Source organism: Tomitella biformata AHU 1821 (assembly GCF_000524475.1).
Taxonomy (GTDB): domain Bacteria; phylum Actinomycetota; class Actinomycetes; order Mycobacteriales; family Mycobacteriaceae; genus Tomitella; species Tomitella biformata.
Window position 1 is genome coordinate 1 of the sequence record NZ_BAVQ01000088.1, and the last position, 50,571, is coordinate 50,571.

At 67.6% G+C, this 50,571-nt stretch carries 47 protein-coding genes, 2 pseudogenes and 1 riboswitch; of the genes and pseudogenes, 33 read left to right on the forward strand and 16 right to left on the reverse strand.

What is annotated here, in order from left to right; translation table 11 throughout:
* Positions 1-199 precede the first annotated feature (199 nt).
* Together TBIF_RS25150 and fdxA are read left to right on the forward strand one after the other, a co-directional pair.
* Entirely contained in the window at positions 200-538 is a 339-nt protein-coding gene (locus TBIF_RS25150; RefSeq protein ID WP_084611857.1) for a cupin domain-containing protein, read from the forward strand.
* 225 nt (positions 539-763) lie between these two features.
* Positions 764-1,099: a ferredoxin gene (gene fdxA / locus TBIF_RS21850; RefSeq protein WP_024796871.1), complete on the forward strand. Its 336-nt coding sequence runs from the start codon at positions 764-766 to the stop codon at positions 1,097-1,099.
* Positions 1,100-1,285: 186 nt separating this feature from the next.
* Here fdxA and TBIF_RS21855 read toward each other — a convergent pair.
* Positions 1,286-1,552: pseudogene (locus tag TBIF_RS21855) on the reverse strand (integrase core domain-containing protein); the annotation flags it as partial.
* A 37-nt stretch (positions 1,553-1,589) separates the two neighbouring features.
* On the opposite strand from TBIF_RS21855, the gene TBIF_RS25155 reads away from it, so the two are divergent.
* From TBIF_RS25155 to TBIF_RS21870, 3 genes are all read left to right on the forward strand, one after another.
* Positions 1,590-1,784: a hypothetical protein gene (locus TBIF_RS25155; RefSeq protein ID WP_235174939.1), complete on the forward strand. Its 195-nt coding sequence runs from the start codon at positions 1,590-1,592 to the stop codon at positions 1,782-1,784.
* A gap of 51 nt (positions 1,785-1,835) precedes the next feature.
* Positions 1,836-2,150 (forward strand): hypothetical protein, encoded by a 315-nt coding sequence (locus TBIF_RS24675; protein WP_024796873.1) that lies wholly within the window; start codon positions 1,836-1,838, stop codon positions 2,148-2,150.
* 99 nt (positions 2,151-2,249) lie between these two features.
* Positions 2,250-2,837, forward strand: a complete 588-nt coding sequence (locus TBIF_RS21870) for a class I SAM-dependent methyltransferase (protein WP_024796874.1) — start codon at positions 2,250-2,252, stop codon at positions 2,835-2,837.
* A gap of 279 nt (positions 2,838-3,116) precedes the next feature.
* Here TBIF_RS21870 and TBIF_RS21875 read toward each other — a convergent pair whose 3' ends face one another.
* Together TBIF_RS21875 and TBIF_RS25160 are read right to left on the reverse strand one after the other, a co-directional pair.
* Positions 3,117-3,566, reverse strand: a complete 450-nt coding sequence (locus TBIF_RS21875; RefSeq protein ID WP_038172378.1) for a pyridoxamine 5'-phosphate oxidase family protein — start codon at positions 3,564-3,566, stop codon at positions 3,117-3,119.
* Positions 3,567-3,620: 54 nt separating this feature from the next.
* On the reverse strand, positions 3,621-3,833 hold the full coding sequence (locus TBIF_RS25160) for a hypothetical protein (RefSeq protein WP_084611853.1): 213 nt from the start codon (positions 3,831-3,833) through the stop codon (positions 3,621-3,623).
* A 91-nt stretch (positions 3,834-3,924) separates the two neighbouring features.
* Between TBIF_RS25160 and TBIF_RS26035 the strand changes: the two are divergent.
* The 6 genes and pseudogenes from TBIF_RS26035 to TBIF_RS21915 all read left to right on the forward strand — a co-directional run.
* Positions 3,925-4,293: pseudogene (locus TBIF_RS26035) on the forward strand (type I restriction endonuclease subunit R); the annotation flags it as partial.
* A gap of 330 nt (positions 4,294-4,623) precedes the next feature.
* Positions 4,624-8,343 carry a nitrate reductase subunit alpha gene (locus TBIF_RS21895; RefSeq protein ID WP_024796878.1) on the forward strand — a complete coding sequence of 1,240 codons (3,720 nt, stop codon included), beginning with the start codon at positions 4,624-4,626 and terminating at the stop codon, positions 8,341-8,343.
* Positions 8,343-9,977 (forward strand): nitrate reductase subunit beta, encoded by a 1,635-nt coding sequence (gene narH, locus TBIF_RS21900; protein ID WP_024796879.1) that lies wholly within the window; start codon positions 8,343-8,345, stop codon positions 9,975-9,977. Before TBIF_RS21895 ends, narH begins: the two co-directional genes overlap by 1 nt.
* 8 nt (positions 9,978-9,985) lie before the next feature.
* Positions 9,986-10,630 (forward strand): nitrate reductase molybdenum cofactor assembly chaperone, encoded by a 645-nt coding sequence (gene narJ, locus TBIF_RS21905; RefSeq protein WP_235174941.1) that lies wholly within the window; start codon positions 9,986-9,988, stop codon positions 10,628-10,630.
* Positions 10,630-11,379 (forward strand): respiratory nitrate reductase subunit gamma, encoded by a 750-nt coding sequence (narI, locus tag TBIF_RS21910; RefSeq protein ID WP_024796881.1) that lies wholly within the window; start codon positions 10,630-10,632, stop codon positions 11,377-11,379. Before narJ ends, narI begins: the two co-directional genes overlap by 1 nt.
* A 129-nt stretch (positions 11,380-11,508) precedes the next feature.
* Positions 11,509-12,219: a succinate dehydrogenase iron-sulfur subunit gene (locus tag TBIF_RS21915; RefSeq protein WP_024796882.1), complete on the forward strand. Its 711-nt coding sequence runs from the start codon at positions 11,509-11,511 to the stop codon at positions 12,217-12,219.
* A gap of 156 nt (positions 12,220-12,375) precedes the next feature.
* Here TBIF_RS21915 and TBIF_RS21920 read toward each other — a convergent pair whose 3' ends face one another.
* The 3 genes from TBIF_RS21920 to TBIF_RS21930 form a co-directional block, all read right to left on the reverse strand.
* Positions 12,376-13,857: an FAD-dependent oxidoreductase gene (locus tag TBIF_RS21920; protein ID WP_024796883.1), complete on the reverse strand. Its 1,482-nt coding sequence runs from the start codon at positions 13,855-13,857 to the stop codon at positions 12,376-12,378.
* Positions 13,858-13,996: 139 nt separating this feature from the next.
* Positions 13,997-14,488: an SRPBCC family protein gene (locus tag TBIF_RS21925; protein ID WP_024796884.1), complete on the reverse strand. Its 492-nt coding sequence runs from the start codon at positions 14,486-14,488 to the stop codon at positions 13,997-13,999.
* 26 nt (positions 14,489-14,514) lie between these two features.
* Positions 14,515-15,195: an SDR family oxidoreductase gene (locus tag TBIF_RS21930; RefSeq protein ID WP_024796885.1), complete on the reverse strand. Its 681-nt coding sequence runs from the start codon at positions 15,193-15,195 to the stop codon at positions 14,515-14,517.
* Between the two features lie 108 nt (positions 15,196-15,303).
* Here TBIF_RS21930 and TBIF_RS21935 point away from each other — a divergent pair, with 108 nt between their 5' ends.
* The 3 genes from TBIF_RS21935 (at position 15,304) to TBIF_RS21945 (ending at position 18,787) form a co-directional block, all read left to right on the forward strand.
* Positions 15,304-16,485, forward strand: a complete 1,182-nt coding sequence (locus TBIF_RS21935; protein ID WP_024796886.1) for an acyl-CoA dehydrogenase family protein — start codon at positions 15,304-15,306, stop codon at positions 16,483-16,485.
* A gap of 31 nt (positions 16,486-16,516) precedes the next feature.
* Positions 16,517-17,422 carry a VOC family protein gene (locus TBIF_RS21940; RefSeq protein ID WP_024796887.1) on the forward strand — a complete coding sequence of 302 codons (906 nt, stop codon included), beginning with the start codon at positions 16,517-16,519 and terminating at the stop codon, positions 17,420-17,422.
* Between the two features lie 207 nt (positions 17,423-17,629).
* Positions 17,630-18,787 carry a 3-ketosteroid-9-alpha-monooxygenase, oxygenase component gene (locus TBIF_RS21945; RefSeq protein WP_024796888.1) on the forward strand — a complete coding sequence of 386 codons (1,158 nt, stop codon included), beginning with the start codon at positions 17,630-17,632 and terminating at the stop codon, positions 18,785-18,787.
* Here the strand turns inward: TBIF_RS21945 and TBIF_RS21950 are convergent.
* Positions 18,784-19,566, reverse strand: a complete 783-nt coding sequence (locus TBIF_RS21950; RefSeq protein ID WP_024796889.1) for an IclR family transcriptional regulator — start codon at positions 19,564-19,566, stop codon at positions 18,784-18,786. The two genes, TBIF_RS21945 and TBIF_RS21950, sit on opposite strands and share 4 nt — an antisense overlap.
* A 201-nt stretch (positions 19,567-19,767) precedes the next feature.
* Between TBIF_RS21950 and TBIF_RS21955 the strand changes: the two genes are divergently transcribed.
* Genes TBIF_RS21955 through TBIF_RS21965 form a run of 3 tightly spaced genes read left to right on the forward strand, consistent with a single transcriptional unit; the run spans position 19,768 to position 20,895 of the window.
* Positions 19,768-20,139, forward strand: coding sequence for an SgcJ/EcaC family oxidoreductase (locus TBIF_RS21955; protein WP_024796890.1), 372 nt, complete (start codon positions 19,768-19,770; stop codon positions 20,137-20,139).
* A 7-nt stretch (positions 20,140-20,146) separates the two neighbouring features.
* Positions 20,147-20,401: a hypothetical protein gene (locus TBIF_RS21960; protein ID WP_024796891.1), complete on the forward strand. Its 255-nt coding sequence runs from the start codon at positions 20,147-20,149 to the stop codon at positions 20,399-20,401.
* Positions 20,401-20,895, forward strand: a complete 495-nt coding sequence (locus tag TBIF_RS21965; RefSeq protein WP_024796892.1) for a flavin reductase family protein — start codon at positions 20,401-20,403, stop codon at positions 20,893-20,895. The genes TBIF_RS21960 and TBIF_RS21965 overlap by 1 nt, the downstream gene beginning before the upstream one ends.
* Here TBIF_RS21965 and TBIF_RS21970 read toward each other — a convergent pair whose 3' ends face one another.
* The 4 genes from TBIF_RS21970 to TBIF_RS21985 all read right to left on the reverse strand — a co-directional run bounded on the left by TBIF_RS21970 (position 20,896) and on the right by TBIF_RS21985 (position 23,467).
* On the reverse strand, positions 20,896-21,390 hold the full coding sequence (locus TBIF_RS21970; protein WP_024796893.1) for a TIGR04338 family metallohydrolase: 495 nt from the start codon (positions 21,388-21,390) through the stop codon (positions 20,896-20,898).
* Positions 21,387-22,211: a DUF2786 domain-containing protein gene (locus tag TBIF_RS21975; protein WP_024796894.1), complete on the reverse strand. Its 825-nt coding sequence runs from the start codon at positions 22,209-22,211 to the stop codon at positions 21,387-21,389. Before TBIF_RS21975 ends, TBIF_RS21970 begins: the two co-directional genes overlap by 4 nt.
* 31 nt (positions 22,212-22,242) lie before the next feature.
* A complete protein-coding gene (locus tag TBIF_RS24680; RefSeq protein ID WP_024796895.1) occupies positions 22,243-22,800 on the reverse strand; it encodes a hypothetical protein in 558 nt (185 codons plus the stop codon).
* 97 nt (positions 22,801-22,897) lie between these two features.
* On the reverse strand, positions 22,898-23,467 hold the full coding sequence (locus TBIF_RS21985) for a VOC family protein (RefSeq protein WP_024796896.1): 570 nt from the start codon (positions 23,465-23,467) through the stop codon (positions 22,898-22,900).
* A 196-nt stretch (positions 23,468-23,663) separates the two neighbouring features.
* On the opposite strand from TBIF_RS21985, the gene TBIF_RS21990 reads away from it, so the two are divergent.
* The 13 genes from TBIF_RS21990 (at position 23,664) to TBIF_RS22050 (ending at position 39,537) form a co-directional block, all read left to right on the forward strand.
* A complete protein-coding gene (locus tag TBIF_RS21990) occupies positions 23,664-24,272 on the forward strand; it encodes a TetR/AcrR family transcriptional regulator (RefSeq protein WP_024796897.1) in 609 nt (202 codons plus the stop codon).
* A gap of 76 nt (positions 24,273-24,348) precedes the next feature.
* Complete coding sequence (locus TBIF_RS21995) at positions 24,349-25,461, forward strand: alpha/beta hydrolase (RefSeq protein ID WP_024796898.1); 1,113 nt, start codon at positions 24,349-24,351, stop codon at positions 25,459-25,461.
* Positions 25,462-25,496: 35 nt separating this feature from the next.
* Positions 25,497-26,465, forward strand: coding sequence for an NAD(P)-dependent oxidoreductase (locus TBIF_RS22000; protein ID WP_024796899.1), 969 nt, complete (start codon positions 25,497-25,499; stop codon positions 26,463-26,465).
* A gap of 191 nt (positions 26,466-26,656) precedes the next feature.
* Positions 26,657-28,177 carry an ABC transporter substrate-binding protein gene (locus TBIF_RS22005; protein ID WP_024796900.1) on the forward strand — a complete coding sequence of 507 codons (1,521 nt, stop codon included), beginning with the start codon at positions 26,657-26,659 and terminating at the stop codon, positions 28,175-28,177.
* Positions 28,177-29,121, forward strand: coding sequence for an ABC transporter permease (locus tag TBIF_RS22010; RefSeq protein ID WP_024796901.1), 945 nt, complete (start codon positions 28,177-28,179; stop codon positions 29,119-29,121). The genes TBIF_RS22005 and TBIF_RS22010 overlap by 1 nt, the downstream gene beginning before the upstream one ends.
* Complete coding sequence (locus TBIF_RS22015; RefSeq protein WP_024796902.1) at positions 29,118-31,118, forward strand: dipeptide/oligopeptide/nickel ABC transporter permease/ATP-binding protein; 2,001 nt, start codon at positions 29,118-29,120, stop codon at positions 31,116-31,118. Before TBIF_RS22010 ends, TBIF_RS22015 begins: the two co-directional genes overlap by 4 nt.
* 13 nt (positions 31,119-31,131) lie before the next feature.
* Positions 31,132-31,971, forward strand: a complete 840-nt coding sequence (locus tag TBIF_RS22020) for an ATP-binding cassette domain-containing protein (RefSeq protein WP_024796903.1) — start codon at positions 31,132-31,134, stop codon at positions 31,969-31,971.
* Positions 31,972-31,991: 20 nt separating this feature from the next.
* Positions 31,992-33,554, forward strand: coding sequence for a class I adenylate-forming enzyme family protein (locus tag TBIF_RS22025; protein WP_024796904.1), 1,563 nt, complete (start codon positions 31,992-31,994; stop codon positions 33,552-33,554).
* Positions 33,551-35,107: a sulfatase family protein gene (locus TBIF_RS22030; protein ID WP_024796905.1), complete on the forward strand. Its 1,557-nt coding sequence runs from the start codon at positions 33,551-33,553 to the stop codon at positions 35,105-35,107. The genes TBIF_RS22025 and TBIF_RS22030 overlap by 4 nt, the downstream gene beginning before the upstream one ends.
* Positions 35,104-36,522, forward strand: coding sequence for a 3-isopropylmalate dehydratase large subunit (leuC, locus tag TBIF_RS22035; protein ID WP_024796906.1), 1,419 nt, complete (start codon positions 35,104-35,106; stop codon positions 36,520-36,522). Before TBIF_RS22030 ends, leuC begins: the two co-directional genes overlap by 4 nt.
* 34 nt (positions 36,523-36,556) lie before the next feature.
* Positions 36,557-37,726 (forward strand): enolase C-terminal domain-like protein, encoded by a 1,170-nt coding sequence (locus TBIF_RS22040; protein WP_038172380.1) that lies wholly within the window; start codon positions 36,557-36,559, stop codon positions 37,724-37,726.
* Positions 37,727-37,749: 23 nt separating this feature from the next.
* On the forward strand, positions 37,750-38,670 hold the full coding sequence (locus TBIF_RS22045; RefSeq protein ID WP_024796908.1) for a ketopantoate reductase family protein: 921 nt from the start codon (positions 37,750-37,752) through the stop codon (positions 38,668-38,670).
* Positions 38,671-38,742: 72 nt separating this feature from the next.
* On the forward strand, positions 38,743-39,537 hold the full coding sequence (locus TBIF_RS22050; RefSeq protein ID WP_024796909.1) for an alpha/beta fold hydrolase: 795 nt from the start codon (positions 38,743-38,745) through the stop codon (positions 39,535-39,537).
* Positions 39,538-39,598: 61 nt separating this feature from the next.
* Here the strand turns inward: TBIF_RS22050 and TBIF_RS22055 are convergent, their stop codons facing one another.
* Positions 39,599-40,831 (reverse strand): metal-dependent hydrolase family protein, encoded by a 1,233-nt coding sequence (locus TBIF_RS22055; protein ID WP_024796910.1) that lies wholly within the window; start codon positions 40,829-40,831, stop codon positions 39,599-39,601.
* A 602-nt stretch (positions 40,832-41,433) separates the two neighbouring features.
* Between TBIF_RS22055 and TBIF_RS22060 the strand changes: the two genes are divergently transcribed.
* On the forward strand, positions 41,434-42,465 hold the full coding sequence (locus tag TBIF_RS22060) for a linear amide C-N hydrolase (protein ID WP_024796911.1): 1,032 nt from the start codon (positions 41,434-41,436) through the stop codon (positions 42,463-42,465).
* Positions 42,466-42,544: 79 nt separating this feature from the next.
* Here the strand turns inward: TBIF_RS22060 and TBIF_RS22065 are convergent, their stop codons facing one another.
* A complete protein-coding gene (locus TBIF_RS22065; RefSeq protein WP_084611854.1) occupies positions 42,545-43,348 on the reverse strand; it encodes an LLM class F420-dependent oxidoreductase in 804 nt (267 codons plus the stop codon).
* Positions 43,339-43,728: a MarR family winged helix-turn-helix transcriptional regulator gene (locus TBIF_RS22070; protein ID WP_051461722.1), complete on the reverse strand. Its 390-nt coding sequence runs from the start codon at positions 43,726-43,728 to the stop codon at positions 43,339-43,341. The genes TBIF_RS22065 and TBIF_RS22070 overlap by 10 nt, the downstream gene beginning before the upstream one ends.
* A gap of 289 nt (positions 43,729-44,017) precedes the next feature.
* Here TBIF_RS22070 and TBIF_RS22075 point away from each other — a divergent pair, with 289 nt between their 5' ends.
* Positions 44,018-45,730 carry an ABC transporter ATP-binding protein gene (locus TBIF_RS22075; protein ID WP_051461723.1) on the forward strand — a complete coding sequence of 571 codons (1,713 nt, stop codon included), beginning with the start codon at positions 44,018-44,020 and terminating at the stop codon, positions 45,728-45,730.
* Between the two features lie 36 nt (positions 45,731-45,766).
* Positions 45,767-45,956, forward strand: a riboswitch (M-box (ykoK) riboswitch).
* 341 nt (positions 45,957-46,297) lie between these two features.
* Positions 46,298-47,659, forward strand: coding sequence for a magnesium transporter (mgtE, locus tag TBIF_RS22080; protein WP_024796915.1), 1,362 nt, complete (start codon positions 46,298-46,300; stop codon positions 47,657-47,659).
* A gap of 17 nt (positions 47,660-47,676) precedes the next feature.
* Here mgtE and TBIF_RS22085 read toward each other — a convergent pair whose 3' ends face one another.
* Both TBIF_RS22085 and TBIF_RS22090 read right to left on the reverse strand, forming a co-directional pair.
* Entirely contained in the window at positions 47,677-48,402 is a 726-nt protein-coding gene (locus tag TBIF_RS22085) for an MgtC/SapB family protein (protein WP_024796916.1), read from the reverse strand.
* A 321-nt stretch (positions 48,403-48,723) separates the two neighbouring features.
* Positions 48,724-50,382: a DUF222 domain-containing protein gene (locus TBIF_RS22090; protein WP_235174944.1), complete on the reverse strand. Its 1,659-nt coding sequence runs from the start codon at positions 50,380-50,382 to the stop codon at positions 48,724-48,726.
* Positions 50,383-50,571: the final 189 nt, after the last annotated feature.

The window sequence follows — 50,571 nt, forward strand, 5'->3', positions numbered from 1 at the left end:
CACCAGACCTCTCCCACCTTCGACCCTAGCGGGCCGTCGAGCTGGGAAAACCCAACACCAAAACGATATAAGCCCGAATAATGCGAGCAGCGCCACCGCCAGTGGCACCATCGGATCCTCTGGGTTGGAGGAGTGCCCCCGACCTACGGCTACGCCGGTATAGATGCTCGGCGAGGTCGGGGGATGGGACAATAGCGGCATGAATAAGACGTCAATCGAAGCCCTCGTGCGTGAACTACGTGCCAAGTCCGACGCCACTGGTAAGAAAGTCGTGTCCGCTACCGTGTATGGGGGCAACGAGAAGTCACTGCGACAGACACTGATCGTCATTGCCGCGGGTGGGGAACTTGGCGAGTATGGCAGCCCCAAAGAAGCCACCATATATGTGCTTTCCGGACGGATCACTCTGGAAGCGGCATCAGAGTCAGAATCATGGCGCGGCCGCGTCGGCACACTACTTGTGATGCCCCCCGGGCGATGCAAGATCACAGCCGACGAGGACGCAGCGCTCCTCGTGACGGTCTCCGTACGCCGCTGATCAGCCTTGCCTGCATGGCTACCATCAACCCACTGTAAATAAGCTGCGACGAGATTTTCCGCGGTGCCGGGGGGTTGGCGAAGCGTGAGGCGGTGCGGCGTCCGAAGACGGCAAAATGTCAACACGACCCCGGCCCGGGATAGTGTTGACAAGGCACACCAGATGATGTGTGGGTACGGGCAGCCGGGCCCTGCGAGGGCCACGAGGGATTGGAGGCTCACGCCAATGACTTACGTGATCGCCGAGCCGTGTGTGGATGTGTTGGATCGATCGTGCGTCGAGGAATGTCCTGTCGACTGCATCTATGAGGGCTCACGGATGCTCTACATACAACCGGACGAGTGCATCGATTGCGGCGCATGCGAGCCCGTATGCCCGGTCGAGGCCATCTCTTACGAGGATGACGTTCCTGACAGGTGGGTCAGCTATATCAGCGCCAATGCCGCATTTTTCGAGGTGCTCGGTTCACCCGGCGGGGCTGGCGTGCTCGGCACCACCGACCACGACCCGGAGTGGATCAAAGCTCTTCCACCGATGGGTGCTGTTACAAAGTTGAGTTGAGCGGCGAGGAATCCAGCCATGCGACGTAGTTCTGCACCCTCGCCAGGTGCTCTCTGACGGTCTCAAAGGTCCGGCTGATGATCACCGCATCAAGGTTCGGTGACCGTGGGCAACCGCCTGGCCTTGTTGTTTTCGGTGTCAGCGCATTGCCTCCATTGTCAAGCCCCGAGTTTTGTGGACGATCTGTTAGTTGGTTTTAGTGAGTAGTTCGGCCGGGTTGGTCAAGGCGTGCAGCGCCTCGTATTCGGCGGGTGGGACGTGTCCGATCTCGCCATGAAGACGCCGATTATTGAACCAGTCGACGTACTCGGCAACGGCGATCTCGACATCGTCGATGCCGCGCCAGGCGCCCTGGTGGCGGATCAGCTCGGCCTTGACCAACGAGTTGTACGCCTCCGCCAGAGCATTATCGTATGAGTCTCCCTTGGACCCGACGGAGGCGACGGCAGCGGCTACGATCGATTCAGGATGACGGTGTTGCGTCGACCGGTTGAATCCGTCTGACCGCGCGGGCGCGCTTGTCGACATGATCCAATCGCACCTGCTGGAGGTGGTGTCGTTGGTTGCGATGGAGCCGCCCTCCCGGATCACAGGCCGAGAGTTGCGCGACGCCAAATCGGCGGTGCTGCGGGCCACCCACCGGTGGGGTGACGATCCGACGACGGCGACCCGGCATGGGCGCTAGACTGCTGGCACGGTGATTGCAGCATGTCGAATTATCTGGACGAGCAAGGCATTGGGTAAGAGCCGCAAGCACATCGTCGTCAACTTCGCCGATGTGCGCCACCTGCGCGAGGGGCTCACCGGCGGCAACGGCCCTGACCGGTTGACCATCGGGCTCTGTCCTGACGTCACGGAATTACACCTGACGACGAACACCACGGAGGACCCATTTACGCTCGAGCAGTCGAGGTTCGCCACCGAACCGCGCCATTCCGAGCTCGACGCCTACAGCGAGGTGCTTGCGGCGATCCTCGATGGGGAATCGATGCTCTCGGCCCGTGGGGACGCCGCCGAAGAGTGTGGGGGTTTGCGACCCGACCCGGGCTGACCGGTAGTGGCCCCGAGATTTTCGCAAACGCACGTTGTCCGGAGCGGGTGACCGGAGGCTACGCGGTGCCCGAGCTGGCACCGGAAACTGATCGTCGTCATGTCGACGGATGAGGCCAAGGACGCATACAGTGCGCGCGCGAGAGAAGTTACAGAAATGCTCGGCGTGCAGGTTTCCGCCGCGGACCCGAACCGCGCCGTCATCGAGCCGTGGGCTGACACGGTCAAGGGCCGAATTCTGGACGTGGGCTCGGGCACCGGTCGCTGGGCTGGTCACCTCGCCGGTCTCGGCCACAGTATCGACGGGCTGGAGCCCGTCGATCAACTTGTAGATATCGCCCGCAAGTCCCACCCTGCAGTGCTATTCCGGCTCGGCGCAATTGCCGACCTCGCCGATTCGGATGACCGCTGGGCGGGCATCCTTGCCTGGTACTCGCTCATCCATCTGGGGCCCGACGAGCTTCCGAACGCACTCGCAACCCTCCGCTCGGTGCTCGAAGACGACGGCACCATGCTCATGTCCTTCTTCTCGGGCCCGCGCCTCGAACCGTTCGATCACCCGGTGGCCACCGCATACCGATGGCCGATGCCGGACATGGCCCGCGCCTTGGGCCAAGCAGGGCTCGAGGTGATTGGCGAACGCTGGGACGGGTTGACGCCCCACGCAATCATGCTGGTACGCGTTTAGCGCCGACGTGACCGCGGTCAGAGCGGCGGCGCCATCGCGGGTGAGCGTTGCGAAGTGGCGCCTGTCGGGGATGGAGATGGTCGTCGGCCGAGACTGTAACACCGCGTCCTTCGAGCTGCGCGGCAGCAGAATCTGCAGTGTGGCGGGATCGATTCGCGACCGGCCTGCAGTGTCGCTGCGGCGGTCACCCAATGACGCACCTGATCGGTGTGTTGGAGCAGTTGCGCGCGTTCGGCCCGGTTCACAGGTGATCAGTGGCAGTCGTGCCTGCAATCCGATTCACGACGGCTCGGTCGGCGCACTTTCGGTTTCGGGCCCGAAGACGAAGCGGCGCCCGGAGACCTCGGTGAGGTCGATCGCGATGATCTCCGCCTTCCAGGTCGTCACCCAGGGGCGCAGTTTGAGCTCATCGACTATCGCGATCTCGGCCGAGTCGCTCACGATGCGGGCATGTCCGTAGGCGATGACGCTGGTGGCACCTTCTTTCGAGACTTCATCGACTTCGAAGGCGACCCGCTTATGCGCGGCGGCGGTGAACAACTTGTTGCCCGGGGCGGAGCGGATGTAGAGGGTGCCTGACTGCCCGCGTCCGTCGCGCCAGGCGTAATTCACCGGAACGATGTGCGGTTCATCAGCGAGCACCATGGCGAGTCGGCCGAAGCGGTGGGCGGCTAGAAATGCGGCCGCGTCCGGTTGGGAAAGTTCGGCCACAGCAGCATCAGAAGGCATGGCCTGAGATTAGCAGTCACTAAGTGGTCGCGGTTGTAAGTTCGTCGGGGGTGCTCATGCCGCGGTGTCGACTACGAGGTTGTCATCGAGGGTGTGCTGGTCGAGCCGGGCCAGGAACTCCGCCAGGCCGGTGGTGCTGAACTTCCATTTGAACGGACGAGCAGCAGCGTTGTAATGATCCTCGAATAGGGCAAACTGCTTGGCCGCCCCGGCACGTCCGGCAACCCGCCCAGCGGCGGCTACAACGCGGCCTACCTGTGGGAACAAGTGTGGGAACGCGAGGCGTGGGTGGACCTGATCGGCAACTTCATCCACATCGAGGGCGACCGGTTCTTTTGCCCGCTTCCAACAGTGGCACGCGGTCGGCTCGATCCTCGCCGCCACCTACATGGACGGCACCGGCGTCGACCGGCTGATCATGCACTCGCCCGGCTCGGGCAAGTCCAATACCATCGCCTGGTCCGCGCACTCGCTGTCCCGGTTGTACGACGCCGCTGATCAGCCGATCTTGGACAAGGTTGTGGTGGTCACCGACCGGCGGGTCCTGGACAAACAACCCCAAGATACCGTCGCCGGGCTCGACCACACTCCGGGCACGATCGTGCGAGTGGACCAGCACTCCAGCCAACTCAAGGACGCGCTGGAAGGCAATGCCGCCTGCATCATCATCACCACCCTGCAGAAGTTCCCCGAGGTGGCGAAGGCCGCCGCGAAGGGACGCTGCTGACGGTGAGACGAAGGGCGTGGCCGGGCGGAAACTCGCCATGATCATCGACGAGGCGCACTCCTCGACCACCGGCGACGCCGTCAAGCAACTGAAGAACGGATGACGCGCTGTTGGAGTCGGCGCGCAACCGCGGCAAGCAAAAGAACCGACCCTCCCCAGGCCGGCCGCCCCAAACACTGACAGGCAATTCATATCAAAGACGGGTTTTTCGTACGCGTCCTTGTTAGCGTCTGTAGTCAACGCCACTCGGCGTCGCGCCCTCCTAAGATACAAGCTTTCACGCCCGTGGGCCGTAGCCGTTCGCGCTGGTACTCGGCTGAAAGGGCTCTCATGAATTCATCGATGAACAGCGCGCTGACCGATACGCTGATCAGTACCCGGAGGTTCTTCCGCAAGAACGAATCGGTGGCTTCTGACGGGCGCACGCTGCTCAAACTCGGTGGCCGTTCCGGCGATGCGTTCTACCGGGACCGCTGGAGCCACGACAAGGTGGTTCGGTCCACCCACGGCGTGAACTGCACCGGCTCCTGCTCGTGGCACGTCTACGTCAAAGACGGCATCATCACCTGGGAGACCCAAGCCGTCGACTACCCCAGCACGGGGCCAGACAAGCCCGAGTACGAGCCGCGCGGGTGCCCTCGCGGCGCATCTTTCTCCTGGTACACGTATTCGCCCACCCGCACCCGATACCCATATATCCGCGGCGTCCTGCTCGAGATGTACCGCGAGGCCAAAGCTCGACTAGGTGACCCGGTGCTCGCCTGGGCCGACATCACCGAGGACCCAGAACGCTCGACACGTTACAAGCGGGCCCGCGGGAAGGGCGGCCTAGTCCGCGCGAGCTGGGACGAGGCCATCGAGATCGTCGCCGCGGCGCATGTGCACACCATCCGCAAGTGGGGGCCGGACCGCGTCGCCGGGTTCTCCCCCATCCCCGCCATGTCGATGGTCTCCCACGCCTCCGGCGCGCGCTTCGTCAACCTGATCGGCGGCTCGATGCTGAGCTTCTACGACTGGTACGCGGACATGCCGGTCGCTTCTCCGCAGGTCTTCGGTGACCAGACCGACGTGCCGGAGTCCGGAGATTGGTGGGACTCGACGTACTTGATGATTTGGGGCACCAACGTCCCCGTCACCCGGACCCCCGACGCGCACTGGATGATCGAGGCCCGCTACCGCGGGCAGAAGGTCATCGTCGTCTCCCCCGACTTCGCCGACTCCACCAAATTCGCCGACGAATGGATGCCCGCCCGGCCAGGCACCGACGGCGCCCTGGCGATGGCCATGGGGCACGTGATCCTCAAGGAATTTTACGTCGACCGCGAGACGCCCTACTTCACCAACTACGTCAAGCAGTTCACCGACCTCCCGTTCCTCGTCACACTGGATGAGGCACTTGACGCCAACGGCGAGCGAACCCACACGGCAGGCAAGTTCCTCACCGCCTCCGACCTGGACGGCGAGATCGATCCCGAGATCGAGAACCCCGCCTTCAAGACCGTATTGGTCGACACCGCCACCAACCAGCTGCGTGTGCCTCCAGGCACCCTGGGCCACCGCTACGGCGAGACCGGCGAGGGGCACTGGAACCTCGACCTCGGCGACATCGACCCGAAGCTCTCCCTGCTCGACGGCGCCGACGAGGCGGTCACCGTAGACCTGCCCCGCTTTGACGCTGGTCAGGGAAATATGGGCGTCGTCCGCCGCGGGGTGCCGGCCCGCCGAGTCGCGGGCCGGCTGGTCACCACGGTGTTCGACCTCTTGCTGGCGCAGTACGGTGTCGGCCGCCCCGGCCTGCCCGGCGAATGGGCCAGCGGGTACGACGACGCAACCTCCCCCAACACGCCCGCCTGGCAGGCCCCGATCACCGGGGTCACCGCCGAGGCCGCCGAGCGGATCGGCAGGGAGTTCGCGCAAAACGCCTCCGACTCGCACGGGCGATCCATGATCTTGATGGGCGCCGGCACCAACCACTGGTTCCACTCCGACACGACCTACCGCACGTTCCTGACCATGACCACGATCACCGGCTGTCAGGGCGTCAATGGCGGCGGCTGGGCCCACTACGTCGGCCAGGAGAAGGTGCGCCCGCTGACGGGTTACAACCAGCTGGCCAACGGACTGGACTGGCTGCGCCCACCGCGCAACATGGTGCAGACCGCCTACTGGTATCTGCACACCGACCAGTTCCGATACGACCAGTTCGGCGCCGACACCCTGACCGCCCAGACCGGTAGCGGGCAACTCGCCGGCAAGACCACCGCCGATGTCATCGCGCAATCCGCGAGGCTGGGCTGGATGCCCTCCTACCCCACCTTCGACCGGAACCCACTCGTGATCGGCGCGCAGGCGCGGGAGGCGGGCAAGCCGGCCAAGGATTATGTGGTCGAGGAGCTCAAGGCGGGCAGGCTGAACTTCGCCGCCGAGGACCCCGACGCGCCAGAGAACTTTCCCCGCGTGTTGTCGCTGTGGCGCAGCAACCTGTTCGGCTCCTCGGCCAAGGGCAACGAGTACTTCCTCAACCACCTCCTCGGCACCTCGCACACCATCAGCGCGAAGGAGACCGCCGAACAGTTCCGGCCCAAGGAGGTCAAGTGGCATGATGAGGCGCCCATCGGCAAGCTCGACCTGTTGACCACCCTCGACTTCCGCATGACCAGCTCGACCCTGCTCTCGGACATCGTTCTACCGGCCGCCACGTGGTACGAGAAGTACGACCTCTCGACCACCGACATGCACCCGTTCGTGAACTCGTTCAATCCGGCGGTGTCCCCGCCCTGGCAATCGCGCACCGACTGGGACGCCTGGCAGCAGATTTCCCAGGTATTCAGCACGCTCGCCGCCCGCCACCTCGGCAAGCAGACTGACGTCGTCGCCGTGCCCCTGACCCATGACACCCCCGACGCCATGGCCTCGCCGCACGGCCGGGTCCGGGACTGGAAGTACGGGGAGTGCGAGCCTGAGCCCGGCGTCACGATGCCAAAGATCGTCGAAGTCGAACGCGACTACACCGCCATCTCCGACATGATGCGCTCCATCGGCCCGCTCATGGACACCCTGGGCGCGACCACCAAGGGCGTCACCTTCGACGTGGGCAAGGAGATCGAGCACCTCAAGATCAAGAACGGCGTCGTCCGCGGCGGAATTGCCGACGGCCGACCCGACATCCGCCGGGACATCCAAGCCTGCGAGATGATCCTGACGCTTTCGGGCACCACCAATGGCCGGCTCGCCACCCAGGGTTTCAAGACGCTGGAGAAACGCACCGGGACTCTGCTGCATGATTTGGCGGCCGAACACGAGGGCCACCGCGTCACCTTCGCCGACACCCAGAACGGCCCCGCCCCGGTGATCACCTCGCCGGAATGGTCCGGCTCCGAGGCCGGCGGACGCCGCTACTCGCCCTTCACCATCAACGTCGAGCGGCTGAAACCGTGGCACACGCTGACCGGACGCCAGCATTTCTACCTCGACCACGACTGGATGATCGAGCTTGGCGAGGGCCTGCCGATCTTCCGGCCGCCACTGGACATGACCGCGCTCTTCGATGAGCCCGCCATCGGCGACACGCCCGACAGCGGAACCCCCAACCGCGGCATCTCGGTGCGCTATCTCACCCCGCACAACAAGTGGTCGATCCACTCAGAATACCAGGACAACCTGTTCATGCTGTCGCTGTTCCGCGGCGGCCCCGGCATCTGGATGAGCCCGCAGGACGCCGCAAAGATCGGCGTCAAGGACAACGAGTGGATCGAGGCGGTCAACCGCAACGGGGCGACAACTGCCCGCGCCATCGTCTCGCATCGGATGCCGGAGGGGACGGTGTTCATGTACCACTCCCAGGACCGGCTCATCGACATGCCGATCTCCGAAACCACCAACCAGCGCGGCGGCAACCACAACTCGCTGACCCGCCTGATGATCAAGCCCACCCACATGATCGGCGGTTACGCCCAGCAAACCTACGCGTTCAACTACATGGGCCCCACCGGCAATCAGCGCGACGAGGTCACCGTGATCCGCCGCCGCAATCAGGAGGTGCAGTACTGATGCGGATCATGGCGCAGATGGCGATGGTGATGAACCTCGACAAGTGCATCGGGTGCCACACCTGCTCGGTCACGTGCAAGCAGGTATGGACCAACCGCTCCGGGGCCGAGCACGTGTGGTTCAACAATGTCGAGACCCGCCCCGGCCAGGGCTACCCCCGCACCTACGAGGACCAGGAGCGCTGGAAGGGCGGCTGGACCCTGAACAAGAAAGGCCGCCTCAAGCTGAAGGCGGGCGGCCGCTTCCGGAACCTCGTCACGATCTTCTCGAACCCCAACCTGCCCGGGTTCGAGGACTACTACGAACCGTGGACCTACGACTACGAGAACCTGACCACCGCCCCCGCCCAGGAGCATATGCCAGTCGCCCGCCCGAAATCGCTGCTCACCGGCGAGGACACGAAGGTGACCTGGTCCTCGAACTGGGACGACAACCTCGCTGGGTCCGTGGAGAACAGCCACAACGATCCGATCCTCAAGCAGGTGGGCGACAAGATCAAGTTCGAGTACGAGCAGTCCTTCATGTTCTACCTGCCCCGAATCTGCGAGCACTGCCTCAACCCGTCCTGCGTCGCCTCCTGCCCCACCGGCGCGATCTACAAGCGGCAAGAGGACGGCATCGTGCTCGTCGACCAGGACCGCTGCCGCGGCTGGCGCCAGTGCGTGAGTGGTTGCCCGTACAAGAAGATGTACTTCAACCACAAGACCGGCAAGGTCGAGAAGTGCACGTTCTGCTATCCGCGCATCGAGATCGGTCAGCCCACGGTCTGCTCCGAGACGTGTGTCGGGCGATTGCGCTACCTCGGATTGATGCTCTACGACGCCGACGCGGTGCTCGAGGCCGCCTCCACCGAGGACGACCACGACCTCTACGAGGCCCAGCGGAGCGTCTTTCTGGATCCGAACGACCCAGAGGTCGTCAAGGCCGCGCAAGAGGCGGACATCCCCGACGACTGGATCGAGCACGCGCAGCGTTCACCCATCTGGGCGTTGATCAACACGTACAAGGTGGCGCTGCCGCTGCATCCGGAATACCGAACCATGCCGATGGTCTGGTACATCCCGCCCCTGTCCCCTGTCGTCGACGCTGTCAGCGAGACCGGCCAGGACGGCGAGGCCCAGAACAACCTGTTCGCGGCCATCGACAGACTCCGGATCCCGATCGAGTACCTCGCGGGCCTGTTCACCGCTGGCGATACCGCTGTGGTGGACGGGGTGCTGCGCAAACTGGCGGCGATGCGTTCCTTCATGCGGGACATCAATATGGGCTGGGAGACGGACGAATCGATTCCCGCGGCGGTCGGGATGACCGGCCAGGAAATGATCGACATGTACCGCCTGCTCGCGATCGCAAAATACGATGAGCGATATGTGATCCCGCCGGCGCACTACGAGGATGCCCACAAGCTGGAGAACACGGCCACCGAGTGCTCGCTCGATGTGGACGGCGGCCCGGGGATGGGCGGGATGGGCAGTCCAGAACCAGTCAGCTCGATCGCCGCTGATCCCGGCACTGGCAGTGCTGGTGGTGTCGACCGGCCCGAGGGCGTCCGGATCAATCTGCTCAACTGGAGCGGGCAGGGCACTCCCGAGGGCCTTTTTCCGGACCAGCACGAGAATGGTTCGAGCTCATGACGCCCCGGGTGCCCAAACTCAGGTTCACGCCGGACGAGCTCACTCGCACCTGGCAGGCCGCGTCGATTCTGCTGGACTACCCCGACGAGCAGCTAGTCTCTCGTCTCGACCTTCTGGCCGAGGTGGCCGCCAGTCTGCCCGCCAAAATTGGTCGCGGGCTGCAGGAGACCATCGAGAAGCTCCGATCCCAGCCTCCGCTCACCTCGCAGGCTAACTACGTGGAGACCTTTGACACCCGCAGACGGGGCTGTCTGTTTCTGACCTACTTCTCCAGTGGCGATACCCGCAAGCGCGGCTTGGCACTGCTCCGCATCAAGCAGGTCTACACCCGGGCGGGGCTGGTGCTCACCGATGACCAGTTGCCGGACCACCTGTGCGTCGTGCTCGAGTTCGCCGCGACCACCGACCAGGCAGCTGGCCTGAAGATGATCCTCGACAATCGCGCGGGCCTGGAGTTGCTGCGGTTGCACCTTGCGGAGACCGGGTCGCCGTGGTGGGGCGCGGTGGAGGCGGTGTGCGCCACGCTGCCTGCGCTCAAGGGGAAGGACCACGAGGCCATCAAAATTCTCGCCGCAGAGGGGCCGGCGGACGAGCAGGTGGGCCTGAACCCCTACGGCGCCCCTGATCTTCTACCGATGCCCGGAGGATCGTGATGTCGGACCTATCTGTCGCGGACGTGTTCTTGTGGCTTATTTTGCCCTACGTATGCCTGACGATCTTTGTGCTCGGGCATATCTGGCGGTACCGGTATGACAAGTTCGGCTGGACCTCCCGATCGAGCCAGATGTATGAGAGCCGTATTCTTCGCTGGGCGAACCCGATGTTCCACTTCGGCATCCTGGCGGTCGTCGTTGGGCATGTGATGGGCCTCGGCGTCCCCCAGAGCTGGACCGACGCCATCGGAATCTCGGAGGGCCTCTACCACTTCTTTGCCGTCTCGCTCGGCATCGTGGCGGGGGTGTTCACCATCGTCGGCCTCATCGGCCTGCTCTATCGCCGGCGCTTCACCAAGGCTGTGCTGGGCGCGACCACGTCAATGGACAAGATCATGTACCTCGCGCTCGCCGTGACTATCCTTGCCGGCCTGGTCAACACCGGGGCGGCCACTGTCAGCACCTATAATTATCGCGAGGGCGTCTCGATCTGGTTCCGCAGCATCTTCTACTTCGTCCCACAGCCGGACATGATGGTCGGCGCTCCGATCAACTTCCAGATTCATGCGGTAGCCGGAATTCTGCTGTTCGCCCTGTGGCCGTTCACCCGCCTGGTGCATGTCTTCACAGCGCCGCTCAATTATCTGTTCCGCCCCTACATTCTCTATCGCGGACGCGATGACCACGAGGGATCGCGTGCGCGCCGCCGCGGCTGGGACAAGGTGGACACCATCCCGCGCCGCCGGTAGCCGGCCGCAGACGTCAGCTCGTTAGAAGGAGCATTAGCAGTGATGCCAGTCGCACATCAGAAAGCATCCGCACAGCCACCACAGCCACCACAGCCAGCTAACACGCCGCCGCATCCCCCGGGCTCGGTCATGGTCACGCTGCGCATCGCCCGGTTCAACCCCGAGGACGATAAGGGCGCGTATTGGGACACCTTCGAGGTGCCCACGCTGCCCACCGATCGCCTCCTGAACCTACTGCTCTACGCCAAGGGCTACCTCGACGGCACACTCACGTTCCGCCGCTCCTGCGCACACGGCGTCTGCGGATCCGACGCGATGCGCGTCAACGGCCTCAACCGGCTGGCCTGCAAGCTCCTGATGAAGGACATGCTCCCCAAGGATGGCAAGCCGGTCACCATCACTGTCGAGCCACTCAAGGCCCTGCCTGTGCTCAAGGACCTCGTCGTGGACATGGAGCCGTTCTTCGACGCCCACCGTGCGATCAAGCCCTACCTGATCAACTCGGGCCACGAGCCCACGCGCGAGCGGATCCAGTCGGCACATGACCGGGCCCGCTTTGACGACACCACCAAGTGCATCCTGTGCGCGTGCTGCACCAGCTCGTGCCCCGTGTACTGGAACGAGGGCAGCTACTTCGGCCCCGCGGCGTTCGTCAACGCGCACCGGTTCATCTTCGACAGCCGCGACGAGGGTGCCGCCGAGCGTCTCGATATCCTCAATGACGTCGATGGCGTGTGGCGCTGCCGAACCACCTTCAACTGCACCGAGTCGTGCCCGCGCGGAATCAAGATCACCCAGGCGATCGCCGAGGTCAAACGCGCTCTGCTGTTCGCCCGCTAGACCTGATCGCGTCTTCAGAACGCACCATCGGGGCGGTCAACCACGGTCTCGGCCGAGCCCTACGGTGCCCGTGCACTGGCGCACCTAGAGCGTCCTTTCCAGATCACGCGCCCGGAGCCTCGTCAGGGCCGGCGTTATTGGCCAGTGGCGGCGGCGCTACTGACCGGCGGATGCGGCGACGCCGGCGCGGCGGCCGAAGAACGTGCCGTCGCCGAGCGAGGTGCCGCTGATGTAGCCCTGCGAGTGCAGGCCCGACGTGGCGCGGCCGGCCGCGAAGAGCCCGGGGATCGGGCCGCCGTCGAGGTCCAGGACGTGGCCGTCGACGGTGGTCCACAGGCCGCCGGTCGAGAACACCTCCGCCCCGCCGCCGCCGGTCCCCCCGTCGCCGTACTCCGGCGGGGCCATCCCCCGCCGGACGTCGATCGCGGCGAACGGCGACTGCAGCGGTCGCAGCCACCGCGAGGACTTGTGGAAGTAGGGGTCCTGGCCCTCGGCCGCGAAGCGGTTGTACTCGCCGACGGTGGTCTGCAGCGCCCCCTCTGGCATCCCGATCTCAAGCTCGAGCTCCGCGAGCGTCTCCGCGACGAAGTGCGGTTGCACGCCCCAGCGTTCGTCCTCCGGGACCTCCTCGTATGCCTGCTCGTCGAGGATGACCCACACCTTCAGGTTGTGCTTGTTGAGCGCGGCCACGCCGACCAGGCCCGGGTAGACGTCCTCGTTGATGAAGCGCTGGCCGACGCTGTCGACGATCATGCCGCGCACCATCATTCCCGGCACCAGGGAGATGCCGACCTGGGCGCCGGCCATGTTCTTGACCGCCGCGCCGACGGCCTGCGCCATCACGATGCCGCGGCCGTCGTCGCCGCCGTCGCTGTTGACGCCCAGGCCCACCAACCGCGGGGCGTGCTGCGCGAGCATGTCCTTGTTGTCGGCGAAGCCGCCGGTCGTGATGATCACGCCGCGCCGGGCGCGGTAGGCGACAGTGTCGTTGAAGTGCCGTGCGACGACGCCGACGACCCGGCCGTCCTCGACTATCAGGCGCAGCGCGGTGGTGTCGGTGTGGACGGCGGCTGAGGTCTTGTCGACGGCCTCGCTGAGCGCAGCCATGAGGACCTTCCCGCCGAAGCCGTCCGACGTGACTCGATGCCCGCGCGGCGCCGGCTCGGCAATCTCGTTGAACGGATACGAGTTCTCCCCCATCCACATCAGGCCGTCGTCGGTGGGCGGCACCCATGTCGGGGAATCCCACAGCGAGGGCTTGAACGGCACGTCGTGGTCGACGAGCCACTGGTAGTGCGCGCGGCTGTCGCGGCTGTAGAGGCCCACCTTCTCCTCGTCTGCGCCCGGGCCGAGCGCGGCGAGGAGGAACTTCTCCATGGCCTCGGCGGTGTCGTCGAAGCCGCACGCTTCCTGGATCGGGGTGCCGCCGCCGAGGTATACCTCGCCGCCCGAGAGGGCCGACGATCCGCCGCCGCCGCTCTGCCGTTCGAGGAGGATGACGTCGGACCCCGCCTCGACGGCGTCGAGTGCGGAGGCTGCTCCGGCGCAGCCGTAGCCGATGATCAGGACGTCCGTCTCATGGTCGTAGGTGGTGATCTCTGCGGCGTCGATCGGCGTGATGGGTACGCGTGGGCTCATAGGGTGCTCCTGGTCTCAAAACACTGGCGAGAGTTGCTTCACACACGTTAGGGATCTGCCGCGATATCGCGAGAGCGGCTGCCGCGGAGCGGGAAAGAAGATTTCGGTGGTGGGGTGAGTCGGCACCGCGGGATCGCGGCTACGACGCCTCGATGATCTGCTTGATCGCCTTCAGCGTCGTGGGTATCCCGGCCAGCGCGTCCTCGCGCCGCACCTCGAGCTGAGCGTCCGCGTCTTCTCCGAACAGCTTCTCGAACAGTGTGAAGCCGGCAGGCTCGACGGCCCAAGATTCAGTCAGCGACGTGCCGTTTCCGTCGGGCGTGATGGCGTATGACCAGCGGACCGCGTTGCCGGCGACCATCCAGGCGAACTCGGCGGGCTCCTCGGCCGCCACCACCTGCGACTGGGTTTCCCAGGACCGGCCGCCAGCCTCGTTTCGGCCGTGGAACCAGGCGCCCACCTCAGGGCGGGTCGCCGGCTCCTTCCACCAGCCCGCGCGGCAGACGGGACTCCACTCGCCGGTGCGCTCGACATCGGTCACGACGTCCCACACCTGCTGAGGGGAGGCGTCGATATAGATCGACTCCGAGTGGGCGAAGCGAAGATTGTGTGCTGCTTGATTCGTTGTCATGGCGCCTTACTGGGTGGGTTGTCTGGCTACCGCGGGTTCGGCCGCAGCACGATCTCCGTCGGGTGCGCGTCGAGCGGGGTGCGCACGGCATTGCCCACAGCCTGCGCCACGGTCACGGGCGAGAGGAAATCGTGGGGGTCGTACACCCCGCCCTCCGAGGCGACGATGGCTTCCTGCATCGGGGTGGCGATCCGCCCGGGGTGCACGGACGTCACCCGCAGGGTCGGCTCCTCCTGACGGAGCGCGTCGCCGAAGGCCCGCAGGGCGAACTTGCTCGCGGCATAGGACCCCCAGCCGGGGTTCGCGCGTAGGCCCGCGCCGGAATTGATCAGCACCACATGGCCTTTGGCGAGGCGCAGCGCGGGGAGGAGCAGCCGGGTCAGCTCCACCACGGCGAACAGGTTGACCTCCATCGACGTGCGCCACTGGCCCAGGTCGGTGTCGGCGGTGGTGCCGAGCTCGCAGAAGCCGGCGTTGTGCACCAGCACGTCGAGGCGGTCGATGCGGGCGCAGGCCTGCGCGACCGCCTCGTGATCGGTCAGGTCCACCGGCCACGGAGCGGCGCCGAGCAGGCCCACCGACAGCGCGGCCAGCGCCTGCTGGTCGCGGCCGCCAAGTAGCACGTGGTGGTCGACGGCCAGATCCCGGCTGATCGCCGCGCCGAGCCCGCCGCTGGCGCCGGTCACGAGAGCTCGCAATTTCGTCATGGTCCGAGGATAGGACGATCTTCTCCCGGTACGTGGGAGAACTTGTTCCTGCCGGGGACCGCGTCGGCGATTCTTGCGGAAAGGTATCCGATGGCGAGGAGTGGGTTGATGGCGAACAAGGTTCTGGAGATCATCCGGGCGAACGCGGACGAGCTGCACGGCGAGGGGGCGAAGGCCGAGAAGCTGGGCAAGCTCACCGACCGCACGGTGGAGATCATGCAGGAGGCGCAGACGATGCGCATGTTCCAGCCCGCCGAGTACGGCGGCCTCGAGTCCCGCCCGCGCGAGTTCGCGGAGGCCGTCATGGAGCTCGCCGCGCTCGACCCCGCCGCCGGCTGGGTGATGGGCGTCGTCGGTGTGCACCCGTGGCAGCTCGCCTACAACGACCCGCGCGTGCGCGAGGAGGTCTGGGGCGAGGACAGCAGCATCTGGATGGCGTCGCCCTACATGCCGGGCGGGCTGGCCGTGCCGGTCGAGGGCGGCTACCAGTTCAGTGGGAAGTGGAGCTTCTCCTCCGGCACGGACCATTGCAAGTGGGTGTTCCTCGGCGGATTCCTCGCGAACGCCGACGGCACCATGGCGATGCCGCCGAAGATGGTCCACGTGATCATCCCGCGCAGCGAGTACGAGATCATCGAGGACTCCTGGGACGTCGTCGGCCTGCGCGGCACCGGCAGCAAGGACCTCGTCATCAAGGACACCTTCATCCCCGAGTACCGGCTGATGACCTGGGACGACGTGGTTGAGGGTGTCGGCCAGGAGCGCTCCGGACGCACCGAGACGCTGTATAAGATGCCGTGGTCCAACATGTTCCCGCTGGGCATCACCGCCGCCACCATCGGCATCTGTGAGGGCCTGCTCAAGCTGGCCAACGACTACCAGGCGGAGCGCATCGACGCGACCGGCCCGGCCCCCAGGGACGACCCGTACACGATGTACGAGATCGGCGAGGCCGCCGCAGACCTGCGCGCCGCCCGCGCGGAGCTGCTGGCCAACTCGGACTACTTCTGGGACCTGACGGAGCGCGGCGAGAAGGCGGACTTCGAGCAGCGCGCCCAGGGCCGCGCCACCCAGGTGCGGGCCGCCTGGCGCGCCGTCCGCGCCGCGAACGAGATCTACGCCCGCTGCGGCGGCGGTGCGCTGCGCATGGACAAGCCGATGCAGCGCTACTGGCGCGACGCGCAGGCCGGGTTGCACCACGCCATCCACGCGCCGGGGACCGTCTACCATGCGAGCGCACTCAGCACTCTCGGCGCGGACCCCAAGGGCCCGCTCCGCATGATGATCTAGCACCGACCACCCGATCTAGAAGGAGAGCACCATGTCCGACATCAAGGCCCTCGGCTACATCGAGGTGCAGACCCACGAGCTCGAGCGCTGGCGCACGCTGGCCTTCGACATCCTCGGCTTCGCGAAGGGCTCCGGGCCCGACGAGGACGCGCTCTACCTGCGCATGGACGAGCGCGCGTCGCGCATCATCGTCCGCGCGGGCGAGACCGACCACGTGTCCACCGTCGGCTGGGAGGTGCGTGACCAGGCCGGGCTCGACCGTGTCCGCGCGGCCGTCGTCGCCGCCGGTGTAGAGGTGCGGGACCTGACCCTGGCGGAGGCCGACGGCCGACGCGTGGAGGCGGCGATCGCGTTCAGCGACCCCGCCGGCACCAACATCGAGGTCTTCCACGGCGCGATCCTGGACCACAGCCCCGTCGTCACCCCGTTCGGCGCGCAGTTCGTCACCGGCGCGCAGGGCCTCGGCCACGTCGTGATCCCGGTGCCGGACATCGGCGGCGCGCACGCGTTCTACGAGGACGTGCTCGGCTTCCTGCCGCGCGGCGCGTTCCGCCTGCCCACGCCGGCGGAGTACGGCCCCATGCGCATCCGCTTCATGGGCGTCAACGAGCGGCACCACAGCCTCGCGATGATGCCCTCGCCGAAGACCGGCCCGGGCCTGATCCACGTGATGGTCGAGGTGACCACCCTGGACGCCGTCGGGCAGGCCCAGGACCGAGTGCTGAAGGAGGGCCTCTCGCTCTCCTCCACCCTGGGCCGGCACACCAACGACAAGATGGTCTCGTTCTACGTCCGCGCGCCGGGCGGCTGGGACATCGAGTTCGGCTGCGAGGGCATGCTTGTCGACGAGGCGCACTACACCGCCGAGGAGATCACCGCGGACAGCTACTGGGGCCACGACTGGTCCGGCTCTGAGCCCCTGGCCGTGATGCTCTAGCCGCGGTGGGAGCCAGCTGAACAATCACTCCGATGGGCGGGGGCGGCCGATGACGGCCGTCCCCGCCCATCGCTCTTCTCAGGCCTCTGTGTTGCGCGGAGTCTCAAAACTTCCCAGCTGACGGGAGGAAGGTCTTGTGGATTCCCAGATTTCCTCGACCATGAGTGATCTGAGCCACAATATGCACTGGAGTGAATGGAGCGCGGGATGACGATCAGCAACGAGCAGTCGGCCGAGGACGAGGTCCGCTTGATTGATAGGGGCGAGGACCCCACCCGCTATGCGCGGGGTTGGCATTGTCTGGGCCTGTTGGACACCTTCCGTGACGGCACGCCGCACGCGATCGAGGCCTTCGGCGGCAAGCTCGTCATCTGGCAGGACTCCACGGGCGAGCTGAACGTCCTGGACTCGTACTGCCGGCACATGGGCGGGGACCTCTCGCAGGGCTCCGTCAAGGGCGATGAGATCGCGTGCCCGTTCCATGACTGGCGCTGGGGCGGCGACGGCAAGTGCAAGGACATCCCGTACGCGAAGCGGGTGCCGATGCGGGCGCGGACGCAGGCGTGGGAGACGTTGGAGCGCAACGGCCAGCTGTATGTCTGGAATGACCCGGAGGGCAACCCGCCCTCGCCTGAGGTGACGATCCCGGAGATTGCGGGCTACGGCACCGACGAGTGGACAGATTGGTCCTGGAACAGCCTCGTTGTCGAGGGCTCGAACTGCCGCGAGATTGTCGACAACGTCGTGGACATGGCGCACTTCTACTACGTCCACTTCGCGTTCCCGCGGTACTTCAAGAACATCTTCGAGGGGCATGTCGCCACGCAGCACATGAACTCCACGCCGCGGGGGGATATCGACTCCGGCACCAACTATGACGACCCGAACAGCAAGTTGCGATCGGAGGCGTCGTACTTCGGCCCGTCGTACATGATCGACTGGCTCTGGTCGTACGCGCAGGGGATGACCATCGAGACCGTCCTGATCAACTGCCACTACCCGATCGCGCCGAACAAGTTCGTGCTGCAGTACGGCGCGATGGTCAAGAAGCCGCAGGGCATGTCCGACGAGGCGGCCCAGGCGATGGCGAAGCAGTTCGGCGACGGCGTCAAGATCGGCTTCGAGCAGGACGTCGAGATCTGGAAGAACAAGACCCGCATCGACAACCCGCTGCTGACCGAGGAGGACGGTCCCGTCTACCAGCTGCGCCGCTGGTACGAGCAGTTCTACGTGGACGTCGAGGACATCACCGACGACATGGTCCGCCGCTTCGAGTACGAGGTGGACACCACCAAGGCCAACGAGTACTGGGAGGAAGAAGTGGTGCAGAACCTGGCGCGGATGTCCGCCGAGGCGGAGCTCTAGCCGCCCGCCATCGGGTTGCGACCGGCGGTGCGGGTGATGTCGGCGGCGACCTCCCGCACCGCTGCCGCGATCGCCCGGTGGAGTTTGTCGACCGGGGCACAGACCGAGATCGCCGCGGTGGTGGTGTGGCCGTCGCTGGTGCTCGCCCGGCCGGCCAGCACCGGGGCCGCGATACAGCCGATGCCGACCAGGCTCTCCCCCCGGTCGTAGGCGATGCCCTCGGCCCGCACCCGCGCGATCTCGACGCGCAGGGCGTCTCGGTCGGTCACCGTCAGGGGCGTCCCCGGCTTGAGGTTGGCGAACGCGGCGGAGTCGAGCAGCTCCGGCGGCTCGGCGGCGAGCAGCACCTTGCCGAGGGCGGTCCGATGCGCGGGCCGGCGGGCCCCGATCCGGGTGGTGAGGGCGCTGCCGAAGGGGCTCGACCCGATCCGCTCCCAGTAGACGGCATCGGCGCCGTCGAGGTAGGCCATGTGCACCACGTACCCAGTCCGAAGCTGTAGCTCGTTCAGGCGCGGGTAGGCGATGCGGTGGAACCAGTGGTTGCGCACCCCCTCGGAGCCGAGCTCGAAGATTCGCACGCCAAGCTCATAACGAGTGCCCACCCGCAGCAGCCACCGCTTTTGGACCATGCGGGAGAGCAGCCGGTGCGCGGTGGACCGGGGGATATCGGTGATCCGGACAACCTCGGACAATGTCAGGAAGCCGTGCTCCTCCAGGGCATCGAAGATCAGGTCGACGCGGTCCAAGGTCGACTGGGCGTCCTGTGCCGGCTCCGTCACGATCAACCTCCAGGTGGCGAGTCACCCCGTGTGGCTTCCCTCTGGTGGGGAACATACCTGTCTCCTGGGCCGGATGTGCCGCAGCCTGTGATCCACCCCCGCGCCCGGCGACGCCCCTTCCCATCGACCGGGAGGGGGCCTGCGCGATGGGTGGTCCGGACCTTAGCGTTGACAGATAGTCCCCAGCATTAGGAGTTTTCGATGGCCGCAGCCGAGCAGATTCGCGACACCGTTGTGCAGTACCTCAAGGCGGTGGCCAGCGGCGACGCGGCGGCCGTCGCGTCGCTCTACGCCGAGGACGGCACGCTCGAGGACCCCGTGGGCACGCCCCCGCGCGCGGGCCGGGCCGCGATCACCGAGTTCTACGGCGGGCTCGCGGGCGCCGAGATCGCCACCGAGCTGCTGACGCTCCGCGTCGGCGGCGACACCGCGGCGTTCCACTTCCGCGTCACCACCAAGGCGGGCGACAAAAGCTACATCGTGGAGCCCATCGACGTGATGACCTTCAACGAGGCCGGCGAGATCCTCAGCATGCGCGCTGTGTGGTCCCCCGCCGACATGAAGGTTAGCTGATCCGATCATGCAACCCATCGACTGCAGGCTGTGCGGCAACACCGTCCTGGTGGAGAAGTACAGCAACCAGCACACATCCATCCAGTGGCTCGAGGCGTCGGCGACCAGTTGCCAGCGGTTCGCGGAGCGGCTGGCCCGTGGTGACCGGCTTGGGACGGACGAGTCCTGCTCCGCGCTCAATGCCAGCATCGACGGCGCCGCGGCGGCCGGCGAGATCGACCTCTCACTGCGGAGTTATCCGACACCTGGGAAGCTGGGCTAATGCCGATCGAATCTGAAGTCCTGCGCAGCGTGCTGGGTAATTTCTGCACGGGCGTCACCGTCATCACCGCATTTGACGGTGACCAGCCCTACGGCTTCGCCTGCCAGTCGGTGACCTCGCTGTCGCTGGAGCCGCCATTCGTCTCGTTCTGCCCGGCGAAGACCTCCAGCAGCTGGCCGAAGATGCGCCAGGCCGGCAAGATCTGCATCAACGTGCTCTCCGAGGATCAGCTGGACGTGTGCCAGCGGTTCGCCTCCCGCGGCGGCAACAAGTTCGAGGGGGCCCAGTGGGAGCACGGCGCCAACGGCGCGCCCTCGCTGGCGGGCTCCCTGGCCCGGATCGAGGCGGACGTCGAGGTTGAGCATGAGGCGGGCGACCACACCATCGTCATCGCCCGCGTCACCCATCTCGAGGTGCACCGGGAGGTGCCGCCGCTGCTGTTCTTCCGCGGCAAGTTCGGCAGCTTCGTGCCCGCGCAGCCGGCCGGGGTGTAGTCAGCCGATCTCGACCCCGCCGGCTAAATACGTCGCACGCAGCACGAACGCGGCCTCGAGCCCGATGATCTCGCCGACCAGCGTCAGGTAACGGTCGACAAACGCCCCGCCGTGGGCTGGCCCAGCACCCTCGACGCCGAGGTGGTGGGCCAGCTCATGGAGCACCACCAGCTCCCGCAGCGCCCAGCGCCCGTCCCTGTCGACGGGGACCGCGATGGTGTCATTGACATAGTGCGCGGCCGTGTTGCCCGCGCGCGGTCGCACCGTCACCGGCACCGCGGCCCGGGGCCACGCCGCGATGACCCAGCGCAGGGCCAGGACCCGGTCGCAGTAGCCCTGCACCGACGCCACCGAGCCGAATTTGCGCTCCACCGGCAACGTCACGGTGGAGCCGTGCACCTCGAGGGTCCGCAGGCCGCGCTCCTCGGCGCGGTCGAACATGGTGCGCACCAGGGACTCCGCGTCGTAGACGGCGCCCCGCTGGCCGTCCCTCACGACTCCAGCTGTCCCCTCGGCCCGCCGAGCTCCGGGAGCTGCCCCAGCCGCGCGGACCGCGCGGCGCGGTCCCCCGCTCGTCGCGCATGGGAGGAGTGGCCGGCCCCGGCCCGCGCGCCGCCGCGCCAGGTGCCCCGCGCCTGGGAGTTCGACGAGTAGTAGTCCTTGAGTTCAATCTCCTTGTTGCGCAACACCAATGCGGTCTCCGAGGAAGTCGCGGGAGACGCGTCGATGGCGGCCTGCTCCGTCTCCTGCTTGGTCTCGGACAGCCTTCTGCCGATCCGCGCCGCATAGGCCGTCTGGAAGTTCAGCCGCGCGGTCACGCCCGCCACGGGCTTGCGGACCTGCGTGCTGATCCGTTGGCGCCCGCGCCGCTCGACGACGGTGCGCACGGTCATCTCGTCCCTGTACGCGCCGGAGCGGATGTACGCGTCGGAGTCCCGCACCATCTGGAACAGCAGGCTCGAGTACAGCGCCTCGCACACATCGATGTCGCCGGCGAAGCCGTAGGCGTAGATGACCGCGGAGGTCTGGGTGATGTCGCACTGCACGTCGTTGGCGGTGGCGATCGCCAGGAACAGCTGCGCGTAGGTGCGCAGCCCGCGCTTGCCGGCCTCGCCGATGGTGATGAGCCGCTGCGTGGGTGTCGCGCGTTTCTCGGCGGAGGCCGTGTGCGCGCGGGCCACGGCGAGGTCGATCGCGGCGCCGGTGGCCAGGCGCTGGGCGGCCGTCATGAAGGCCTCGCCCTCGTGCGGGTTGTCCGTGGACTCCGCCTGGCGCAGCAGTGCTCCGATGCGGGTTAGCGTCTTGTCTGGACTCACCGCCGCAGGTTACCGCGAGGGTCAGACAAACTCAGACAACGCAGGTGGCCCAGGCGCGGGCGATCACGGTCCCGTCCGGAAGCTCACAGGTCAGCGCCACGTCGGCCAGGTTCTCACCGTCGCGGGTGTAGCGCTGCAGCTCCCGCTCCGAGCACGCGGCCCGGGCGGTGCCGGCCAGGGGCACGGCGATGCGGACGCGGAAGCGCCGTAGCGACTCGGACCCGTGCGCGGCGGCCACATGGGCGGCCAGCAGGTCTGCGCCGCGGACCTCGTCGACCGACTCGACCGCCCGCGCCAGCACCGTCGTGGGCGCCTGCAGGTTCGGGTGCACGGCTGCGGCGGCGTTGGTCCAGCCCTCCGCGAGCAACCGGCCGTGCTGGTCGAGGATCTGCGTGAGCAGCGAGCCGGCGTCGCCGTCCCGGGGGCTCTCGGAGGTCGAGCGGGTGAACACCGTCGCGCCGGGGGCGGGCAGCGGGGCGAAGAAGTGGAAGTCCTGCTCGGCGGCATCCCCGTCGAGAATCCACGGGTTGGGCTGGCCGGCGTCGAGGGCGCGGGCACACAGATCGCGCGTCGCGAGAATCTGGGACATGGGGACTCCTACCTGGCCCCCCGCGGGCCGAGAGGTCGTGATCGACGTTATAGGCGACCAGACCCACCGGCGGCGCTGTTCCCGGTGCGTGGAACTGCTACGCGGTGGGGGCGGGTACCCGGCGGTCGGCCGCGGTCTTCGGTGTGACGGCGACATCCGCGTCAGTGAACTCGCGCATCCAGCAGGCGAATTCGAGGAGGATGCCGTCGGGGTCCTGGAAATAGAAGGAGCGCACGTAGACATCGGAGTTCATCTCCGTCGCCACCTGGGTCTCACTCTCGTCGTGGTTGACGATCGGGCCGACACGCACGCCGGCGTCCTTGAGCTTCTGGCGGTACTCGGTGAACTTGTCCGCGGGCACGTTGAAGGCGACGTGATTGAGGGAGGACACCGCGCTGGACCACTCGCCGAAGCCGGGCTGGGCGACGGGCGCGGAGATGCCGGGGATGCCGTCTGGGGCCTCGGGGAACCAGAAGAAGGCCAGGGAATCGCCGTTGCCGGCGTCGAAGAAGAAGTGCTGTCCCGAGTCGAAGGGCAGGTCCAGGGTCTTGAGCAGTGGCATGCCGAGGACGCCGGAATAGAAGTCCACGGTGCGCTGCATATCGGAGCAGACCAGTGCCACGTGGCTGAACCCGCTCATCTCAAACTTGGCATTCTTCGTCGCCATTGTGTCCCCTCTGATTGTGGTCTCGCGCCGGCAGGCAGCTGCCCCGGCACACTAATCTGATACTAACATCAGATTCAGGTGTAGTCTAGGTGCAATTAGTAGATTCGCCTGACCGGCGGATCCAAGGGTGAATCCGATGTTAGATTTGAGTAATCTCAGTTCGACTCCGCCACAGCGGAACTCAGGAGGAGTGAATATGACCGGGCGTCGCACCACGATTCGGGGACGTGAGACCAAGGCCGCGTTCGAGGCAGCCGCGCGCAAGGTGATCGCGGAGAAGGGCTTTCTGAATATGACCGTCGCGGACATCGCCCGCGAGAGCGGCCGGTCGGCGGCGTCGTTCTACAACTACTACGACTCCAAGGAGGACCTCCTGGCGCACTGGGCCGGCGAGTTCCGGGCGGACGCGCGCACCCGCGGCGCCGGGGCCTTCGAGCGCGGGCTGTCCAACCGGGACCGGGTCTCGCTCGGGGCCCGCGCCCACGTGGAGACTTATCGCGACCACCTGGCCGAGATGGTCGGAGTATTCCAGCTGGCGATGGTCAACGCGGACTTCGCCAAATACTGGCAGGAGCTGTGCGAGGAGGCGATCTCCGGCATTGCGGCCATGATCACCCGGGCGCAGTCCGATGGGTTCTGCCCGGGCGTCGACCCGTGGCAGTCGGCGACCGCGATCGTCGCGATGCTCAACCACTACTGCTACGAGCACTACTCAGCCGGAGGCGTGGCGAACGGGGTGGGCGACGAAGAGGTGATCGCCACCGTCACGGAGATCTGGTTCCGCGCCGTCTACTGGAAGGTCTGACGCGGGATCTAGACACCCGACGTCGCCAGTGATAGGAATATGACGTCAGATTCAGTTCTCACCTAGGAGACTCCCCGTGGCCATTCAGCGCACCTTCGTAGGCCTGCCCTCGCCAGCTCTGGGACGCGCCGGTGCCGGCGGCCATCCCTGCCAGGGCGTCTACTACGAGCCGACGGGCAAGAAGCCGAAGGTCGCGGTGATCGCCACGCACTACAATATCGACTTCTCCGAGCACTACATCGCGACCTACCTGGTCGAGCGCGGCATCGCCTTCCTCGGCTGGAACACCCGCTTCCGCGGCGACGAGGCGCACTTCCTCCTGGACCACGCGCTGGTGGACATCGGCGTCGGCGTGCGGTGGCTCAAGGAGGAGGCGGGCGTGGACACCGTCATCCTGCTGGGCAACTCCGGCGGCGGCTCGCTGATGTCGGCATATCAGTCCCAGGCGCTCGAGCCCAACGTCACGCCCCTGGAGGGCATGCGGCCGGCGAAGGGGCTCGAGGACCTGCTGCCCGGCGACGGCTATATCTCCACCGCCGCGCACCTGGGCCGGCCCGACGTGCTGACTGCCTGGAGCGACGGCGCCGTGCTCGACGAGGCGGACCCGTTCGACACCGACCCCACACTGGACCTGTTCAACCCGGACAATGGCCCGTCCTACGGCGCGGAGTTCCTCGTCCGCTATCGGCAAGCGCAGGTGGACCGCAACCACCGGATCACCCGCTGGGTCAAGGCCGAGCTGGTGCGGGCGCGCGAGGCGGGACACTACGACCGCTTTTTTGCCTTCAACCGGGCCTGGGCGGACCCGCGCATGGTCGACCCGACGATCGAGCCCACCCGCCGCGAGCCGAACCTCTGCTACGCCGGCGTGCCCGAGCGGGCGAACAAGTCGATCTTCAGCATCGCCGGCTCCTGCACCCTGCGGACCTGGCTGGGGCTGTGGAGCCTCGAGGACTCGCAGACGCGGGCCCTGCCCCACCTGGCGCGCATCACCCAGCCCGCGCTGGTCATCAACGGCGATGCGGACACCGGCGTCTTCCCCAGCGACGCGCAAGGTTTCTATGATGGCTTGGCCTCGACAGACAAGGAACTACACGAGGTCCACGCCGACCACTACTTCCTCCTGCCCGGCGCGCGCGATCTGCAGGCGGACATGATCACGGAGTGGATCGACAAGCGCTTCGGCTGACGCGGCACGCCCAACCAGGCGAGGAGTCCAGCCTGATGGCAAGCCGCACAGAGAACGACGCTCCCCTGCGCGTCCTCCTGCACTTCGACGCGTCCGAGGCGCTGGCCCAGCGGCTCGCCCCGCGCTGGGCGGGTCTGGACGTGCGGCTGTGCGCCGAGAACGACGAGGCGCGGTTCGCGGCGCTGCTGCCCGAGACCGACGTGCTCTGGCATGTGCTGCGGCCGATCACGGCCCGCGACATGTCCCAGGCGTCGAATCTCAAACTGATCCAGAAGCTGGGCTCGGGCGTGAACACCATCGACCTTGAGCACGCGCGGACCAACGGCATCGCGGTCTCCAACATGGTGGGAGCTAACGCGCCGGCCGTCGCGGAGTCCGCGCTGGCGCTGATCCTCGCGACGCTGCGCCGCACGGTGGCCCTCGACCGCGCCACGCGGGCCGGCCGGGGCTGGCCCATCGACACGTCCCTGGCGGAGTCGGTGGGCGAGATTCGCGGCAAGACGGTGGGCCTGCTCGGCCACGGCGTGATCGCCCAGGTGCTCGAGCGGCCCCTGGTGGCGCTCGGCGCGCGGGTGCTGCACCACACGCGCAGCGGCGACGCGTCGAACCCGGACTGGCGGCCACTCGACGAGCTGCTGGGGGAGTCCGACATCGGGTCCCTGCACCTGCCACTCACCGACGGCACCACGAACCTCCTGGATGCGCGCCGCCTCGCGCTGCTGCGACCCGGGGCGATCGTGGTGAACACCGCGCGCGGGGGCATCATCGACGAGCACGCGCTGGCGGCGGCACTGGTCGCGGGCCGCCTCGGCGGCGCCGGGCTGGACACCTTCGAGGACGAGCCGATCGGCACCGACAACCCGCTCCTGGACCTGGACTCGGTGGTGCTCTCCCCCCATGTGGCGTGGCTGACGGCGGAGACGATGGAGCGCTGCGTCGACCTGGCGGCGGCGAACTGCCACCGGCTGGCAGCGGGCGCGCCGCTCGCCAATCTGATTATTTAGGAACTGCAGCACCGTTTTTTCTGAAAACCGGCAGGTTGGCGCATGTCTCCCGCCGGTTTCCGCTCCATTGGTGGGCGGGCTAGTCCCGCGAGGGCGAATTGCTTGACAGCGAGCTGCGTCACATACTATAACTAAACCTGAAGTCAGATTCGTATTAGTGACGCGATGACGCAGACGAGTGGAGACAAGCAATGAGACGATCGAAATTCTTCACCAGGGCAGCCCTCGGGGCCACCGCCCTGATCGCGCTGGGCGGCGTCGCCGCCTGCGGCTCGTCGAGCACGGGAGCGAGCGCGGGCAGCCTCACGGCAGGCACCCTGGTCGACGTCCAGAGCTTCGACCCGGCGGTGAACCCCGGCCAGGGGCAGCGGGTCTTCCTCGACCCGGTGTACGACTCGCTGCTGCGCACCGACAGCGCCGGCGCGGTCATCCCGGGCCTGGCCACGGATTACACCCTGACGCCCACCGCGATGGAGCTGACGCTGCAGGAGAACCGCACGTTCAGCGATGGCGCGGCGCTCGACGGCGAGGCGGTCAAGGCCAATATCGAGAACCGCAAGGGCAAGGCCGGCCCCGCCGGCTCCGCGCTGGCCACCGTCACCGATGTCACCGTCACCTCCCCCACCGAGGTGACCATCAACCTGAGCGCGCCGTCCCCGGCGCTGCCGATCACGCTGACCGACGTCGCGGGCCTGATGGTCTCCCCCGCCTCGCTCGACGACCCGGACCTCGGCACCACGCCCGTCGGCTCCGGACCGTATGTGCTGGACACGGCGTCGTCCAACAATGGCGTCTCCTACGTCTACACGCCGAATGAGAGCTACCCGGACAAGACTGACCAGCAGCTCGAGCGCATCGAGATCCGCGTCCTCACCGATGACGCCGCCCGCGCCAGCGCGCTGCGCTCGGGCCAGATCGACCTGGCCCAGATCGCGAAGAGCCAGATCGACGCAGTCGAGTCCGGCGGCCTCGAGGTCGCCGAGTTCCCCGGCAACCACTGGATGCTCCAGTTCACCGACCTCGACGGGACCAAGTCCCCGGCCCTGGCCAATGAGAAGATCCGCCAGGCCATCGGCTACGCCATCGACGGCCAGCAGATCGTCGACGCCAACTTCTTCGGCTACGGCACCGCCACCCACCAGGTGTTCGACAGCACCAGCCAGTTCCACGTGGAGGGCCTCGAGGGCTCCTACGACTACAACCCGGACAAGGCGCGCCAGCTGGTCGAGGAGTCCGGCATCGCGAACCCCAGCTTCACGGTCCCCGCGTTCGGGCCCATCAAGCAGGTCACCGAGTCCGTCCAGGGCTTCCTCCGGGAGGTCGGTATCGAGATGAGTATCGAGCTGGTCCAGCCGGGCACGCTCGATAAGGAGAATCGCGAGACCAACTTCACGGCCATCATCACGCCGATCAAGCAGGTGCACCCGGAGCAGCTCTACACCGACCGGCTGGCGCCGCAGGGCCCGCAGAACCCGTTCCACGTGGCGCACCCGGACATCGACCAGAAGCACGCGGCGGCACTGGCCGCGGCGGACGGCCCCGAGCGTGACGCCGCCTACCAGGACATGCTCGCCGGCGTGAACCAGCAGGCGCTGTGGATCGACGTGCTCACCGACTCCAGCGTCGTAGGCTGGAACAAGAATGTCCAGGGCGTCGAGATGACGGTCGGCTGGGTCATGGGGCCCACCTTCCGCGGCGTCAGCGTCAGCTAATGCTCAAACTACTCGGAACGCGGATTGTGGCGCTCGTCCCGATCCTGCTGATGATCAGCATCGTCAGCGTCGCGCTGACCACGTTGATCCCCGGCGATGCTGCCGAGGGCATCGCCGGGGCGTCGGCCACCCCGGAGCAGATCGCGCAGGTCCGCGCGGAGATGGGCCTGGACCAGGGGCTGGTCACGCAGTACTGGAACTGGCTGACGGACGCGGCGCGCGGCGACTTTGGCCGCTCGCTGATTGACAAGAGCCAGATCGCGCCGGTGGTCCTCGACAGGCTGTCGGTCACGCTGTCCCTCGCACTGGTGGCGGCGTTGATCGGGCTGGTCCTCGGCGTCACCGCCGGCACCCTCGCGGCGCTGCGGGCAGGCTCGCTCGCGGACCGCGTGATCACGCTGCTCTCCTCCGTGGCCCTGGCCATGCCGGCGTTCTGGCTGGGCCTGATCCTGGTCACGGTGTTCGCACTGAAGCTGGGCTGGTTCCCCGCCACCGGCTATGTGCCCATCACCGACAGCCCCGGCGAGTGGCTGCGCTCGATCATCCTGCCGGGCTTCGCCCTCGGCCTGGTGGTGACCGCGATGCTGGCCCGGCACGCGCGGGCCTCGATGATCCAGGTCCTCCAAATGCCGCACATCCGCACCGCCCGGGCCATGGGCCTGCCGGCGCACCGGGTGCTGGGCAAGCACGCGCTCAAGAGCTCCCTGAGCCCGGTGGTGACGACGATGGGCTTCCAGTTCGCCTACCTCCTCGGCGGCGCCGTCGTCATCGAGCAGGTCTTCGGCATCCCCGGCATGGGCGATCTGGTCCTGACCGCCGTCAACCTGCGGGACATCCCTGTGATCCAGGCGGTCGTGGTTACCACCGGCGTCTGCGTGGCGCTGGCCCAACTCCTCGTCGACATCTCCTATGGCTATCTCAACCCGAAGGTGAGGCTGGCATGAGCACCGCACTGGGCTCGAACGCGCGGAAGATCCCCGGCCCCTCCCCCGTCAAGACCGGACCGGGGAAGCCAGCCAACCTGCCCAAGGCCCCGCCGAAGGGTCGATGGGGCAAGGTGCGCCACCGCGTGCTGCGGGACCCCGTCGCCGTTGCGGCGCTCGCCTTCCTCCTGATCATCGTGGTGTGCGCGATCTTCCCCGGCGTCATCGCGCCGATGGACCCGCTGGCCACAAACCTGCCGAACGCGCTGCAGGGCCCGTCCGGCGAGCACCTGCTGGGCACCGACCACCTCGGCCGGGATGTCCTCTCACGCTTGATCTTCGCCAGCCGCATCGCGGTGCTTGCCTCGCTGGAGGCCGCCGGGATCGCGATGCTCATCGGCATCCCCGTGGGCCTGGTGATCGGCTTTGTCGGCGGGTGGCTGGACAACATCGTGATGCGCATCGTCGACGGCTTCACAGCGCTGCCCGGGCTGATTGTCGCGATCGCCGTGATCGCGGCCCTCGGGCCCGGCATCCACAACGCCATGTTCGCTGTGGGCCTGGTCTTCTCCACCACCTTCGTCCGCGTCACCCGCGGCGAGGTGCTCACCGCCCGCCGACAGCAATACGTCGAGGCGGCCGAGGTGATCGGCTCCAAGACCCCGTCGATCCTGGTGCGGCACATCCTGCCGAACATCGTGGGCCCCATCGCAGTCCAACTCTCCCTGACGCTGGCCGCTGCGCTGCTGGTCGAGGCCGCGCTGTCCTTCCTGGGCCTGTCCGCACAGCCGCCCGACGCCAGCTGGGGCGTGATGGTCTCGGAGGCCGGCACCCTGATCGGGCGCGACCCCTTCCTGATCTTCCCGCCGGGCATCGCGATCGGCCTGACGGTGCTAAGCCTGAATGTGCTGGCCGACACGGTGCTGGGCGCGCTGCGCGACGAGCCGATCCACAAGCGCCGCAAGAAGATCCAGCCAGCGGCCCCGGTCGCCATCGAGGTGACGGCCCGCGACCGCGAGGCTGCGCCAGCCCCCACCCTGCCCACCCCCACTCTTGAGGTCCCCACCTTCGAGATCAGGGGCCTGGACGTGGCGGTCGAGCGGGACGGACGCACCGTCCCCGTGCTCGAGGACGTGTCCCTGCACGTGCAGCCGGGCGAGACCCTCGGCCTGGTCGGCGAGTCCGGCTCCGGCAAGACCATGACGGCGCTCGCCGCGATGGGACTGCTGCCCGGCACCGCCCACATCACCGCCGGCTCGGTACACCTGGACGGCAAGCCCATCTCCGGCCTGGCGACGGCGGAGCTGAACAAATTTCGCGGCCGCGAGATGGCGATGATCTTCCAGGAGCCCAGCTCCGCGCTGGACCCCGCCTTCACCGTGGGCAACCAGATCATCGAGGTCCTGCGCCACCACCTGGGCCTGGACAAGAAGACGGCCGTGGAGAAGGCCGAGCACCTGCTCGAGCGCGTCGGCATCCGCGACCCCAAGGCGCGCATGCGCAGCTACCCGCACGAGCTGTCCGGCGGCATGGCGCAGCGCGTGATGATCGCGCTGGCCATCAGCTGCGACCCCAAACTGCTCATCGCGGACGAGCCGACCACGGCCCTCGACGTGACGCTGAAGGTGCAGATCGCGGACCTGCTCGCCGACATCCAGCGCGAGCGCGGCATGTCCATGATCTTCGTGACCCACGAGCTCGGCATGGTCGCCGAGGTCGCGGACCGGGTCGCCGTGATGTACGCAGGCCAGGTCGTGGAGGAGCAGCCGATCGACGAGCTGATGGGCAACCCCCGCCACCCGTACACCGCGGCACTGCTCGCCTCCAGCGCCCAGGGCATGCCCCGCGGCCAGGAGCTCTCGATCATCCGCGGCACCGTCCCCTCCCCAGGCCAGCGCCCCACGGGCTGCTACTTCGCTCCGCGCTGCGATTTCGCCACCGCGGAGTGCGAGAGCGGCGTCCCCGCCATCACCGGGACGGCCGAGCACTCCGTCCGCTGCCTGCACCCGATCCGCTGAGGAAGGAAGAGACATGTCCGCACTGCTGCAGATTGAGAACCTCCGCGTCACCTTCAAGAGCTCAGGACTGTTCCGCAAGACGGCCCCGTTCGTGGCCGTCGACGATGTGAGCCTGCGCATCGAGCCGGGCCAGACGCTGGGCCTCGTCGGCGAGTCCGGCTCCGGCAAGACGACGGTGGCCCGCTCGGTCCTGCGCCTGGTGCGCCCCGAGTCTGGCAGTATCAAGTTCCAGGGCACGGAGGTGACGGAGTTCGGCCGCGTGCCCAAGTGGTACCGCAGCAAGGTCCAGGCGATCTTCCAGGACCCCACGGCCAGCCTGAACCCGTCGTGGACGGTCCGCGACATCGTGGCCGAGCCACTGCGGGTGCACGAGGCCAAGATGAACTCGGGCGCCATCGAGGCCCGGGTGGCCGAGCTGCTGCAGCTGGTGGGCTTGGACCCGGCGCTGGACCACCAGCGCCCGGCGGCCTTCTCCGGCGGTCAGCGCCAGCGCATCGGCATCGCCCGGGCCCTGGCCACTGAGCCGGAGCTGATCGTGTGCGACGAGCCGGTGAGCGCCCTCGACGTGTCCACCCAGTCCACCATCGTCAACCTGCTCAACCGCGTCCAGCGCGAGACCGGGGTGGCGTACCTGTTCATCGGCCACGACCTCGGGCTGATGCGACACATGAGCGACCGCCTCGCGGTGATGTACCACGGCAAGCTCGTCGAGGAGGGCCCCGCCGAGCAGGTCTATCAGGACCCGCAGAACGACTACACGCGGCTGCTCCTCGACGCCGCCCCCAGCTATGACCCCGCCGAGCAGCGACGCAAGCGCGAGATCCGCCGCGCGCTCGCCGCCACGGCGAACTAACCCTCACGAAAGGCAGTCACATGCTCTCCTGGGCACATCTCCTGCGCTGGCGCGCCGAGCGGCACCCCGATTTGCTGGCGCTGGCCGACGACCGCGGCCAGCAGCTGACGTACCGCGAGCTGCACGAGGAGGTCGAGCGCCTCGCCGGCGGCTGGGCCGCGCAGGGCGTGGGGCCCGGCGACGTCGTCGCGATCCTCGCGCGCAACCGCGTCGACTGGATCTCCCACATGTATGCGCTCAACCGCGCCGGCGCCATCGCCGCGGCCGTGAACTGGCGGTTGGCACCGCCGGAGCTCGCCGCGCTGCTCGACGTGATGCGGCCCGCCGCCGTCCTCGCTGACGCCGAGAACCTGGCCCTGCTCAACGCCGCCGCCCCCGGCCTGCCCCGCGTGGTGCTGCGGGCCGCGGGCACCGACGGCCTGATCTCCGGCCGCGCGTCCGATGATTTCCACGGCCCGGTCCCCGCATGGCCTGCCGGTTCGATGGCGGGCAATAAGCCCTTCGTCCTGCTGCACACCAGCGGCACCACCGGCGCGGTGCCCAAGCTCGTCGCCATCTCCAACGCCCGTCTCGTCGCCAGTGGCACCTACCTCAAGCTGGTGGTCCCGGAGGCGCAGGAGGGTGCGCGGCACCTGCGGGCGATGCCGCTGTTCCACATGGCCGGGCTCGCCAACGTCACCTATCCGCTATTCACCGGCGGCACCACCTACATCCAATCCGCTTTCCGCCCAAAGGAATTCGTGGACGCGATCGTGGACAAGCAGATCAACTTCACCAACCTCGTGCCCAGCGCCATCGCGATGGTCGTCGAGGAGCTCCGCGGCCGCGAGACCCCGGCGGACCTGTCCTCGCTGGTGGAGATCGGCTACGGCGCGTCGTCCATCTCCCCGGAGGCTCTGCGCGCGGCCATCGAGGCTCTGGGCTGCCGCTTCCGCCAGAACTACGGCTCCACCGAGACCGGCGGCTTCCCCATCACCACGCTCGACCCCGCGGACCAGTACCCGGAGTCCCCGCACCTGAACACCGCCGGCAAGGCCGCCCTGAACTGGGAGGTCCGCATTGTCGACGACAATCTCGAGGACGTGCCCGACGGGGAGCCAGGCGAGCTGATCGTCCGCGGGTCCGAGCCGTTCGACGGCTACTGGAACAACCCCGCGGAGACGGCGGCGGCCATCGACAAGGACGGCTTCTGGCACATCGGCGACATCGCCGTCCGCGACGCCGACGGCTACATCACCATCGTCGACCGCAAGAAGGACATGATCGTCTCCGGCGGCGAGAACGTGTACCCGGCCGAGGTCGAGGCTGCGCTGCACCGTCACCCGGACGTCGCGGAGGCCTCCGTCATCGGCATCCCAGACCCGCGCTGGGGCGAGTCCGTGCACGCGGTCCTGGTGCTGAGGGTGGGCGGGGCTGAGAGCGCCGACGCCATCAAGGAGTGGAGCCGCGGCCAACTAGCCGGGTTCAAGTGCCCCACCACCGTCGAGTTCCTGGACGAGCTGCCGCGCAACGCCACCGGCAAGATCCTCAAGCGCACCCTGCGGGAGAAGTTCTGGGCCGACGAGACGCGGGCCGTGTCATGACCCAGCCGAATGTCGTCCTGATCATGGCGGACCAGCTGCGCGCCGACCATCTGGGCTTCGGAGGCAACACCGTGGTCCGCACCCCGAATCTGGACTCGATCGCGGAACGCGGTGCCCGTTTCGACCGCGCCTATGTGGCGAACCCGGTGTGTATGCCGAACCGGTCGAGCCTGCTCACCTCGCGGGTGCCCTCAGCCCATGGCACCCGTTATAACGGGATCGCTCTGGACCCGGATGCCAACACGTTCGTGCGGGCACTGCGCGACGAGGGCTACCGCACGATGCTCGTCGGTAAGGCGCATTTCCAGAACATCGGCCACCAGCCGGAGTTCGCGGCGAAGATGACCGCCGACCAGCCCCCGAAGCCCGGCGAGGACCGCCGCCGCGAGGACGGCTGGGATAAGTGGGAGGACATCGAGCGCCACCGCGCGGGCTGGGTCGAGATGCCCGCCGACTACTACGGTTTCAGCCACACCGAGCTCGCCATCGACCACTCCGACTACTGCGGCGGGCACTATGAGCACTGGCTGTGGGAGCAGGGTTTCGACCTGGGCCGCCGCGGCCTGGAACACGCCCGGGACACCGCCACGGACTGGGGGCAGATCTACCAGCCGGACATGCCCGCCGAGGTGTACCCGACTGCCTGGGTGGGGGCCCGCAGCGCGGCGCTGATCACCGAGGCGGCGCAGGCCGGCGAGCCGTTCTTCCTGCAATGCTCCTTTCCTGACCCGCACCACCCCTTCACCCCGCCCGGCGATTACTATTCGATGTACGACCCCGCGGACATCGAGCTGCCCGCCACCTTCCACGACCCCCACGAGACGTCGATGCCCCGGATGCGGGCCCTGCTCCGGCGGCGCGGGGAGCAGGTCGGCGGCGAGATGGCGCCGTTCTCCCCCTCCGAGGAGCAGTACCGGGAGGCGGCGGCCAAGGAGTACGGGGCCATCAGCTTCATCGACGACGCGGTCGGGAAAGTCCTTGCCGCGCTGGCGGATAACGACCTGATGGAGAACACGATCGTGATCATCACCAGTGATCACGGCGACATGTTCGGCGACCACGGGATGATGCTCAAGCTCGGCATGCACTACGAGGGCTGTGTGCGGGTGCCGTTGGTCATCGCCGGGCCGGGCATTGAGGCCAGTGCCAGCGAATCGTTCGCCTCCTCCCTGGACGTGGGCCCTACGGTGCTGGACCTGGCGGGCGTCGAGGGCTACCGGGGCATGCAGGGCGCCAGCCTGCGCGGCGTGCTCGCGGACCCCGGCGCTACAGTGCGCCAGGCGGTGTACATCGAGGAGGACCAGATGTTCGACGCCTGCCGCGCCGGCCGGCCCCTCCAGATCCGCACCGCGATCACCGACCGCGGCCGCATCAGCGTCTTCCACGGCCTGGCGGACGGCGAGCTCTACGACCACGTGGCAGACCCCCTCGAGCTCGAGAACCGTTGGCACGACGCCGATCACACGCAGTTCAAGGTCGAGATGCTCACCCAGCTGATGCAGTCCCAGTTGGACCACACGGACACCACCCTGCGGCCGACGGCGATGGCATGACGGGGTCCGGCCGCACGCTGGCGCACAAGGTGTGGGACGCCCACGTCGCCGTGCCGGGCGCCGGCGGCGAGCCGGACCTGCTGTACGTGGACCTGCACCTGCTGCACGAGGTCACCTCCCCGCAGGCCTTCGACGGCCTGCGGGCGGCGGGCCGGCCGGTGCGCCGCCCGGACCTCACGGTGGCGACCGAGGACCATAACGTGCCCACACACAGCCTGACCTGGCCCGTCGCCGACCCGGAGAGCCGTGCGCAGCTCAGCGCGCTGCGCGCGAACTGCGCGGAATTCGGTGTGCCCTGCCACTCGATGGGGCAGGCCGGGCAGGGCATTGTGCACGTGATCGGGCCGGAGCAGGGGCTGAGCCAGCCCGGCATGACCATCGTCTGCGGCGACTCGCACACTTCCACCCACGGGGCGTTCGGGGCGCTGGCCATCGGCATCGGCAGCAGCGAGGTGGAGCACGTGCTGGCCACCCAGACCCTGCGGCTGGCGCGGCCCCGGGGCCTGGCCGTCACCGTCAGCGGGGAGCTGCCCGACGGCGCCACCGCGAAGGACCTCGCGCTGGCTGTCATCCGCCAGCTCGGCACCAACGGGGCCAGCGGCCACATCATCGAGTACCGGGGCTCGGCGATCGCCGCCCTCTCGATGGAGAGCCGAATGACGCTGTGCAACATGAGTATTGAGATGGGAGCCCGGGCCGGCATGATCGCGCCGGATCAGCGCACCCTCGACTATCTGCGCGGGCGCCCGCACGCCCCGGCCGGCGCGGACTGGGCGGACGCCGTCGAGCAATGGGCGGCGCTGCGCACGGATCCCGGGGCCCGCTTCGACCGCGAGATCAATCTGGACGCGGCCACCGTCGCCCCGTTCATGTCCTGGGGCACGACCCCGGACCAGGTGGCCCCCGTGGACGGCGCCGTGCCGGATCCGAGCCTGATCGCCGACGCGGGCGAGCGGGCGCGGATGGCCGCGGCGCTGGACTATATGGGCTTGGCGGCGGGCACGCCGATGCGCTCCGTCACCGTCGACACTGTGTTCATCGGCTCCTGCACCAACGGGCGCATCGAGGATCTGCGGGCGGCCGCGGAGGTCCTGCGGGGCCGCCGGGTCGCCGCAGGCGTGCGGGCGCTGGTGGTGCCCGGCTCCATGGCGGTGCGCAAGCAGGCCGAGCGGGAGGGGCTGGACCAGGTGTTCACCGCCGCCGGCTTCGAATGGCGGCTGCCCGGCTGCTCGATGTGCACCGGCATGAACCCGGATCGGCTGGGCCGCGGCGAGCGCAGCGCGTCCACGACCAATCGCAACTTCGAGGGTCGCCAGGGCGCGGGCGGGCGCACGCACCTGGTCTCGCCGCCGGTGGCCGCGGCGACCGCGGTGCGCGGGGCCTTCGCCACGCCGGCCGATCTGGGCCGGCCATGACAATGAATCTGGCCGTGACAACGAAAGTGGAGAAATAGTGAGGATCACCGAAATCCGCGAGGTTGCCGGCCCGCTGGCCGGGGCGATCTCGAACGCGGTCGTGAGCTTCGACCAGCACAAGGTCTCCCTCGTGGCGATCTTCACCGATGTGGTGCGAGATGGCCGGCCACTGGTGGGCGTCGCGTTCAACTCGATCGGCCGGCACTCCCAGGGCGGGATCCTGCGGGAGCGGATGATCCCCCGCATCCTGGAAGCGGATCCCGACTCCCTGCTTTCCCCGGAGACGGGTCTGCTGGACCCGGCGCGGGTCCTCGCCTGCGCGCTCACCGACGAGAAGCCCGGCGGCCACGGTGACCGGGCTGCCGCGGCCAGTGCGATCGAGTTGGCCTGCTGGGACCTGCTTGCCAAGTATGGCGACGAGCCTGCCTACGCGACCATCGCCCGCGCCCATGGGCGCGAGCCGGTCTCTGGGGGCGTTCCGGTCTACGCGGCCGGCGGCTATTACCGCGACGGCGATGACCTCGGTCTGCTGCGCGCCGAGATCGGCGACTTCCTCGACGCCGGCTACTCCGCCGTGAAGATCAAGATCGGCGGCAAGACCTTGGCGGAGGACATGCTCCGCATCGAGGCGGCGATCGACGTCGCGGGGTCCGGACGCCATCTGGCGGTCGACGCCAACGGCCGCTTCGACCGTGCCCAGGCCCTGGCCTATGCGGAGGCGATGGCGTCGTACGGGCTGCGCTGGTACGAGGAGCCCGTGGACCCGCTCGACTACGCCCTGCACCGCGACCTCGGCGAGATGTACCCCGGCGTGCTCGCGACCGGGGAGAACCTCTTCTCACGTCAGGATGTGGAGAATATGCTCCGCTTCGGCGGCCTGCGCCCGGACCGCGACATCTTGCAGATGGACGCGGGCCTGAGCTATGGGCTCACCGAGTACGTCAAGATGATCGCGCTGATGGAAGAGCACGGCTTCGACCGCACCGCCGCGATGCCGCACGGAGGCCACCTGCTCAACCTGCACATAGTCGTCGGCCTCGGGCTCGGCGGCTGCGAGGCCTACCCCGGTGTGTTCCAGCCGTTCGGCGGGTACAGCCCGGACTGCGCGATCGGCGAGGGGACGGTCAGCCCGGCGGAGCATCCCGGCTTCGGGCTGGAGGCCAAGGATAACCTCGCCGCCGAGATCTCGAGGCTGGTCGCTTGAGCTCGATAGGCATGAGCCCGATACTGCGGATCGCCGTTGTCGGCTGCGGCGCGATGGGCTCGGTGTATGCCGGCCGGCTCTCGGCCGCGGGACACATCGTGCTTGTCGTCGACTCCTGGGCCGATCACATGCGGGCCATCGCCCTCTCGGGCCTGAGAGTCGAGGGGCCCGACGGCACCCTGCTCGCGTCGGTGCGCGCCTTTGAGACGCCGCCCGACGAGGAGGTTGATCTCGTCATCCTCGCCGTCAAGGCCGCCGCGGTGCCCGAGGCCGCCGCCTCCATCGGCGGGCTGCTCGGCGCGGACACCGTCGTGCTCACCATCCAGAACGGTCTTGGATCGGCGGACGAGGTCGCGAGCAGGGTGGGCGCGGACCGGCTCGCCGTCGGCATCGCCAGCGGCTTCGGCGCGGCTCTGCGCGGCCCCGGCCAGGTGCACCACAACGCGATGCGGGCCCTGCGCTTCGGCGCGTATTCAGATCTCGATCCGGCCGCGGTGGAGCGGGTCGCCGCGGCCTGGCGGGCCGGCGGGTTTGACTGCCAGGCTGTCGACGACATCGCGGCGATGCAGTGGGAGAAACTGATCTGCAACGCCGCCTACAGCGCCCCATGCGCGCTGACCGGACTCACTGTCGGGGAGGTGCTTTCGCATCCGCAGATGGGCCCGGTGAGCGTGGCGGCCGGGATCGAGGCCTGGCGGACGGCGACGGCACTTGGCATCGCGATCGACGTGGCGGATCCGGCGGCACTGGTCCGTGAGTTCGGGGCGCAGATGCCTGCGGCCAAGCCCTCCGCGCTACTGGATCACGAGGCGGGGCGAGTGAGCGAGATCGCCGTCATCAACGGTGCCGTGCCTCGTGCGGCGGCTCGGGTGGGCCTCGACGTCCCAGTGAACGCCACGCTCACCGCGCTGGCACTGGCCAGGGAGGAGGGGTTCCGGCGCTGACCGGATCCGGATGAGCTGCGGGTTCACGGCCATCTATTGAAAGTTACCGTGTCAATGAGTCACACTTACCTGATGCAGCTGGCACATGACATTCGCGGCGAAGGCCCTCCCCTGCTCCTCGTGCACGGCGTCGTCCATCGCCGCCACGCCTGGGACCCGGTGCTCGACCTGCTCACCCCGCATCGACGGGTGATCACCGTCGACCTGCCCGGCCACGGTGACTCCCCCGAGATGCCCGCCGGTGCGGATCCCCTGCGTATCGGCCTCGACCTGATGGCGGAGTTCCTCGAGCAGGTCGCGCCCGGCGAGAAGGCGCACGTCGCGGGCAACTCGCTCGGCGGCTGGTTCGCCCTCGAGGCGGCCGCCGAGGGCCTGGTCGCGTCGGCCACCGCCATCTCGCCCGCGGGCTTCTTCAGCAACTCCCTGGACCAGGCGCGGGCGGTCAACACCTTCCGTACGCTGCGCTGGGCCACCCGGAGGCTCGGCGGCAAACGTGACGTGTTGCTGGAGAGCGCCGTCGGCCGCAGCGTCGGCCTGGGCGTGTTCCTGGCCAAGCCGTGGCGGACCCCCGTGGAGATCGCGAAGATCGACGCCGCCGCGCTGCTGACGAACACGGTGATCGACCGCGGCCTGAGCGCCGACTTCTCCTTCACGCCGCAGGTAGACCCCGCGATCCCCATCACCGTCGCCTGGGGCCGACGGGATCTGGTGTTGCCAGCCTGGGAGGCGCGCGGCGTGCGGCGCGTCTTCCCGCAGGCGGAGGTCACCGTCTACCCCGGCCTGGGGCATGTGCCGATGTACGACGATCCCCGCCTCGTCGCGCAGATCCTGCTCGACGGCAGCGCGAGGGCGGGCGTGCCAAGCTGACAACGGCCGCCGCGGATCCGTGGATCCGCGGCGGCCGGGCGTCTGTTCAGGGCAGTCGAACTCAGACGGCGAAGGCGCCGCGGTTGCTCTTGGCCTTGCCCTCCTTGAGCACCAGCAGGATGTTGTCGTTATCGCCCAACAGGCCGGCGTCGAGGCTCGGGTCGCCCTTGACGACGACCACGTCGGCGATCTTGCCGGCCTCCAGGGTGCCGAGGGTGTCGGCGAGCCCGCACAGCTCGGCCGACGTCCGGGTGCCCGCGGTGATGGCCTGCAGCGAGGTCATCCCGCCGAACTTCACCAGCAGGCCCATCTCCTGCAGGTTGGTGCCATGGTCGGGCACCAGGCCGGCATCGGTGCCGAGGGCGATCTTGATACCCGCCTGCACCGACGCGCGGATCGACTCCTGCGCGATCGCATGCCACTTCTCGCCCTTGGCGACCGCCTGCGGGGTGGCGGTGTCCGCGCTGAGGGTCTCCAGCAGCGTCGGCACCAGGAACTGGCCGCGCTCGACCATCTCCTTGCGGAGCTCGTCGGTGAGGGCGTAGCCGTGCTCGATGCTGCGAACCCCGGCCTTGACTGCGGAGGTGATGCCCGCCAAGCCGATCGCGTGGGCGGCCACCGGGCGGCCACCGTAGTTATGGGCCTCCTCGACCAGCGCGGCGACGAGCTCCTCGCGGGCGCCCAGCCAATCCGGGTCATCGCTGGGCGAGCTGACGCCACCGCTGGAGGCCACCTTGATGTGGTCCACGCCCTCGCGCAGCAGCTCGCGGGCCTCGATCCGGGCCTCGTCGACCGTGTCGACCAGCTTGCCGCCGAGGATCCCGGTGCCGTCGACGCCGGACGGCAGATGGAAGTCGGCGTGCCCGCCCGTCTGGCTGAGCATCTTATCGGCGACCAGCAGGCGCGGCCCCTCGATCAGGCCGTGCGCGACGGCATCGCGCACGCCCACGTCCACGCCCATCATGTCGCGCACGGTGGTGACGCCGGCCTCCACCGTCGCCTTCAGGCGGTCGATCAGCTGGAAGTGGCGGTACGACTCCGGGACCATCGCGGCCATGATCGGCGACCCCTTGGTGCCGGGCAGCGCGAGGTGGACGTGGACGTCGAAGAATCCGGGGCAGATGGTGTTGCCCTCCACGTCGACCTTGACCGGCTGCTTCGCCTCGTCGATCTGCGGTGCGCCAGAGGCCGGGCCCGCGTAGGCGATCTTGCCGCCGTCGATCTGGACCACGGCGTCGGATACCGGCTCGCCGCCGTTCCCATCGATGAGGCGCGCGTTGTGCAGGACGATCATGGTGAACCCCTTTATAAATGAGCGTCGCAGACGGCCGGCGACGGTGACTACTAAGCGTTTCGTTCCCCTTGGCATCCTAATGGTTCGGCGGCAATGGGATGTGTGTGCTCCGACTTCCCTGGCGCGGTCAACCCCCCAGCCGTCGGGGCTGCGTGGCCCAGGCTGGTCGGCTGAGTCCACCTTCCCCTGTTCTTATCTAAATAGGACAAACCTGTGTGGCGGGACCGTGACGGCCCATCCTCACGTCGAAATTTCACCACCTCGGCTGGCGATGCGTGGGGATCGTCGCTGTTGCGGGCGGAAAACCTCAGATACGCAGGATAATCGACCAGTGCGGTCGCGGGTGCCGGGGTTATCGACGCAAGCCCTATTCGACGACGTTGTCCCTATAGATAGGGGGGATTCCAGGAAATTCGCGGACGCTTATTATCCGGTGAACGCGTATCGGAGATCGTGGCGTTTTGAGCTTCGCTAGACTCGGTTGTGGTTTCTTTCCGTGGGCGCAATAGGTATCTAGGCTCATTTAATTTTCGGGATTCCTTAGTCGTCCGCCAGGTTTGAGGCTCAACCGTCCCCACTCAACGAAGGTAGCCACCACAAACATGTGCACTCGTGTGATCTGGCCAGATGCCAATGGAGCGGTCCTCGTCGGCCGCAATATGGATTTCCACAAGGACCTCGACACCAACTTGTGGACGCAGCCGCGTGGAATCAAGCGCGATGACGGCGTCAAGGGCGAGCTGAGCTGGACCTCGAAGTACGGCAGCGTCATCGCCAGCGCCTTCGACATGATTTCGGTCGACGGCATCAACGAGGTCGGCATGGCCGGGCACGTGCTCTGGCTTGCCGAGTCCACCTATAGCGACCCCACGGAGTCGGGCGTCAAGCTGAGCCAGGCCATCTGGCTGCAGTACTTCCTGGACAACTTCGAGACCGTCGCCGAGGCCGTCGACTGGGTCACGGCGAACGAGGTCCAGGTCATCCAGATGCCCGATCCCACCGGCGGCAAGCCCCCGGCCATCCACCTGGCCCTGGACGACGCGACCGGCGACTCGGCCATCATCGAGTACGTGGACGGCAAGCCGGTGGTCTACCACAGCCGCGACCACCGGGTTATGACAAACTCCCCGACGTTCGACCAGCAGATTGAGCTGGTCAAGCAGTTCGAGGGCCTCGGCGGCGACCAGCCCTTGCCCGGCTCGACCCTCGCGGCAGACCGCTTCGCCCGGGCCTCCTACTACGTCAACCGGCTGGCCCAGCCGAAGACGCAGCTCGAGGCCATCGCCGCGATGTTCAGCGTCATCCGCAACGCCGCGCAGCCGTTCCGCATCCCGGATCCCGGCAAGCCCGACGCGTCGCAGACGATCTGGCAGACCGTCAGCGACCTGACGAACAGGCGCTTCGTCTTCGAGTCGACGACCCGCCCGAACATCGTGTGGGCCGACCTGGCCGACATGGACTTCACCGAGGGCAGCCCGCAGCTCAAGCTAGACCTGGTCAGCGACCTCACCCTGGTGGACGGGCTCTCCGGCAACGTCACCAAGAAGTTCGAGGACAAGGGCCCGATGACCTTCCTGTCCTTCGGCATTCTGGAAGCTCTGGAGAAGGCCGCCGCCGCGCAGGCCAACGCCTGACATAGCGCCAACGGTCGTCGCGACTCCCTGTGTGTGGGGCAGCCGCGACGACCGTTTTTGCGTGTTGCGCGGCTGCCGCCTAGCTGCGGGCGTCGCGCCAGGCCAGCGCCGCCTGAAGCTCCTCGAAGTCGTAGTCCGGCCCGCCGGTGTCGACGGTGAACAGGCTGACGCCCTCGGCGGCGAACTCGTCGGCCCGCTCCTCCGCGCTGCGCCCGCCCTCGGGCTTCGGCCATGGCGCGGAGTGCTCGATGTCTGTCGGATTGCGGCCCACCTCAGCGCAATGGTCAATGAGCGCAGCAGATTTGGTGCGGTAGCTCTCGAGGGACTCGAAGGAGTGCCAGATATTCGCGTGCTTGGCGACCTGCCGGAGGGTCTTGCGGATCCCGCCGCCGCCGATCAGCACCGGGATCTGGCGCGTCGGGGGCGGGTCCAGCTTCGGGAGGCGGGCGGCGATGCGGTCCAGGTTCTCACCGAGTAGGCCGATGCGGGAGCCGGCCGTGCCGAACTCGTAGCCGTACTCCTCGTAATCCTTGGCGAACCAGCCGGCGCCGACGCCCAGGATCAGGCGGCCGCCGCTGATGTGGTCCACGGTGCGCGCCATGTCCGCGACCAGGTCCGGGTTGCGGTAGCCGGTGGCGGAGACCAGCGCGCCGATCTGGATCCGCGAGGTCTGCTCCGCCCACGCCCCGAGCATCGTCCAGCACTCGAAGTGCGCGCCGTCGGTGTTGCCGTGCTTGTCCGGGTACAGCGGGTAGAAGTGGTCCCAGTTGAAGGCCGCGTCCACCCCGGCGTCCTCCGCGCGCAGCAGCGCGTCACGGATCAGCTGGTAGTCGGGCGCGTGCTGGGGCTGCAGTTGCACGCCGATGCGGATGGTCACTGGCACTCCTCGGTTAGGTGGTCCAGCAGCGAGCGTAGGGCCTCTTGCTCAGTGGCGGGCAGCACAGCGAAGAATTCGGCGGAGGCGGAACGCTGGGCCGCCCCGATCTGCTTGGCCAGTTCGACGCCCGCAGGGGTCAGTTCCACCTGGACGGCGCGCCGGTCGGCGGGGTCGGGCTCGCGGCGCACGAGCCCCCCGGCCTCGAGCCCGTCGATCACGTCCGTGCCGGAGCGGGCCTGGATGCGCAGGCGCTCCGCGAGCTCTCCGGAGCGGAGTGGATGCCCTGCCCGGGCGAGCGCCCGCAGGGCTCTGGCCTGGGACGGGTTGATGCCCATCGGCTCTAGCGCGTGCATCTGGCGGCGGCGGACCTGGCGAGCGACGGTCATGAAAACGTCGGCCAGGGTGCCGGTGTCTGAGTTCCCTGGGGATCTCTCGGGGGACTGCACGGGAATACCTCCAGCGGAATGATGTTGTAGCCTCATAGTGAGGTTACCACCGCAATAGCGGAGCAAGGAGGTCCACATGGGACCCGGAGATATGGGATTCCGCATGGGCGGGGCTGGCGGCGGGGGCCGTCGCGGCGCCGCCCGCCAGAAGTTCGAGCCGCTCAACGGCGAGGATGCGCTGCCCGCGCCGCCGCGTCGGGTGCTCGCGCTGTTCACGCCCTATCGACGGATGATCGCCGTCGTCACCGCCGTCATCACCGTCAGCGCGATCATCGCGCTGGCCTCGCCGTTCATGCTGCGCGCGATGCTCGACCACGGCATTCCGGACCACAACTTCCCGCTGATCACCTGGCTGGCCGCCGGCATGGTCGCGGTGGCCGTCGCGACGAGCATCCTGGGCGTCGCGCAGACCTGGTTGTCCAACAAGGTCGGCCAGTCCCTGATGCATGACCTCCGTGTGAGCGTCTACACCCACCTGCAGCGCCAGTCCCTCGGCTTCTTCGCCCGCACCCGCACCGGCGAGATCCAATCCCGCATCGCCAACGACATCGGCGGCATGCAGTCGGTGGTCACCAACACCGCGACCTCGATCGCACAGAACGCGACCACCGTCGTCGCCACCGTCTTCGCGCTGTTCTTCCTGAACTGGCAGCTCGCGATCTTCTCCCTCATCATCCTGCCGGTGTTCGTGCGCATCGCCCGCAAGGTCGGCCAGGAGCGCCGCCGCATCTCGGGCCGGCGCCAACGCCTGCTCTCGGAGTTGTCCGTGCAGATCGAGGAGTCGCTGTCGGTCAGCGGCATCCTGCTGGGCAAGACCACCGGCGCTGGCAAGGGCCTGACCCGCGAGTTCGAGGCCACCTCCAGCGAGGTGGCCGACGTCGAGCTCGCGTCGATGATGGCCGGCAAGTGGCGGATGGCGACGATCTCAATCTCGTTTGCCGTGATGCCCGCGCTGGTCTACTGGTTCGCCGGCTTCACCATGTCTCGGGGCGGCGCGATCACCGTTGGCACCCTCGTGGCCTTCACCACCTTGCAGATGCAGCTCTTCCGCCCGGTGATGCAGCTGCTCAACACGGGCGTGGAGGTGCAGAGCTCCATGGCGCTGTTCGGCCGCATCTTCCAGTACCAGGACCTGCCCGTGGAGATCACCGACCCCGCGGAGCCGGTCCCGCTCACCCGCGAGGACGTCCGCCGCGACGGCGCCACGCTCACGTTCGACGACGTCGGATTCACCTACCCGGGCGCCTCCGCCCCGACGCTCACCGACATCGCGTTGACCGTCCCGGGCGGAACGACGCTGGCACTGGTGGGGCATACCGGATCCGGCAAGACCACGCTGGGCTACCTCACCGCCCGGCTCTACGACCCCACCCTGGGCGCGGTGCGCATCAACGGCGTCAGCCTGCGTGATCTGACTCTCGACGCGGTGGCTGATCTGATTGGCGTCGTCTCCCAGGAGACCTACCTGTTCCACGCCACCATCCGCGAGAACCTGCGCTTCACCAAGCCCGACGCCACCGATGCCGAGATCGAGGACGCCGCCCGCGTGGCGCAGATCCACGAGTTCATCATGGGCCTCGACGAGGGCTACGACACGCTCGTCGGTGAGCGCGGCTACCGCTTCTCCGGCGGCGAGAAGCAGCGCATCGCTATCGCGCGGACGGTCCTGCGGAACCCGCCGATCCTCGTGCTCGACGAGGCCACCAGCGCCCTCGACAACCGCACCGAGTCTGCCGTGCAGCAGGCCCTCGACTCGCTAATGGCCGGGCGCACAACGGTGTTGATCGCGCACCGGCTCTCCACTGTCCGGTCCGCGGAGCAGATCGCCCTGGTTGATCATGGCCGCATCGTGGAGTTGGGCGATCACCGGACCCTCCTGGCTCAGGATGGCGGCTACGCGGAGCTGGTGCGGGCCTCCGAGCAGGGCGCGCTGATCTCCTAGCCTGACTTTTCCCGTGATCTGGGCTAACGTGCTGGACGCAGACCTCGTTCGGTGAGGCTCCTGTGCGAATACAGGCCACTGGTCTGACGCGTGTCGAGAGACGGCGGCAGGTTAGGACAGGTCCTCCCGGCGTAAGGGTTGACCCCAAGTGGCTTCGGATCCGACATCTCCACCGTCGGTGAGGATTACGTCGCACAGTGCCAAAGCTCTGACGTGGAGGATGACTCGGCCGCTCGACAGCCCTGTCCTGACGAAATCTATCCCCGGTTTTCGCCCTGCCTAGAAATAGTCGATCGTCCGGCCGGTCCGGACGCGAATGCGGGAGGTGCCGACATGAGTAGTCGAAGTCATAAATTCAAGGGTGCGGCAGTATGCCCGCGCCCCACGCTTAGCCACTGATCCCAGGCCCCACCCGGCCTGATCTTCCGCTGGCGCCGATCTGCGGCCGATCCATTCCCAATGCCCGTCACGGGCTCATCTTGTGCTGCCCAAAATCGTTGGGCTGCAATAGTTTTCTGTGACGGCGTGGATTCGTCATGCGCGCTTGCCCATTCTTGGAGCACCATCATGAGAACTTCCCACATCATCGTCACCACACCCGAGCGGACGGACAGCCTCTCCGAGCGCCTGCTGCGTGATCCGGCGGCTGACGTCCTCGCGTGGATCGAGGACACTCCGGACCCCACGGAGAGGTCCAAGCAGGTCCGGGACCTGGGCCTGGAACAGATTCAGGCGGTAGCCGCCAACAGCTCGCCCACTGTCGTCGCGGCCCTGCTCGGCGCGGTCGATTTCGGTGCCGCGGCGAGCACGCTGGCCGTGTTGGAGGCCACCACAGTTGCCGGGGCCCTCGAGCACCTGCCAGTCAGCCACGGATCGCAGCTCATTCGGCGGCTCCCCGAGGGCCGCGGCGAGCCAGTGCTGGCGGCGATGGGCCAGCGCCACCGTGCGGCGCTGACAACCCTGCTGCGCTGGCCGGCGGACTCCGCGGCTGCGAGTATGACGCCCTCGCTCCTCACCCTGCCGCACACCACCACTGCCGAGGACGCGGTGAAGATACTGCGCCGCGGCGCTTCTCAAGCCGAGGCGGCGAAGTACATCTATCTGTTGGACGACGATGGGGCGGTGGTCGGCGTGCTGTCCTTTCGAAATCTGGTGGTGACCGCGCCCTCGACCCCGCTATCGGAGATCTCCGAGACGGCGGTGGTCTCGGTGGCCCCGCTCGACGACCAGGTGGAGGCCGTGCGGCTATTGCAGGACCACGACCTGGCCGCGATCCCCATCATCGAACACGGCGCCCTCCTCGGCGCGGTGACGGCAGACCGCGCAGCCGATATCCAGGAGGACGAGACCACCGAGGACTTCCGCCGGATGAGCTCCGCCGGCGGGCTCACCAAGTCCCTGCGCGATGCCAGTGTGCTGGCGCTCTACCGCAGCCGGGTGGTGTGGCTCGTGGTGCTGGTCTTCGGGAACGTGTTCTCCGGGGCGGGCATCGCGCACTACGAGGACCTGATCCAGAGCGTGGTCGCGCTGGTGTTCTTCCTCCCGCTGCTGATCGACAGCGGCGGCAACGCCGGCTCCCAGGCCGCAACGCTGATGGTCCGTGCCCTCGCGACAGGTGATGTGCTGCTGAAGGATTGGCGCAAGTTCCTCGTCAAGGAGATCTCGGTGGCCCTGCTGCTGGGGTTGAGCATGGCCGTGGCCGTCGCGGTCCTCGGCGTGATCCGGGGCGGGACCGCAGTGGCGGTCGTGGTGGCGCTGACGATGGTCATCGTGGTGATCGTCGGGTCCGTGATCGGGATGTCGCTGCCATTCCTGCTGACGAAGATGAAGCTTGATCCGGCCAGCGCGAGCGCCCCGCTGATCACCAGCATCTGCGATGGGGTCGGCGTGTTGATCTACTTCTTCATCGCCTCGCAGATCCTGCTCTGAGTGCGCCGGCCAGCCCGCTAGTCGCTGTCGAAGAGGGGCTCGGCGTCGGGTTGGCTCACGCTCCACGCGACGTGTGTGACCAGGGGCTCGAGGCTGAGGCGGCTGACGGCGTCCTCTAGGAGGGCGTCGTCGCGCTCGGTCGCGGTGAGTTCCGCGAGGACGGTGACTGTGCCTTTTTCGGTTCGGGAGGAGCGGACCGATCGCAGTTGGAACTCGGGCCTGCTGATCGCCTGGACCGTCAGCCGGCGCACGTGGGGTTCGGCCTCTTTGCGGCAGGTCACCTCGAAAACGTAGTCGGCGGAGGGCATCTCGCGGCCCACGCGTAACGGTTGACGGTCCATCACCCGGCTGAGGGGGCGCAGCAGGGTGTTCGCGGCCATGATCGCGACCGTGCCGATGACCGCTGCCCAGTACATGCCGCTGCCGGCGAGCGCGCCGACCGCGGCCGCGGCCCACAGCGTCGCCGCGGTGTTGATGCCGGTCACCGTGGCACCCTGCTTCATGATCACGCCGGCGCCGAGGAAGCCGATGCCGGAGACGATTTGCGCGGCGACGCGGGTGGGGTCCGCATCGGGGCCGTCGAAGCTGTACGCGCCCATGACCACGAAGAGGGCGGAACCGAGGCTCACGAGGGCGTTGGTGCGCAGGCCCGCCATCCGCGCGCGCCATTGCCGTTCGATGCCGACCATCGCGCCGAGGCCAAGCCCCAGTGCGACGCGGGCGATGATGATCGTGTTGTCCATCAATGCTCCTTCGTCTGGGTGGGGATGTCGTCGATCTCGCAGAGGAACCCTGCCATCGCCTGCACGGCGAGGGCCGGGGTGTGGGCGCGTGGTCGGTCAGCCAGCGTCTAATCGACTCGGCGGCCACCCTCAGTACTGGTTGGACGGGACCGGCGTAGAGCTGGGGACTCGTACATATTAGTCACGTGCTGAATGGCGTTGAGCGGCCTTGGTGTGTCCAAGGATCGCGCTGGCCCATTATGCGCTGCCGGGAGAGGGCCGCCCTGCGGGGCCAATGCCCATGTCGAGCAGCCATAGGTTTGTTCGGACCTTCCCGTCCGATCATCGGCGGTCATCGGGTGGCGGGCCGAAATCGTGGAGCTCGCGGAATCGGCGGTTGAGCTCACGCTCACGGCGCCGCCGCGCATGCTTGTCCGCCGTCCTAGTGCGGGTACGCCGAGGACCGGAACCATTGTTGGGATCGTCAGCCGCCGGGGTAGTCGGTCCCCGTGGCGGCGGTTTCTGGAACCGCACCGTCCGCAACGCCGGAAACAACATCTCGTTGGTGTGCCCGCGCCCCTCGATCGTGACACCATCCGGGCTGGTCACCGTGACACGGGTCCGCCCGTCAGCGTCGACGAACTGATCATCAAGCCACTCCCCGAACGTCTTGATCAGATGGTGATAGCGGCATTTGGCGTTGGCACCGCCCGCACTGGTCTGCCCGCCCGCCGCCGGATCGTCGTGGTTGAACTCATCGACATGGTCAAGATCGCACGCCCAGGCCGGCTTATTGCAACCCGCGAACACACAATAGCCATCCCTCGCCCGGATAAACGTGTCTAAAGCGGCAGAGAAACGGTACGGGTCCCCCGGCTGATGGGTGGGGAGCGCCTGCCCCGGCTTCGGGTTCAACGGCCGGATAATCGCGTCGGGCCGCTGGGCGATAGCCCGGACGTGGTCGGCGGTGATGACGCCATAGCCGTCGAGGAACCCCGGACGCTCCGCGTCCCCACCGCACTCAGGTCCGCTGTTGTGTGGTCCGTCGTCGCTGGGACCGTCGTCTCCCGGGCCGTCGTCCGAGCCGTCACCGCCCGGATCCTCACTGCCGGGACCGCCGTCTGGGCTGTCCTGCGGGCCGCCTTCATCTGGGCCGCCACCGTCATGGCTGTCCCCGCCGAGCGTCCCGTCCTGGCAGATCACATGCACCACAATCCGCGCATGCAGATCACTCATCCCCGCCCCGCGTGGTGTGGCGGTGCAATCCTCGCGGCCGCATTGGCACACCAGCGGGATGCCTTGGAGGGTGTTCATCGCCGCGTCGGAGCGGCGGGCGTTCTTCTTGCGCGGATCGTGGGGGCAGATCGCGGCGGCGATGAGCGCCTCGACCGCGGCCATCGCGAGCTGGGCGTCCTCGGCGGGGGCGGTGATCCCGAGATGCGCCATCCCGTCGGGTCTTGGCCGGACGGTGGCGGTGCGCCGGGCCCGGGCCTGTTCCGCGCGGCGGCGGACGGCGTCCGGGTCATGCGCGAAGATCGCCCGTTTCGTCAGGTCCCGGAGGCGGCGAGTCGACCCGGGCCCGTTGTCCTGCAGATCTTTGGCGATCTGCTTGTCGACATCGGGGGCGCTGGGCCAGCCGTCGACCAGGTCGGTGACCGACACCAGTAGTTGGAACTGGCGTTGGTTGATGATGCCGTCGTAGAGGCAGAGGCCGGTCAGCGGGATCCGGTGGACCAGGGCGAGCGCCTCGTTGACGAGGGCGTCGGCGTGGGATTTGTCGATGTGGTTGACCGCGCCCAATAGTGCGGAGGAGTTCGCGAAGTGGTCGAACACTCGGGTGTCGAGCTCGGGCGGCCGGTCCAGGGTGAGGGCGTGGATGCGCTCGATGTCGGTGTAGATCTCCCAGGCCAGGCGGGATTGGCGGTGGTCGCGGCCGCGGATGTTGTCGATGAGCCCCGCGACAGAGACCGTGTCGGCGGGCGGCAGAGCGGATGATTCCACTGGCATTGTGAGCACCCCCTGCTATCGAACGAATATCCTAATTTTACCGGACTCGCATCGATTCTCGAGGGAAAAGCGAAAATTTGTTCGGATTGAATTTTCAACAAATCCCAAGATCAGAGCCGGTTACGTGAAGTTGAGGGGTGGGCACGGCGGGGGGCCCCGGGGCCACCCGGGGGGCCCCCCCGC

Bases quoted from the DNA above. Each gene is read 5' to 3' on its own strand.
- TBIF_RS25150 (WP_084611857.1), top strand. From the start codon at position 200: ATGAATAAGACGTCAATCGAAGCCCTCGTGCGTGAACTACGTGCCAAG.
- fdxA (WP_024796871.1), top strand. From the start codon at position 764: ATGACTTACGTGATCGCCGAGCCGTGTGTGGATGTGTTGGATCGATCG.
- TBIF_RS21870 (WP_024796874.1), top strand. From the start codon at position 2,250: ATGTCGACGGATGAGGCCAAGGACGCATACAGTGCGCGCGCGAGAGAA.
- TBIF_RS21875 (WP_038172378.1), bottom strand. From the start codon at position 3,566: ATGCCTTCTGATGCTGCTGTGGCCGAACTTTCCCAACCGGACGCGGCC.
- TBIF_RS21895 (WP_024796878.1), top strand. From the start codon at position 4,624: ATGAATTCATCGATGAACAGCGCGCTGACCGATACGCTGATCAGTACC.
- narH (WP_024796879.1), top strand. From the start codon at position 8,343: ATGCGGATCATGGCGCAGATGGCGATGGTGATGAACCTCGACAAGTGC.
- narI (WP_024796881.1), top strand. From the start codon at position 10,630: ATGTCGGACCTATCTGTCGCGGACGTGTTCTTGTGGCTTATTTTGCCC.
- TBIF_RS21915 (WP_024796882.1), top strand. From the start codon at position 11,509: ATGGTCACGCTGCGCATCGCCCGGTTCAACCCCGAGGACGATAAGGGC.
- TBIF_RS21920 (WP_024796883.1), bottom strand. From the start codon at position 13,857: ATGAGCCCACGCGTACCCATCACGCCGATCGACGCCGCAGAGATCACC.
- TBIF_RS21925 (WP_024796884.1), bottom strand. From the start codon at position 14,488: ATGACAACGAATCAAGCAGCACACAATCTTCGCTTCGCCCACTCGGAG.
- TBIF_RS21930 (WP_024796885.1), bottom strand. From the start codon at position 15,195: ATGACGAAATTGCGAGCTCTCGTGACCGGCGCCAGCGGCGGGCTCGGC.
- TBIF_RS21935 (WP_024796886.1), top strand. From the start codon at position 15,304: ATGGCGAACAAGGTTCTGGAGATCATCCGGGCGAACGCGGACGAGCTG.
- TBIF_RS21940 (WP_024796887.1), top strand. From the start codon at position 16,517: ATGTCCGACATCAAGGCCCTCGGCTACATCGAGGTGCAGACCCACGAG.
- TBIF_RS21945 (WP_024796888.1), top strand. From the start codon at position 17,630: ATGACGATCAGCAACGAGCAGTCGGCCGAGGACGAGGTCCGCTTGATT.
- TBIF_RS21955 (WP_024796890.1), top strand. From the start codon at position 19,768: ATGGCCGCAGCCGAGCAGATTCGCGACACCGTTGTGCAGTACCTCAAG.
- TBIF_RS21960 (WP_024796891.1), top strand. From the start codon at position 20,147: ATGCAACCCATCGACTGCAGGCTGTGCGGCAACACCGTCCTGGTGGAG.
- TBIF_RS21965 (WP_024796892.1), top strand. From the start codon at position 20,401: ATGCCGATCGAATCTGAAGTCCTGCGCAGCGTGCTGGGTAATTTCTGC.
- TBIF_RS24680 (WP_024796895.1), bottom strand. From the start codon at position 22,800: ATGTCCCAGATTCTCGCGACGCGCGATCTGTGTGCCCGCGCCCTCGAC.
- TBIF_RS21985 (WP_024796896.1), bottom strand. From the start codon at position 23,467: ATGGCGACGAAGAATGCCAAGTTTGAGATGAGCGGGTTCAGCCACGTG.
- TBIF_RS21990 (WP_024796897.1), top strand. From the start codon at position 23,664: ATGACCGGGCGTCGCACCACGATTCGGGGACGTGAGACCAAGGCCGCG.
- TBIF_RS22000 (WP_024796899.1), top strand. From the start codon at position 25,497: ATGGCAAGCCGCACAGAGAACGACGCTCCCCTGCGCGTCCTCCTGCAC.
- TBIF_RS22005 (WP_024796900.1), top strand. From the start codon at position 26,657: ATGAGACGATCGAAATTCTTCACCAGGGCAGCCCTCGGGGCCACCGCC.
- TBIF_RS22010 (WP_024796901.1), top strand. From the start codon at position 28,177: ATGCTCAAACTACTCGGAACGCGGATTGTGGCGCTCGTCCCGATCCTG.
- TBIF_RS22015 (WP_024796902.1), top strand. From the start codon at position 29,118: ATGAGCACCGCACTGGGCTCGAACGCGCGGAAGATCCCCGGCCCCTCC.
- TBIF_RS22020 (WP_024796903.1), top strand. From the start codon at position 31,132: ATGTCCGCACTGCTGCAGATTGAGAACCTCCGCGTCACCTTCAAGAGC.
- TBIF_RS22025 (WP_024796904.1), top strand. From the start codon at position 31,992: ATGCTCTCCTGGGCACATCTCCTGCGCTGGCGCGCCGAGCGGCACCCC.
- TBIF_RS22030 (WP_024796905.1), top strand. From the start codon at position 33,551: ATGACCCAGCCGAATGTCGTCCTGATCATGGCGGACCAGCTGCGCGCC.
- leuC (WP_024796906.1), top strand. From the start codon at position 35,104: ATGACGGGGTCCGGCCGCACGCTGGCGCACAAGGTGTGGGACGCCCAC.
- TBIF_RS22050 (WP_024796909.1), top strand. From the start codon at position 38,743: ATGCAGCTGGCACATGACATTCGCGGCGAAGGCCCTCCCCTGCTCCTC.
- TBIF_RS22055 (WP_024796910.1), bottom strand. From the start codon at position 40,831: ATGATCGTCCTGCACAACGCGCGCCTCATCGATGGGAACGGCGGCGAG.
- TBIF_RS22060 (WP_024796911.1), top strand. From the start codon at position 41,434: ATGTGCACTCGTGTGATCTGGCCAGATGCCAATGGAGCGGTCCTCGTC.
- TBIF_RS22070 (WP_051461722.1), bottom strand. From the start codon at position 43,728: ATGACCGTCGCTCGCCAGGTCCGCCGCCGCCAGATGCACGCGCTAGAG.
- TBIF_RS22075 (WP_051461723.1), top strand. From the start codon at position 44,018: ATGATCGCCGTCGTCACCGCCGTCATCACCGTCAGCGCGATCATCGCG.
- mgtE (WP_024796915.1), top strand. From the start codon at position 46,298: ATGAGAACTTCCCACATCATCGTCACCACACCCGAGCGGACGGACAGC.
- TBIF_RS22085 (WP_024796916.1), bottom strand. From the start codon at position 48,402: ATGGACAACACGATCATCATCGCCCGCGTCGCACTGGGGCTTGGCCTC.